The 56,305-nt window shown below is 71.6% G+C and carries 53 protein-coding genes (2 of these 53 only partly in view); 29 read left to right on the forward strand and 24 right to left on the reverse strand.

The annotated features are described in order from the left end of the window. A protein-coding gene (locus AB0C59_RS07330) for a transglycosylase domain-containing protein (protein ID WP_363001925.1) crosses the window boundary here: on the reverse strand, nucleotides 1-1,686 show its 5' portion. It extends 411 nt beyond the left edge of the window; the window shows 1,686 of its 2,097 coding nt (coding positions 1-1,686); its start codon is at nucleotides 1,684-1,686; its stop codon lies beyond the left edge, outside the window. A 1,490-nt stretch (nucleotides 1,687-3,176) separates the two neighbouring features. Between AB0C59_RS07330 and AB0C59_RS07335 the strand changes: the two genes are divergently transcribed. Next, on the forward strand, nucleotides 3,177-3,398 hold the full coding sequence (locus AB0C59_RS07335) for a zinc ribbon domain-containing protein (protein ID WP_363001546.1): 222 nt from the start codon (nucleotides 3,177-3,179) through the stop codon (nucleotides 3,396-3,398). Between the two features lie 42 nt (nucleotides 3,399-3,440). Here AB0C59_RS07335 and AB0C59_RS07340 read toward each other — a convergent pair whose 3' ends face one another. Genes AB0C59_RS07340 through AB0C59_RS07350 form a run of 3 tightly spaced genes read right to left on the reverse strand, consistent with a single transcriptional unit; the run spans nucleotide 3,441 to nucleotide 7,965 of the window. After that, the gene (locus AB0C59_RS07340; protein ID WP_363001548.1) at nucleotides 3,441-4,277 is read right to left on the reverse strand and encodes an HAD family hydrolase; all 837 of its coding nucleotides are present in this window, start codon (nucleotides 4,275-4,277) and stop codon (nucleotides 3,441-3,443) included. Next, the gene (locus AB0C59_RS07345) at nucleotides 4,274-6,748 is read right to left on the reverse strand and encodes a phosphoribosyltransferase (protein ID WP_363001550.1); all 2,475 of its coding nucleotides are present in this window, start codon (nucleotides 6,746-6,748) and stop codon (nucleotides 4,274-4,276) included. Before AB0C59_RS07345 ends, AB0C59_RS07340 begins: the two co-directional genes overlap by 4 nt. A gap of 50 nt (nucleotides 6,749-6,798) precedes the next feature. Next, nucleotides 6,799-7,965, reverse strand: coding sequence for an HpcH/HpaI aldolase/citrate lyase family protein (locus AB0C59_RS07350; protein WP_363001551.1), 1,167 nt, complete (start codon nucleotides 7,963-7,965; stop codon nucleotides 6,799-6,801). Between the two features lie 209 nt (nucleotides 7,966-8,174). Between AB0C59_RS07350 and AB0C59_RS07355 the strand changes: the two genes are divergently transcribed. After that, the gene (locus AB0C59_RS07355) at nucleotides 8,175-8,915 is read left to right on the forward strand and encodes a TerD family protein (RefSeq protein ID WP_363001553.1); all 741 of its coding nucleotides are present in this window, start codon (nucleotides 8,175-8,177) and stop codon (nucleotides 8,913-8,915) included. A 237-nt stretch (nucleotides 8,916-9,152) separates the two neighbouring features. Here AB0C59_RS07355 and AB0C59_RS07360 read toward each other — a convergent pair whose 3' ends face one another. From AB0C59_RS07360 to AB0C59_RS07385, 6 genes are all read right to left on the reverse strand, one after another. After that, a complete protein-coding gene (locus AB0C59_RS07360; RefSeq protein ID WP_363001555.1) occupies nucleotides 9,153-9,884 on the reverse strand; it encodes a Tellurium resistance in 732 nt (243 codons plus the stop codon). 153 nt (nucleotides 9,885-10,037) lie between these two features. After that, entirely contained in the window at nucleotides 10,038-11,186 is a 1,149-nt protein-coding gene (locus tag AB0C59_RS07365; RefSeq protein ID WP_363001557.1) for a DUF475 domain-containing protein, read from the reverse strand. Nucleotides 11,187-11,256: 70 nt separating this feature from the next. Continuing rightward, on the reverse strand, nucleotides 11,257-11,832 hold the full coding sequence (locus AB0C59_RS07370) for a TerD family protein (RefSeq protein ID WP_363001559.1): 576 nt from the start codon (nucleotides 11,830-11,832) through the stop codon (nucleotides 11,257-11,259). Between the two features lie 118 nt (nucleotides 11,833-11,950). Continuing rightward, the gene (locus tag AB0C59_RS07375; RefSeq protein ID WP_363001561.1) at nucleotides 11,951-12,526 is read right to left on the reverse strand and encodes a TerD family protein; all 576 of its coding nucleotides are present in this window, start codon (nucleotides 12,524-12,526) and stop codon (nucleotides 11,951-11,953) included. A 141-nt stretch (nucleotides 12,527-12,667) separates the two neighbouring features. After that, nucleotides 12,668-13,126, reverse strand: a complete 459-nt coding sequence (locus tag AB0C59_RS07380) for a peroxiredoxin (protein ID WP_363001563.1) — start codon at nucleotides 13,124-13,126, stop codon at nucleotides 12,668-12,670. A 130-nt stretch (nucleotides 13,127-13,256) separates the two neighbouring features. Then, nucleotides 13,257-13,694, reverse strand: a complete 438-nt coding sequence (locus AB0C59_RS07385) for a DUF3052 domain-containing protein (RefSeq protein WP_363001565.1) — start codon at nucleotides 13,692-13,694, stop codon at nucleotides 13,257-13,259. Between the two features lie 434 nt (nucleotides 13,695-14,128). Between AB0C59_RS07385 and aceE the strand changes: the two genes are divergently transcribed. Next, nucleotides 14,129-16,849: a pyruvate dehydrogenase (acetyl-transferring), homodimeric type gene (aceE, locus tag AB0C59_RS07390; protein ID WP_363001567.1), complete on the forward strand. Its 2,721-nt coding sequence runs from the start codon at nucleotides 14,129-14,131 to the stop codon at nucleotides 16,847-16,849. Between the two features lie 127 nt (nucleotides 16,850-16,976). On the opposite strand, the gene AB0C59_RS07395 is transcribed toward aceE, so the two are convergent. Then, entirely contained in the window at nucleotides 16,977-18,605 is a 1,629-nt protein-coding gene (locus AB0C59_RS07395; RefSeq protein WP_363001569.1) for an MFS transporter, read from the reverse strand. Between the two features lie 112 nt (nucleotides 18,606-18,717). Here AB0C59_RS07395 and AB0C59_RS07400 point away from each other — a divergent pair, with 112 nt between their 5' ends. From AB0C59_RS07400 to AB0C59_RS07410, 3 genes are all read left to right on the forward strand, one after another. Then, complete coding sequence (locus AB0C59_RS07400; protein WP_363001571.1) at nucleotides 18,718-19,386, forward strand: TetR family transcriptional regulator; 669 nt, start codon at nucleotides 18,718-18,720, stop codon at nucleotides 19,384-19,386. Nucleotides 19,387-19,636: 250 nt separating this feature from the next. Continuing rightward, nucleotides 19,637-20,854, forward strand: a complete 1,218-nt coding sequence (locus tag AB0C59_RS07405) for an alpha/beta hydrolase (RefSeq protein ID WP_363001573.1) — start codon at nucleotides 19,637-19,639, stop codon at nucleotides 20,852-20,854. Nucleotides 20,855-20,920: 66 nt separating this feature from the next. Further along, entirely contained in the window at nucleotides 20,921-21,787 is an 867-nt protein-coding gene (locus tag AB0C59_RS07410) for a DUF4429 domain-containing protein (protein WP_363001575.1), read from the forward strand. Nucleotides 21,788-21,825: 38 nt separating this feature from the next. Here AB0C59_RS07410 and AB0C59_RS07415 read toward each other — a convergent pair whose 3' ends face one another. Next, nucleotides 21,826-22,854: an aldo/keto reductase gene (locus AB0C59_RS07415; protein ID WP_363001577.1), complete on the reverse strand. Its 1,029-nt coding sequence runs from the start codon at nucleotides 22,852-22,854 to the stop codon at nucleotides 21,826-21,828. Then, the gene (locus tag AB0C59_RS07420; RefSeq protein WP_363001578.1) at nucleotides 22,851-23,327 is read right to left on the reverse strand and encodes a MerR family transcriptional regulator; all 477 of its coding nucleotides are present in this window, start codon (nucleotides 23,325-23,327) and stop codon (nucleotides 22,851-22,853) included. The genes AB0C59_RS07415 and AB0C59_RS07420 overlap by 4 nt, the downstream gene beginning before the upstream one ends. A 96-nt stretch (nucleotides 23,328-23,423) precedes the next feature. Between AB0C59_RS07420 and AB0C59_RS07425 the strand changes: the two genes are divergently transcribed. Further along, nucleotides 23,424-23,906 (forward strand): GNAT family N-acetyltransferase, encoded by a 483-nt coding sequence (locus AB0C59_RS07425; protein ID WP_363001580.1) that lies wholly within the window; start codon nucleotides 23,424-23,426, stop codon nucleotides 23,904-23,906. Between the two features lie 10 nt (nucleotides 23,907-23,916). Continuing rightward, nucleotides 23,917-24,741, forward strand: a complete 825-nt coding sequence (locus AB0C59_RS07430; RefSeq protein ID WP_363001582.1) for a serine hydrolase domain-containing protein — start codon at nucleotides 23,917-23,919, stop codon at nucleotides 24,739-24,741. A 472-nt stretch (nucleotides 24,742-25,213) separates the two neighbouring features. Here the strand turns inward: AB0C59_RS07430 and AB0C59_RS07435 are convergent, their stop codons facing one another. Then, entirely contained in the window at nucleotides 25,214-25,867 is a 654-nt protein-coding gene (locus AB0C59_RS07435) for a pirin family protein (protein WP_363001584.1), read from the reverse strand. A 92-nt stretch (nucleotides 25,868-25,959) separates the two neighbouring features. Between AB0C59_RS07435 and AB0C59_RS07440 the strand changes: the two genes are divergently transcribed. From AB0C59_RS07440 to fabF, 5 genes are all read left to right on the forward strand, one after another. Beyond that, nucleotides 25,960-27,165 (forward strand): helix-turn-helix domain-containing protein, encoded by a 1,206-nt coding sequence (locus AB0C59_RS07440; RefSeq protein WP_363001586.1) that lies wholly within the window; start codon nucleotides 25,960-25,962, stop codon nucleotides 27,163-27,165. An 89-nt stretch (nucleotides 27,166-27,254) separates the two neighbouring features. Next, nucleotides 27,255-28,181, forward strand: coding sequence for an ACP S-malonyltransferase (locus tag AB0C59_RS07445; protein WP_363001588.1), 927 nt, complete (start codon nucleotides 27,255-27,257; stop codon nucleotides 28,179-28,181). A 16-nt stretch (nucleotides 28,182-28,197) separates the two neighbouring features. After that, nucleotides 28,198-29,229 (forward strand): ketoacyl-ACP synthase III, encoded by a 1,032-nt coding sequence (locus tag AB0C59_RS07450; protein ID WP_363001590.1) that lies wholly within the window; start codon nucleotides 28,198-28,200, stop codon nucleotides 29,227-29,229. A gap of 100 nt (nucleotides 29,230-29,329) precedes the next feature. Next, nucleotides 29,330-29,578 carry an acyl carrier protein gene (locus tag AB0C59_RS07455; RefSeq protein WP_363001592.1) on the forward strand — a complete coding sequence of 83 codons (249 nt, stop codon included), beginning with the start codon at nucleotides 29,330-29,332 and terminating at the stop codon, nucleotides 29,576-29,578. 113 nt (nucleotides 29,579-29,691) lie between these two features. Continuing rightward, complete coding sequence (fabF, locus tag AB0C59_RS07460) at nucleotides 29,692-30,963, forward strand: beta-ketoacyl-ACP synthase II (protein ID WP_363001594.1); 1,272 nt, start codon at nucleotides 29,692-29,694, stop codon at nucleotides 30,961-30,963. A gap of 78 nt (nucleotides 30,964-31,041) precedes the next feature. Here fabF and AB0C59_RS07465 read toward each other — a convergent pair whose 3' ends face one another. Beyond that, entirely contained in the window at nucleotides 31,042-31,536 is a 495-nt protein-coding gene (locus AB0C59_RS07465) for a DUF3145 domain-containing protein (protein WP_363001596.1), read from the reverse strand. Nucleotides 31,537-31,725: 189 nt separating this feature from the next. Between AB0C59_RS07465 and AB0C59_RS07470 the strand changes: the two genes are divergently transcribed. After that, a complete protein-coding gene (locus AB0C59_RS07470; protein ID WP_363001598.1) occupies nucleotides 31,726-32,616 on the forward strand; it encodes an SGNH/GDSL hydrolase family protein in 891 nt (296 codons plus the stop codon). Between the two features lie 9 nt (nucleotides 32,617-32,625). On the opposite strand, the gene AB0C59_RS07475 is transcribed toward AB0C59_RS07470, so the two are convergent. Further along, a complete protein-coding gene (locus tag AB0C59_RS07475; RefSeq protein WP_363001600.1) occupies nucleotides 32,626-33,468 on the reverse strand; it encodes an EI24 domain-containing protein in 843 nt (280 codons plus the stop codon). 136 nt (nucleotides 33,469-33,604) lie between these two features. Between AB0C59_RS07475 and AB0C59_RS07480 the strand changes: the two genes are divergently transcribed. From AB0C59_RS07480 to AB0C59_RS07495, 4 genes are all read left to right on the forward strand, one after another. Beyond that, nucleotides 33,605-34,267, forward strand: a complete 663-nt coding sequence (locus AB0C59_RS07480) for a tetratricopeptide repeat protein (RefSeq protein WP_363001602.1) — start codon at nucleotides 33,605-33,607, stop codon at nucleotides 34,265-34,267. Nucleotides 34,268-34,273: 6 nt separating this feature from the next. After that, nucleotides 34,274-35,560 (forward strand): glycosyltransferase, encoded by a 1,287-nt coding sequence (locus AB0C59_RS07485; protein ID WP_363001604.1) that lies wholly within the window; start codon nucleotides 34,274-34,276, stop codon nucleotides 35,558-35,560. 203 nt (nucleotides 35,561-35,763) lie between these two features. Beyond that, nucleotides 35,764-36,471 (forward strand): DUF4232 domain-containing protein, encoded by a 708-nt coding sequence (locus AB0C59_RS07490; protein WP_363001606.1) that lies wholly within the window; start codon nucleotides 35,764-35,766, stop codon nucleotides 36,469-36,471. A gap of 103 nt (nucleotides 36,472-36,574) precedes the next feature. Next, complete coding sequence (locus tag AB0C59_RS07495) at nucleotides 36,575-36,949, forward strand: VOC family protein (RefSeq protein ID WP_363001607.1); 375 nt, start codon at nucleotides 36,575-36,577, stop codon at nucleotides 36,947-36,949. Nucleotides 36,950-37,001: 52 nt separating this feature from the next. On the opposite strand, the gene rfbD is transcribed toward AB0C59_RS07495, so the two are convergent. Genes rfbD through rfbA form a run of 4 tightly spaced genes read right to left on the reverse strand, consistent with a single transcriptional unit; the run spans nucleotide 37,002 to nucleotide 40,482 of the window. Continuing rightward, the gene (gene rfbD / locus AB0C59_RS07500) at nucleotides 37,002-37,922 is read right to left on the reverse strand and encodes a dTDP-4-dehydrorhamnose reductase (RefSeq protein WP_363001609.1); all 921 of its coding nucleotides are present in this window, start codon (nucleotides 37,920-37,922) and stop codon (nucleotides 37,002-37,004) included. After that, a complete protein-coding gene (rfbB, locus tag AB0C59_RS07505; RefSeq protein ID WP_363001611.1) occupies nucleotides 37,919-38,893 on the reverse strand; it encodes a dTDP-glucose 4,6-dehydratase in 975 nt (324 codons plus the stop codon). Before rfbB ends, rfbD begins: the two co-directional genes overlap by 4 nt. Next, nucleotides 38,878-39,513: a dTDP-4-dehydrorhamnose 3,5-epimerase gene (rfbC, locus tag AB0C59_RS07510; protein ID WP_363001613.1), complete on the reverse strand. Its 636-nt coding sequence runs from the start codon at nucleotides 39,511-39,513 to the stop codon at nucleotides 38,878-38,880. Before rfbC ends, rfbB begins: the two co-directional genes overlap by 16 nt. Nucleotides 39,514-39,552: 39 nt before the next feature. Next, nucleotides 39,553-40,482, reverse strand: a complete 930-nt coding sequence (rfbA, locus tag AB0C59_RS07515; RefSeq protein ID WP_363001615.1) for a glucose-1-phosphate thymidylyltransferase RfbA — start codon at nucleotides 40,480-40,482, stop codon at nucleotides 39,553-39,555. 343 nt (nucleotides 40,483-40,825) lie between these two features. On the opposite strand from rfbA, the gene AB0C59_RS07520 reads away from it, so the two are divergent. Beyond that, nucleotides 40,826-42,208, forward strand: a complete 1,383-nt coding sequence (locus AB0C59_RS07520) for a collagen-like protein (RefSeq protein WP_363001617.1) — start codon at nucleotides 40,826-40,828, stop codon at nucleotides 42,206-42,208. 76 nt (nucleotides 42,209-42,284) lie between these two features. Here AB0C59_RS07520 and AB0C59_RS07525 read toward each other — a convergent pair whose 3' ends face one another. Next, the gene (locus AB0C59_RS07525; RefSeq protein WP_363001619.1) at nucleotides 42,285-43,310 is read right to left on the reverse strand and encodes an NADP-dependent oxidoreductase; all 1,026 of its coding nucleotides are present in this window, start codon (nucleotides 43,308-43,310) and stop codon (nucleotides 42,285-42,287) included. Nucleotides 43,311-43,409: 99 nt separating this feature from the next. Here AB0C59_RS07525 and AB0C59_RS07530 point away from each other — a divergent pair, with 99 nt between their 5' ends. After that, nucleotides 43,410-43,853: a MarR family transcriptional regulator gene (locus tag AB0C59_RS07530; RefSeq protein ID WP_363001621.1), complete on the forward strand. Its 444-nt coding sequence runs from the start codon at nucleotides 43,410-43,412 to the stop codon at nucleotides 43,851-43,853. A gap of 13 nt (nucleotides 43,854-43,866) precedes the next feature. On the opposite strand, the gene AB0C59_RS07535 is transcribed toward AB0C59_RS07530, so the two are convergent. Then, entirely contained in the window at nucleotides 43,867-44,511 is a 645-nt protein-coding gene (locus AB0C59_RS07535) for a hypothetical protein (RefSeq protein ID WP_363001623.1), read from the reverse strand. Between the two features lie 185 nt (nucleotides 44,512-44,696). On the opposite strand from AB0C59_RS07535, the gene AB0C59_RS07540 reads away from it, so the two are divergent. After that, nucleotides 44,697-46,580 (forward strand): histidinol-phosphate transaminase, encoded by a 1,884-nt coding sequence (locus AB0C59_RS07540; RefSeq protein WP_363001625.1) that lies wholly within the window; start codon nucleotides 44,697-44,699, stop codon nucleotides 46,578-46,580. A gap of 388 nt (nucleotides 46,581-46,968) precedes the next feature. Next, a complete protein-coding gene (locus tag AB0C59_RS07545; RefSeq protein ID WP_363001627.1) occupies nucleotides 46,969-47,709 on the forward strand; it encodes a LysM peptidoglycan-binding domain-containing protein in 741 nt (246 codons plus the stop codon). Nucleotides 47,710-47,783: 74 nt separating this feature from the next. On the opposite strand, the gene AB0C59_RS07550 is transcribed toward AB0C59_RS07545, so the two are convergent. Further along, nucleotides 47,784-48,272: an ATP-binding protein gene (locus AB0C59_RS07550; protein ID WP_363001629.1), complete on the reverse strand. Its 489-nt coding sequence runs from the start codon at nucleotides 48,270-48,272 to the stop codon at nucleotides 47,784-47,786. 125 nt (nucleotides 48,273-48,397) lie between these two features. Here AB0C59_RS07550 and AB0C59_RS07555 point away from each other — a divergent pair, with 125 nt between their 5' ends. The 5 genes from AB0C59_RS07555 (at nucleotide 48,398) to AB0C59_RS07575 (ending at nucleotide 53,669) form a co-directional block, all read left to right on the forward strand. Continuing rightward, nucleotides 48,398-49,243, forward strand: coding sequence for a helix-turn-helix transcriptional regulator (locus AB0C59_RS07555; protein ID WP_363001631.1), 846 nt, complete (start codon nucleotides 48,398-48,400; stop codon nucleotides 49,241-49,243). Next, the gene (locus AB0C59_RS07560; protein ID WP_363001633.1) at nucleotides 49,240-49,491 is read left to right on the forward strand and encodes a DUF397 domain-containing protein; all 252 of its coding nucleotides are present in this window, start codon (nucleotides 49,240-49,242) and stop codon (nucleotides 49,489-49,491) included. The genes AB0C59_RS07555 and AB0C59_RS07560 overlap by 4 nt, the downstream gene beginning before the upstream one ends. A 59-nt stretch (nucleotides 49,492-49,550) precedes the next feature. Continuing rightward, nucleotides 49,551-49,868 (forward strand): DUF397 domain-containing protein, encoded by a 318-nt coding sequence (locus AB0C59_RS07565; RefSeq protein ID WP_363001635.1) that lies wholly within the window; start codon nucleotides 49,551-49,553, stop codon nucleotides 49,866-49,868. A 197-nt stretch (nucleotides 49,869-50,065) separates the two neighbouring features. After that, complete coding sequence (locus tag AB0C59_RS07570; RefSeq protein WP_363001637.1) at nucleotides 50,066-52,990, forward strand: beta-galactosidase; 2,925 nt, start codon at nucleotides 50,066-50,068, stop codon at nucleotides 52,988-52,990. A gap of 70 nt (nucleotides 52,991-53,060) precedes the next feature. After that, on the forward strand, nucleotides 53,061-53,669 hold the full coding sequence (locus tag AB0C59_RS07575) for a hypothetical protein (RefSeq protein WP_363001639.1): 609 nt from the start codon (nucleotides 53,061-53,063) through the stop codon (nucleotides 53,667-53,669). On the opposite strand, the gene AB0C59_RS07580 is transcribed toward AB0C59_RS07575, so the two are convergent. After that, nucleotides 53,650-54,537 carry a hypothetical protein gene (locus tag AB0C59_RS07580; protein ID WP_363001641.1) on the reverse strand — a complete coding sequence of 296 codons (888 nt, stop codon included), beginning with the start codon at nucleotides 54,535-54,537 and terminating at the stop codon, nucleotides 53,650-53,652. The two genes, AB0C59_RS07575 and AB0C59_RS07580, sit on opposite strands and share 20 nt — an antisense overlap. A 204-nt stretch (nucleotides 54,538-54,741) precedes the next feature. Here AB0C59_RS07580 and AB0C59_RS07585 point away from each other — a divergent pair, with 204 nt between their 5' ends. Together AB0C59_RS07585 and AB0C59_RS07590 are read left to right on the forward strand one after the other, a co-directional pair. Next, the gene (locus AB0C59_RS07585) at nucleotides 54,742-56,208 is read left to right on the forward strand and encodes an acyl-CoA synthetase (RefSeq protein ID WP_363001643.1); all 1,467 of its coding nucleotides are present in this window, start codon (nucleotides 54,742-54,744) and stop codon (nucleotides 56,206-56,208) included. Then, nucleotides 56,201-56,305, forward strand: partial view of a carboxyl transferase domain-containing protein gene (locus AB0C59_RS07590; RefSeq protein ID WP_363001645.1) — the 5' portion only. Its footprint extends 1,233 nt past the window's final position; 105 of the gene's 1,338 nt are visible here — the first part of the coding sequence; its start codon is at nucleotides 56,201-56,203; its stop codon lies off the right edge, out of view. Before AB0C59_RS07585 ends, AB0C59_RS07590 begins: the two co-directional genes overlap by 8 nt.

The raw sequence follows: 56,305 nt of genomic DNA on the forward strand, positions 1-56,305 counted from the left end.
CGCCATCCGGATGGCGCTCGGGGTGGAGCTGCCGAGGGACAGGGCGGGCACCTGCGGGCCCATGCTGGAGGGCAGCAGTCCCGTCGCCAGCGCCGTCCTGCGCACCTGGTCCAGGCCGGTGTCCATGCCGAGCTGCATGAACGGGGTGTTGACCGACTGGGCGAGCGCCTGGCTCAGGGGGATGCGGCCGTAGGACTTCTTGCCCTCGTTGTGGGCGCTGACCTTCTTCCCGCTGCGGTCCCAGTAGGGGCCCTCGGGGGTGATGACGGGGACGCCGTCGTCGCCGTCGTAGAGCGTGTCGGGGGTGACCGGGGTCGCCGGGCCGCCGCGGGTCTTGTGGACGCCGTGCTCCAGGCCCGCGGCGTAGACGAACGGCAGGAACGCCGAACCGGCCTGGACGGAGCCCGCGTTGGACTCGTTGAAGCCCTGCGTACGGTGGTCGGGGCCGCCGTAGACCGCGAGGATACGGCCGTCGGAGGCCACCGAGGCGGCGCCGTAGTGGGCGTTCTTCGCCGGGCCCGGCAGGGTCTGCTTGCCCTCCTTGCGGGCCTTGGTGACGGCGGCCGTGAGGGCGTTCTCCTTCTTGCGGTCGAAGGTGGTGTAGATCTGGTAGCCGCCGAGGTCGAAGTCCTTGTCGGAGAGGTTCGCGGACTTCTTGGCGTACTGGGAGGCCAGCTGCACCAGGTAGTCGCTCTGCTGTCCGGTGTCGTACAGCGGGTTCTGCTTGAGCGGCTCGGGGAACGTGCGGTACTTGTCGCGCTCGGACTGCGACAGCTTGCCGATCTTGACCATCCGGTCCAGGATCCAGGACCAGCGCTCGACGGCGCGATGGCGGTTCGCCGGGTTGAGGGTGGGGTCGTAGAGACCGGCGCCCTTGAGGAGGGAGGCGAGGAAGGCGGCCTCGCTCGGGTTGAGCCGGCTCACGTCCTTGCCGTAGTAGGCCTGGGCGGCGCGCTGGATGCCGTAGGTGCCGCGACCGAACCAGCTCGTGTTGAGGTAGCCCTCCAGGATCTGGTCCTTGCTCATCTGGTTGTCGAGCTTGAGGGCGATCATCGCCTCGGTGAACTTGCGGCTGACCGTCTGGTTCTGGTTCAGGTAGACGTTCTTCACGTACTGCTGGGTGATGGTCGAGCCGCCCTGGGTGTCCCCCTTGCCGACCGTGCGGTACAGGGCGCGGGTGAGGCCCTTGACGGAGATCCCGGGGTCGGAGTAGAAGCTCTCGTTCTCGGCCGCGAGGACCGCCCAGCGGACCTGTTCGGGGATGTCCTTGAGCGGCATGGCCTGCCGCTGCACCCAGCCGGTGCGGGCCATGGGGGTGCCGTCGGACCAGAAGTAGACGTTGTCCTGCTGGGTGGCGTACGAGTTGAGGTTCTGCGGGATGTCGGTGGCGGCGTAGGCGATGACGAGGAAGGCGCTGCTGAGGCAGACGGAGGTCAGCACGGCGCCCACCCACTGGCGCCAGGAGGGCATCCAGCGCCGCCAGCCGGCGCGGCCCGGGCGCGGGTAGGCCGGGCGCAGCTTGCGTGCGTAGGGGGCGAGCCTGTGGGCGAGGGGCTCCAGCTTGCGGGCGTACGGCGCCAGGGGCGCGGTGACACGAGTGAGCAGGGTGCCCTCGGGGACCTTCTTGCGCGAGGCTCGCCGAGGGGTGGACGCGGGCTGGGGCTGCGGGGGGACCCGCAGCTGCATGGTCTCGTCGGGGCGGAGCCCCTCGGGGATGCCCGGGTCCGTGCCGGTGTCCGCGTCGGAGCCCCGCGACTCGGCCGGGTCCGGCCGCCTGGGGCGCACGGCCTTCAGCTGCATGGTGCCGTCGGGCGGCGGAATGGCGCCGGCCTTCAGCTGCATGGTCTCGTCCGGGTCGAACCGGGACGCGCCGGGAGTCCGGCCGTCCTCGGGGCGCCGTCGGCTCGACCGGTCGCCCGAGCGGCCCTGCGGGTCCGACCGTTCGGTCCGCCTGGGCTCGGCCGGGCGCCGCAACTGGTCGTTCAGACGGGCGAGCTGGTCGTTCGGCCGGTCCGACCGACCGGACGCGTCGTACCGCTCCACCCGACCCGACTGCCCGGACTCACCGGAACGCTCCGAAGGACCGGAGTCGCCGGAACGGCCCGAACGGCCGGACTCACCGAAGCCGCTCGGTCGGCCGGACTCGTCGAAGCGAGCCGAACGGCCGGACTCGTCGCGCCGACCCGAGCGGTCGGCCTCGCCAGAACGGTCCGAACGGGCGGACTCACCGGAACCGCCTGAACGGCTGGACTCACCGAAGCTGCTCGACCGGCCGGACTCGTCGAAGCGAGCCGAACGGCCGGACTCGTCGCGCCGGCCCGAGCCGCCGAACTCACCGGGACGGTCCGAACGGGCGGACTCACCGAAACCGCTCGACCGGCCGGACTCGCCGTACCGACCCGAGCCGCCGGACTCGCCAGAACGGTCCGAACGGCTGGACCCGCCGAAGCTGCTCGGTCGGTCGGAGCCGTCGTAGCGGTTCGACCGGCCGGGCTCGTCGTAGTGACCCGGACGGCCGGACTCGTCGTGTCGATCCGAGCGGTCGGACTCGTCGAAGATGTTCGAGTGGTCGGGCTCGATGTGCCGGTTCGACCGGTTCGACCGGTTCGGTCGGCTGGGCTCGTCGGGGTGGCCCGGGCGGTTCCGTCGGAACGGGTCGTCGGGGCGAGGACGGCGCGGCTGGTCGTCCCGTCCGCTCGACTCGGCGCCCGGGCCCGGCTGTTCCGGTCGGTTCGGCTCGTCCTCATAGCGGTGCGGTCGGTTGCCGCCCTCGCTAGTCACGGCGGGATCCGGCGTACGCACGCCTCCGGCGCTGCCGGCCCCCTATTCGCTGCCATGCCTCGGTCACGACTGCATCTCCCTCCGCACTCGATGTTGCGCGCGTGGGTAGGTGCAGCTGCCACGTATGCGGCTGCGAGCCCCCTTCACGGAGCCCCCCTCACGATCTCACGGCTCATCGCGGCACTAATAAATTATCAGCGACTCCTGTCATCCCCCGGGGCGGGAGAGGTACAGAAGTGGCCAAGGCGAAAAATCTGAGGAGATCTTAAGGAGATCTCCTGACCATCAAGGGGAGCCGCATTGTCCTTTGAGTCACCTTTACGTGCACTTTGAGACGTCGCCACGGCCCGGGCGAGCCCCTGGGTCGGCCGGTTCCCGACGGCTAACCTGGGGACATGCCTCGCTACGAGTACCGCTGCCGCACGTGCGGCGACACCTTCGAACTCAGCCGCCCCATGGCCCAGTCGGCGGCCCCCGCCACCTGCCCCTCGGGCCACGACGACACGGTCAAGCTCCTGTCGACCGTGGCCGTCGGCGGCACGGCGGGCGCCCCCGCGTCGGCACCCCCCGCGGGCGGAGGCGGGGGCGGCTGCTGCGGCGGGGGCTGCTGCGGCTGAAAGCATGTCCCCTATTTGACATGTTCGCGTTTGACAGGCCGCCTATTTTTGACGTGCAGCCTTCAAAAATTCGCGCAGAATCCGCTCCCCCGCCAGAACGCCGCGTTCCGCCAGCGCGCTGATCCCGGGGGACGTCCAGTCGCAGTCCGCCAGTTCGCCGTGGCCCGGGCGCCAGCCCCGGTCCGCGGCGAGCAGCAGATCCGCATCGAGCAGCGAGTCACCGGCGGCCAGGGTGAGCGCCGCACCGGTGCGCCGGGCGACCTCGCGCACGGCGGCGCTCTTCGTCAGCGGCTTCGGCACCGCGTAGATCTTGCGGCCCTGCAACGACACCGTCCAGCCGCGCTCCTCCGCCCAGGCGGCCAGCTCCTTGACCCACTCCTCGGGCAGCAGCTCCCGCTCCACGACGAGGTAGGCGAACAGGTCCTCGGCCACCCGCTGCTTGCGCAGCCACACCGGGTCCGCCGCGGCCGTCAGATGCTCCTGCACCTCGGCCAGCGGCGCGCACTCCTCCGCGAGGCGCGCGAGGACCGCCCGGTGCCAGTCGGCGTCCGTGACTCCGTCCACGAGCAGATGGCCGCCGTTCGCGCAGATCGCGTACCGGGGGGCGGGGCCCGGCAGGTTGATGCGCTGGTACTGCTTGCGGGTGCGGGTCGTGGTCGGCACGAACACCGCGCGGTCCCCGAGATCGGTGAGCAGGCCCGCGGCCGTCTCCGTCATGTAGGACAGCGGCCTGCTCTCGTGCACCTCGACGCACAGCAGTCGCGGCGCCCTCGGGTCCGGCATGGTCAGCGCGAGCGCCGCGGCGGAGTAGATCAGTGTGCGGTCGAGGTCGCTCGCGACCAGGACGGGACCGGTGCCGGGGTTCGTGGCGGTGCTCACGCGGCCGACACCGCCTTGCCGTCGGCGCCGGTCGCACCCCGCGTGTACCGGGGGTGGATCAGCCCCACGCAGCTGTACGGCAGCCCGTCGACCTCCTCGACGGGCACCCCGCGCTGCTCGGCCAGCAGGCGTACGTGGTCCAGGTCGGCGCCGGCCCCCGAGCGCGCGAGGATCTTCCAGGGCACCCGGCGCAGCAGGACCCGGGTGGTCTCCCCCACCCCGGGTTTGACGAGGTTCACGTCATGGATGCCGTACTCCTCGCTGATGCGCTCCACCGCCGCCCAGCCCTCCCAGGTCGGCGTACGGTCGCCGGCGAGCAGTTCCTTGGCCCGCGCGTCGACGCCGGCGTCCACCTCGGGGAAGTGGGCGGTGACGGTGTCCAGGAAGTCGGCCGACACGTCCGCCGGGGCGAGCTCCCGGTAGAACTTGGCGCCGTGGTAGTCCCGCGGTCCGACCAGGTCGGCGCGCAGCACGGTGCGCGAGATGAGCCCGGAGACGGTCGAGTTGAGGCAGGCGGACGGGATGAGGAAGTCCTCCCGGGTGCCGTACGTCCGCACGCAGGAGCCCGGGTCGGCCAGCACCGCTATCTCCGCGTCGAAGCCCGAGACGCCCTCGACGGCCTCGAACTCCCTGATCGCGTCGGCGAGTTCCCGGGTGATGGCGCCCTTACCGGTCCAGCCGTCCACGAAGACGACGTCGGCGGGGTCGTGGCGGTCGGCGAGGTAGCGCAGCGCGTTGGCGTCGATACCGCGCCCGCGCACGATGGACACCGCGTAGTGCGGCAGGTCCAGGCCGTGGCGGTGCTGGGCCCAGCGGCGCATCAGCACGCCGACGGGGGTTCCGGCGCGGGCCAGGGAGACCAGCACGGGCCGCCGTCCGGGCCGTTCGGCGAGCACGGTCTCGGTGACCACGCCGACCGCCTCGGCGATCCGCGCGGCCGAGAGCGTGAGGGCCTCCTGGAACAGCTCCTGGTACTGGGCGCTCGGCTGGTACTCCACGGGCAGCGACTCCGCGTAGTGCGCGCCGCCGCTCTGGATCGCCTCCTCGCGCTCCTCCACCGGCGCCTCCAGGGTGACGTCCGAGAGGTCCTGGAGCAGCCATCCGACCTCGTCCGGCGCGTACGAGGAGAAGGTCGGGCCGCGAAGGGGCTCGGGGAGCATCGGGGGCCTTTCGGGAGCGTGTGCGGGCTGCGGCACACAGCCGGCCGCGCGAGGGGGTGTGTGGCTCGGGACCACGGCCAGCAGGACGTGCGGGACATGGGCGGCCAGTTGGCCGAGGAGGCCGTCGGGGGCGTGCAGGGCGGGGGTGTCGGCCACCGAGTCCACGACCGCCACCACCGCGTCGAATCCGGCGCCCGCCACGTTGTAGGCGTAGCGCTCGCCGGGGCCGTCGGCCGGGTCGTCGTGGGCGGGGAAGACGATGCGGCTGCGGATCGCGTAGCCGGGGTCGTCCACCGCGAGGACGGGCGAGCGGGTGGTGGTGGAGTAGCGGACCTCGGCGGCCACGGTCCGCTCCAGCTCGTGGGCGAGGCGCAGCGGCGCGTACATCAGCTCCTCGAAGCCCAGCACCAGCACCCGCCGGGCGGCGGCGGGTATCGCCTCGGCGAGGCGGGCGGCCATGGCGGGCAGCTCCCGCTCCAGGCGGGCGCGGTGCCCGGGGGTGAAGCCGTGCCGGCCGCCGTCGGGCAGGGCGTCGGGCCAGCCGATGCCGACCCGCTCGATCCGGCCGCCCTCCCGGGGGCCGGGGACCGCCGGGCGGGCGGCGGCCTCGTGCTCCGCGACCAGGGCGCGGCCCTTCTCCAGCACGTCCTCGGGCAGCCGTACCGTGCCGGAGGCCGCAGCGAGGAGATCCACGCGGGCGCCGATCTCCTCGGCGAAGTCCGTCAGCCGCCCGAGGTCGGCGGCCGAGCGCATGTCGACGAGGGAGACGACGACGTACCGCTTCCTCGGGTGGCGCTCGTCCAGGTCCCGGATCGTGTTCATGACCGTGTTGCCGGTGGAGAACTCGTCGTCCACCAGGACCAGCGGCCCCTCGCCCGCCAGCAGCCGCGGGTCCTCGGGGAGCAGCAGATGCGAGGTGGCGTGGGAGTGGGACTCCTCGAAGCCGCCCGCCGGGGCGACGCCCGCCACCGGGCGGCGGGTGGAGTGCAGATAGGGCGCGAGGCCCAGGCCGTCCGCGACCGCGTGCCCGAGGCCCGTGGCGGTCTCCGCGTAGCCGAGGACGACGGCGCGGCGGCCCTCGTCCTCGCCCAGCAGCTCCCGCACGCGGCGGCCGAGGGCGAGCCCATGGCCGTAGACGACGGACGGGGACTGCGGGACGTGCTTGCCCAGCACGTGCGAGACGAGCAGGTGCGCCCGCTTGGGGTTGCGGCGCAGCGCCAGCCCCAGCAGCTCGGGCAGGCGCTCGTCACCGGCGAGCTCGACCCCGAGCCGCTCGGCGACCCATGTCCCGGACCAGACCTCGTTGTTCATGCGTTCCCTGTCATACGGCGGTTGCGGTGGCTACGTCGGTTGCGGTGGCGCTACGGCAGCACGGCGGCGGCCAGCAGTTCCACGAAGCCGACGTGCTCGTGGGCGACGCCGAAGACCTCGGCGCGCTGGAGGGTGCGCTCGGCCCAGGCGCGGTGCGGCTTCACCTCGTTCATCTTGTTCGTGTACGCGGAGCGCAGCACGCCCCCGCCCAGCCGCTCGGGCCGCAGGATGTCCTGGGCGTCGCTGAACTCCTCGTGGCTGACGACCGACAGCGCGTGCACGGGCATGACGTGCGAGGGGTGGATGCAGGTCTTGCCGAGCAGCCCGTTGGCCCGGTCCAGGGCGATCTCGCGCAGCAGCCCGTCCATGTCGTGCTCGATGAGCGTCTCGCGCAGATCCTCGACCTCGCCCGCCTGGAACGGGCTGCGGCGCAGCAGCGGCTTGAACATCCGCTCCTGGGCCCGGAAGTACTCCCACACCGGCCCGGTCACCGTGAATCCGGTTCCGTCGACGCGCCCGAGGACGTTCACCACGTCCGCGATGACCGAGGCGACGATCTGGACGTCGTAGGCGGTCATGTCGGGTGCTCTGCGCAGGCCGTAGGAGGAGCAGAAGTCGGTGACACCCAGGCGCAGCGCGAGAACCCGGTCGCGGTACTTGTCCACCGTGCGGAAGATGCCGGCCAGGGTCTCGCGGCGGGTCTCCAGGTAGAGCAGGTCCGGTGACTCCAGGACGGGCATGGCGAACAGCCGGTGTCCGCTCGCCGCCTCGGCGGCGGTCAGCGCCTCCAGGAAGAGGACGCCGCGCTCCTCGGTGAACTTCGGCAGCACGAAACCGGACAGGAGCCGCACCGCCGGGCCGAGCCGGGCCACCAGGTCCGGGATCTGGTCGGCGGTGCGGACGCGGATGAACAGCAGCGGCGGGTCGAGGTCGGGCCGTCCGTCCAGCTCGGTGAGCTGGCGCACCAGGTTCTCCTCGGCGTCCACCACGTCCGCGTCGTCGATGGAGTCCTCCAGGCACAGCACCATCGACACGACCCCGCGGCCGGCCTGCTTGACCACGTCGTCGGCCAGCCGCGGACGGGTCGCGGGGCTGTAGAGGGTGGCGCCGAGAGCGGCCGCGAGAACCGGGGCGGCGGAGTCCGCGGTGAACACTGCCGGTTCGCGGTGGAAGAGACGCTGCCGCTCCTCTGGGGCGATATGCCCGAAATGACGCATGAAACTCCCCCGCTTGTGGCTGGATTGTATGCATGGGAACGGCCGATGTGGCCGAGGGTGGCCGGTAATAGTACGTAGAACTGCGTGTCAGGGGTTCCTGTCCGGTATGAAATTCCGGTAACCCGGCTGTGTCGACGGTACGTCGGCGCCCGGATCGGAGCCACACCCCGCGTTGTCGTGACCTTGCCCGAGAAGGCAGGATGACGCCCATGACGCACGCGATGCTGAAGGGGTCGAACGTCCCGCTGGAGGCCACGGCGGTACGGGCGGTACTGCGCTGGACACCGGGAACGGGCGTTCCGGACGTGGACGCCTCGGCGCTGCTTCTCGGCCCCGGCGGGCGGGTGCGGTCCGACGAGGACTTCGTCTTCTACAACCAGCCCCGGCATCCGTCCGGCACGGTGCGGCTGCTCGGCAAGAAGCGCGCGGGCGAGGGGCTGACGGAGGCCATCCAGACGGACCTGACGGGCGTCGAGGCCGACGTGAAGCGTGTCCTGCTGGTCGCCTCCGCGGACGACGTCACCTTCGACCAGGTGCGGGGGCTGCGCATCGAGCTGCACGACGCGGGGGCGGGGGCGGACGCGGAGCCGCTCGCGCACTTCGAGATCAAGCCGGAGACGGGGGCGGAGACGGCGCTGATCTGCGGGGAGCTGTACCGGCGGGGGGAGGGCTGGAAGTTCCGGGCCCTCGGGGAGGGGTACTCCAACGGGCTGAAGGGGCTCGCGAACGACTTCGGGATCACGGTGGACGAGTCCGAGGAGGGCGAGGTCTCGGCTCCGCTGCCGCCGGAGCAGCCGCCGGTGCCGGTGCAGTCGGCGTACGGGTATCCGCTGCCTGCCGCCGCGGCGCCGTCGTACGGCTACCCCCAGACCCAGCCGGCCTACGGCTACCCGCCCGCCCTCCCCGACTTCACTCTGCCCCCGCAGGGCCCCCAGTTCATCACCCGCTGACCCCTCCGGGGCACGCCCGGCTTCTCGCGCAGTTCCCCGCGCCCCTTGTCGGGAGGGTTCGGTCCGTTCCGATCCTGCGGCTCCGTCGTGGCCGCTCGCGCAGTTCCCCGCGCCCCTGATGGGGGCGCGGGGAACTGCGCGAGAACCCCCCACCCACCCGCACCGTCACCGTCGACCCCGACCCACCTGACAAGGGGCGCGGGGAACTGCGCAAAGAGCCGGCACCCGAGCGGCGCGTCACGTCTTCGTCTTGTAGCCCCGCCCCCACTGCAACCCCCACCCGTACAACCGGTCCAGCTCCGCCTGGAAGCCGTACACGAACTTGACCTCCCGCCGCACCACCAGCTCCCCCTTCACGTTCTCGATCATCACCACCGCGCACGACCGCGCCTGCGGATGCCGCTCGTCCAGCCCGATCTCGATGCGCGGCCCGTTGTTCGGGTAGAGCGTGACGTGGGCGTGCGTCCGGTCGAACGCGGGCGTCTGGTCGTAGATGTAGACGAAGATCAGCAGTCGCTTGAACTCGTCCCGGTGGTCGAGATTGACGAAGATCGTCTCGCCCGTCCCCGACCCGAACCGGTCGTCCCCGCTGAGCTTGATGTACGGAGGCTCGTTCAGCTCCCCGAAGAAGCCGCCCAGCGGCTGCACCACCCCCTTGGTGCCGTCGGCCAGCTCGTACATGCAGCCCAGGTCGAGGTCGACGTTGACCATGCTCTGCGTGTGCGCCTGGACGACCTCGGGAGTGAACAGCCGCAGCGGCCGGCGCAGCAGGCTGACCTTCTCGGGCGCCCCGATGTCCGAGGTCCGCATCCGCCACGACAGGTTGATCCGCAGGTTGCCGCTCGCCGCCCCCTGCTTGGTCAGCGAGACCCGCTGGTGTCGTTTGGTCAGCTCGATCGCGTTGCTCGCCGCGCTGCCCGAGTCGAACTCGGTCGGGCGCCCGCGCCACACACTGTCCCAGAAGCTCATGCCCGCCCCCTGCGGTTCATCGGTTCACACAGCAGCGGGGCGGCCGTCGAGGACGTCCCCGTCCTGACGGCCGCCCCGCTGCTCAGAGCGTTCCTCACTCAGCCCCGGTCCACACACCCGGGGCCCGGACGCGAGGAGTGCGCGACGGGCGTGTCACACGCCCGAGGACACCTCAGCCTTCGGGTCCGAGCCCGCCGCTTTTCCCTCGGCCGCCGCCAGGGCCCGGTTGCGGCGCACGGAGGACCAGAAGGACCAGGCGATCAGCACGACGCCGACGAGACCGGTGATGACCTCGTTGATCTGGTACTGGATGGTGACCAGGAGGATCACCGCGAGCGCGCCGATCGCGTAGTGCGCGCCGTGCTCCAGGAAGACGTAGTCGTCGAGGGTGCCCTGACGGACGAGGTAGACGGTCAGCGACCGTACGTACATCGCGCCGATGCCGAGGCCGAGCGCCATCAGGACGATGTCGTTCGTGATGGCGAAGGCGCCGATGACACCGTCGAAGGAGAACGAGGCGTCCAGGACCTCCAGGTAGAGGAACATGAAGAACGCGGCCTGGCCGGCCAGGACGACCGCCGAGCGCTTCTTCCCGGTGCGCGCGGCCTCTTCCTCGGCCTCGTGCTCCCGCTCCTCCTCTTCCTCCAGCTTGTCCTCGAAGTAGCCCGAGAGCCCGCCGACGATCATGTAGGTGATCAGGCCGGCGACGCCGGAGATCAGGACCGTCTGCCCCTTGTCGACATGCGCGCCGCCGTGCTGGTGGGCGTGGACCGCGAAGGTCATGGAGGCGATCAGCAGGACGATCAGCGAGATGCAGACCGACAGCATGTCGACCTTGCCGAGCTTGGCCAGCGGGCGCTCGATCCAGCGCAGCCACTGGATGTCGCGCTCCTCGAAGATGAAGTCCAGGAAGATCATCAGCAGGAACATCCCGCCGAACGCGGCGATGGCCGGATGCGCGTCGGTGACGAGCTGCTGGTACTGGTCCTTGTCGGTCAGTGCCAGATTGACCGCGTCTATCGGGCTCTTCTTCGCCGTGACGGCGACGATCACGACGGGGAAGACCAGCCGCATACCGAACACCGCGATCAGCACGCCGACCGTGAGGAAGATCTTCTGCCAGAAGGCGTTCATCTTCTTCAGGATTCCGGCGTTGACCACCGCGTTGTCGAAGGACAACGAGATCTCGAGCACGGACAGGATCGCCACGATGCCGAACGCGGTCCACCCCCCGTACAGGACCGCTGCTGCCAGGCCGAGCGCAGTGATCACGAACGACCAGCCGAAGGTTTTCAGAAGCACTGGCTACCCAATCCGTATATCGAGGGGGCCCGGACGATGCCCGGAGATCACCCCATCGCCGTACCCGGCTTTACGAAACGTTGACTCCGAAGTCTAGAGCGATTCCGCGAAGACCGGACGCGTACCCCTGGCCCACGGCCCGGAACTTCCACTCGCCCCCGTACCGGTAGACCTCGCCGAAGATCATCGCCGTCTCGGTGGAGGCGTCCTCGCTCAGGTCGTAGCGGGCGAGCTCCTGGCCGTCCAGCTGGTTGACGACCCGGATGAACGCGTTGCTGACCTGGCCGAACGTCTGCCCGCGCTCATCGGCGTTGTGGATGGACACCGGAAAGACGATCTTGTCGCACCCGGCCGGGACGTTGGCGAGGTCGATCAGGATCGACTCGTCGTCGCCCTCGCCCTCGCCGGTGAGGTTGTCGCCGGTGTGCTCCACGGAGCCGTCGGGGCTCTTGAGCTGGTTGTAGAAGACGAACCACTCGTCGCCGAGGACCCGGCCGCCGGCGCACAGCAGCGCGCTGGCGTCGAGGTCGAAGTCGGCGCCGGTGGTGGAACGCGCGTCCCAGCCGAGTCCGATCATCACGTGCGTGAGGTTCGGTGCGGCCTTGGAGAGGGAGACATTGCCTCCCTTGGCGAGCGTGACGCCCATGATGCTGGTCCTCCCCGAGAAAGGTTCTGCTCTGGTGTGTCTGCGCGTCCGGCGCCGCACTCAAACGGTGCGGCGCCGGACGGTACGAGCTTGTTGCGGTGCCTCAGGCGCCCACGTCTCAGACGTTGACGCCGAAGTCCTGCGCGATGCCGCGCAGGCCCGAGGCGTAGCCCTGGCCGATGGCCCGGAACTTCCACTCGGCACCGTGGCGGTACAGCTCGCCGAAGACCATGGCCGTCTCCGTGGAGGCGTCCTCGCTCAGGTCGTAGCGGGCGATCTCCTGCTGGTCGGCCTGGTTGACGACGCGGATGAACGCGTTGCGCACCTGGCCGAAGGACTGCTGGCGGTTCTCGGCGTCGTAGATCGAGACCGGGAAGACGATCTTCTCCACGTCGGCCGGGACACCGGCGAGGTTGACCTTGATCAGCTCGTCGTCGCCCTCACCCTCGCCGGTGAGGTTGTCGCCCGTGTGCTCGACCGAGCCGTCGGGGCTCTTGAGGTTGTTGAAGAACACGAAGTTCTGGTCGCTGCCGACCTTGCCCGTCGTGTTGAGGAGCAGGGCGCTGGCGTCCAGGTCGAAGTCGGTACCGGTCGTGGTGCGGACGTCCCAGCCCAGACCGACCAGGACCGCGGTCAGGCCCGGAGCCTCCTTGGTCAGCGATACGTTGCCGCCCTTGCTGAGGCTGACTCCCACGAGTCCCTCCATTGGTGTCCGGGGGCGGGGAGCCCCGTCGTGCGGTGACCCCCAGGCGTTGGCGGTCACGCGTTGGCATCGGATCAACGAGTCGATCCTAGTGACGGGTTCCCGCGCCCCGAAGGCCATGGGACCCGAGCGTCACAGGGTGTCGAGCGCCTTCACGTACTCGTTCAGGTCGCGCGCGTCCGGCAGGTCGTTGACGACGGTCCACCGCACCACGCCCTCCTTGTCGATGATGAAGGTCCCGCGCACCGCGCAGCCCTTGTCCTCGTCGAAGACGCCGTAGGCGCGTGAAGTGTTGCCATGCGGCCAGAAATCGGACAGCAGGGGGTACTCCAGGCCCTCCTGGTCGCCGAAGACGCGCAGGGTGTGGATGGAGTCGTTGGAGACGGCGAGAAGCTGGGTGTCGCCGTTGACGAACGCCGGCAGGTTGTCGCGCAGCGCGCAGAGCTCGCCGGTGCACACGCCGGTGAAGGCGAACGGGTAGAAGAGCAGCACGACGTTCTTGTGACCGTGGAAGTCGGACAGTCGCACGGTCGCGCCGTGGTTGTCCTTGAGTGCGAAGTCGGGGGCCTTGTCGCCGACCTGGATCGCCATGGACCTGCATCCTTCCGGTGGGTCTGTTCGGGTGGAACCCACCCTACGCAGCCCGCACGGCAGAACGCCGGGTGGGTTGATCCACGACAACCCACCCGGCACCCCCACTGAGCAACCGCTCAGCGGAGTGTCACTTCTTGGACTTGGCCGCCTTCGGCGTCACCAGACGCGAACCGCTCCAGTCCTTGCCCACGCTGACGCTCTTCGACGCCGACAGCCCCGCTGTCGTCGCGGCTTCAGAGATGTCGCTCGGCTCGACGTAGCCCGTACGGCCCGTCTTCGGCGTCAGGAGCAGGATCGAGCCACCTTCTTCGATGTACGTGGTGGCGTCCACCAGCGCATCCGTCAGGTCGCCGTCCTCGTCACGGAACCACAGCACGACGGCGTCGGCGACGTCGTCGTACTCCTCGTCCATGAGTTCACTGCCGACGACTTCCTCAATGGCCTCGCGGAGCTCCTGGTCGACGTCGTCGTCGTAGCCGATCTCCTGGACCACCTGCTCGGGCTGGAACCCCAGCCTTGCGGCAGGGTTAGTCCGCTCCTCCGCGTGGTCCGCGGTCGCGCTCACGGGTTGCCTCCTGATCATGTTCTTGATGATGTCCTCAGCCACGCGCGTACGCGAAGCGTTGGCCGTAGTCCACACGGGCGGGGCGGATCGCGCAAGTACCCGGCGGTTCAGACCGCCGAAACGGTGACGATCCTGGCCGTGTCGCCGCAACTCCAGGCACGGTATCGCGCCCCGAAGTGATCCACGCCACACCGTTCTGCCCGGTTTGGGCGTTCCGGAATCCTCCGGGGGTACGAGACTCGAATGGCTTTGCGCAGGCACGCCCGACCGGTCGCCTCGGAGTTACCCCGGAGTAAAGATGACGTTCCACTCCCCGGGGTACACGATGGGGATCGGCGCGGGCGCGCACCGACAGCGCCGGACGCCGCGGAACAGTACGAATAGTACCGACAGCCAGAACAGACAGCGTGGCCCTCTGACAGGTAAGGAACAGCGTGGCTTCCGGATCCGATCGCAATCCGATCATCATTGGCGGCCTTCCGAGTCAGGTTCCTGACTTCGACCCCGAGGAGACCCAGGAGTGGCTCGACTCCCTCGACGCCGCCGTGGACGAGCGCGGCCGTGAGCGGGCCCGCTACCTGATGCTCCGGCTGATCGAGCGGGCCCGCGAGCGGCGCGTGGCCGTGCCCGAGATGCGCAGCACGGACTACGTCAACACCATCCCCACCAAGAGCGAGCCCTTCTTCCCCGGCAACGAGGAGATCGAGCGCAGGATCCTCAACGCCACCCGGTGGAACGCGGCCGTCATGGTCTCCCGGGCCCAGCGGCCGGGGATCGGGGTCGGCGGCCACATCGCGACCTTCGCGTCCTCCGCCTCGCTCTACGACGTGGGCTTCAACCACTTCTTCCGGGGCAAGGACGAGGGCGACGGCGGCGACCAGGTGTTCTTCCAGGGGCACGCCTCCCCGGGCATCTACGCCCGCGCGTACCTCCTCGACCGGCTCGACGAGCGCAACCTGGACGGGTTCCGCCAGGAGAAGTCCAAGAACCCGGACGGCCTCTCCAGCTACCCGCACCCGCGTTCGATGCCGGACTTCTGGGAGTTCCCGACGGTCTCCATGGGCCTCGGCCCGATCGGCGCGATCTACCAGGCCCGGATGAACCGCTACATGCACGCGCGCGGCATCGCGGACACCTCCAGGTCGCAGGTGTGGGCGTTCCTCGGCGACGGCGAGATGGACGAGCCCGAGTCGCTCGGCCAGCTCACCATCGCCGCCCGCGAGGGCCTGGACAACCTGACCTTCGTGGTCAACTGCAACCTCCAGCGCCTGGACGGCCCGGTGCGCGGCAACGGGAAGGTCATCCAGGAGCTGGAGTCGGTCTTCCGGGGCGCCGGCTGGAACGTGATCAAGCTGATCTGGGACCGCAGCTGGGACCCGCTGCTGGCCCAGGACCGGGACGGCATCCTGGTCAACAAGATGAACACGACGCCGGACGGACAGTTCCAGACGTACGCGACGGAGTCCGGCGCCTACATCCGGGACCACTTCTTCGGCGACGACCACCGGCTGCGCGCGATGGTCCAGAACATGACCGACGACCAGATCCTGCACCTGGGCCGCGGGGGTCACGACCACCGCAAGATCTACGCGGCGTTCAAGGCGGCCGTGGAGCACAAGGGCCAGCCGACGGTGATCCTCGCCAAGACCGTCAAGGGCTGGACGCTGGGCCCGAACTTCGAGGGCCGCAACGCCACGCATCAGATGAAGAAGCTGACGGTCAGCGACCTGAAGCACTTCCGCGACCGGCTGCACCTGCCCATCTCGGACAAGGACCTGGAGTCCGGTCTGCCGCCGTACTACCACCCGGGCCGGGACTCGGAGGAGATCCAGTACATGCACGACCGGCGCAGTTCGCACGGCGGGTACGTGCCGACGCGTGTCGTGCGCTCCAAGCCGCTGGCCCTGCCGGACGACAGCGCGTACGCGGCCGTGAAGAAGGGCTCCGGTCAGCAGTCGATCGCCACCACCATGGCCTTCGTGCGGCTGCTCAAGGACCTCATGCGCGACAAGGAGATCGGCAGGCGGTTCGTGCTGATCGCGCCCGACGAGTACCGCACGTTCGGCATGGACTCGTTCTTCCCGAGCGCGAAGATCTACAACCCGCTCGGACAACAGTACGAGTCCGTGGACCGTGAGCTGCTGCTCGCCTACAAGGAGTCCCCGACCGGGCAGATGCTGCACGACGGCATCTCCGAGGCGGGCTGCACGGCGTCGCTGATCGCGGCGGGCTCGGCGTACGCGACGCACGGCGAGCCGCTGATCCCGGTGTACGTCTTCTACTCGATGTTCGGTTTCCAGCGCACCGGTGACCAGTTCTGGCAGATGGCCGACCAACTCTCGCGCGGTTTCGCCCTGGGGGCGACCGCCGGGCGCACGACGCTGACCGGTGAGGGCCTCCAGCACGCGGACGGGCACTCGCAGCTGCTGGCCTCCACGAACCCCGCGTGCGTGTCCTACGACCCCGCGTACGGGTACGAGATCGCGCACATCGTGCAGGACGGCCTGCGCCGGATGTACGGCTCGTCGGCCGAGCACCCGCACGGCGAGGACGTCTTCTACTACCTCAGCGTCTACAACGAGCCGATCCAGCAGCCCGCCGAGCCGGCGGACGTCGACGTCGAGGGCATCCTCAAGGGCATCCACCGCCTCTCGGACGGCACGTCCGGCAGCGTGCCGGCGCAGATCATGGCGTCGGGTGTGGCCGTGCCGTGGGCGCTCGAGGCGCAGCGGATCCTGGCAGAGGAGTGGGACGTGCGCGCGTCCGTCTGGTCCGCGACCTCCTGGAACGAGCTGCGGCGCGAGGCCGTGAGCTGCGAGGAGCACAACCTGCTGCACCCGGAGGAGGAGCAGCGGGTCCCGTACGTCACGCGCAAGCTCAGCGGGGCGCAGGGGCCGTTCGTGGCGGTGTCGGACTGGATGCGGTCGGTTCCGGACCAGATCTCGCGGTGGGTGCCCGGGGCGTACCAGTCGCTGGGCGCGGACGGCTTCGGCTTCGCGGACACGCGGGCGGCCGCGCGGCGCTGGTTCCACATCGACGCGGAGTCGGTGGTGGTCGCCGTGCTGGCGGAGCTGGCGAAGGCGGGGCAGATCGACCGCTCGGTCCTGAAGCAGGCGGTGGACCGCTACCAGCTGCTGACAGTGGCCCACGAGTAACCCCCGCGCAGTTCCCCGCGCCCCTTTCAAGGGGCGCGGGGAACTGCGCGAGCAACCGCAGGGCACCCGCAGCCCGCGACGCGCCGCAAGGGGCACCCCCGGAGGGCACGCGAGGAACCGCGCGGGGTCAGATGTGGGCCGCTCCGGCCCCCGCCTCCGCGTTCGCGCCGCGCTTGGTGAACAGCGCGACCACGACCGCCAGCGCCGCGACCGCCGCCGCGACCAGGCAGGCCAGGCTCATCCCGGAGATGAACGTGTCGTGCGCGACGCCCGCGATCTTCTCCGCGACGACCGCCGGCGTACCCTTCGGCACCGGCGCCACGCCCTGCTGGACCACGCCCGAGACCTGGTCGAGCTGGGCCGGCTTCAACGCCGGCAGCCCCGCCGCGCTCCAGTTGCCCGGCAGGTCGTGGTCCACGCGGGACGCCATCACCGCGCCCAGCACCGCCGTGCCGAGGCTGCCGCCGATCTGCATCGCGGCCTGCTGGAGACCGCCCGCGACACCGGACAGCTCCATCGGCGCGTTGCCGACGATGACCTCCGTGGCGCCGACCATCACCGGGGCGAGGCCGAGGCCGAGCAGGGCGAACCAGATGGACATGACGGCGCTGCCGGTGCCCGCCTCGAGCCTTGACATGCCGAACATCGCGACCGCGGTCAGGACCATGCCGCCCGCCAGCGGGATGCGCGGCCCGGCCTTGGTGATCAGGGCGCCCGCGAGCGGGGAGCCGACGATCATCATGCCGGTCAGCGGCAGCAGGTGCAGGCCCGCGTTCACGGGGCTCATGCCGTGCACGTTCTGCAGGTAGAAGGTGACGAAGAACAGGCCGCCCATGAAGGCGATGGCCATGAGGACCATCAGGACGACGCCCGCCGACAGCGGCACCGAGCGGAACAGGGCCAGCGGGATGAGCGGTTCCCGCACCTTCGTCTCCCAGACGGAGAAGAGGACGAAGCCGAGCACGGAGGCACCGAGGAACAGCCAGGTCTTGGTGTCGCCCCAGCCCCAGGCCGGTGCCTTGATGAGCGCCCACACCAGGCAGAACATGGCGCCCGACAGCAGCCCGATGCCCAGCAGGTCGAAGGAGCGCGGCGCGTTCGCCGCCCGGTGGTCGGTGAGGATCAGCGCACCGAGGACGAGCGCGAGCGCGCCGACCGGGACGTTGATGAAGAACACCGACTGCCAGCTGACGTGCTGGACGAGCAGTCCGCCCAGGATCGGGCCGCCCGCGGTGGAGGCACCGATGACCATGCCCCAGATGCCGATCGCCATGTTGAGCTTCTCGGCCGGGAAGGTGGCCCGCAGCAGGCCGAGCGCGGCCGGCATCAGCAGCGCGCCGAACAGTCCCTGGAACACCCGGAAGGTGATGACGAGGGAGATGCTGTTCGACAGCCCGATGGCCCCGGAGGCCGCGCCGAAGCCGACCACGCCGATGAGGAAGGTCTGCCGGTGGCCGAAGCGGTCGCCGAGCTTGCCGGCCGTGATGAGGGTGACCGCGAGGGCCAGGAAGTACGCGTTGGTGATCCACTGGACGTCGGAGAAGCTGGCGCCGAGGTCCGTGGCGATGGCCGGGTTGGCGATGGCCACGATGGTGCCGTCGAGGGCCACCATCATGACGCCGACGGCGACCGTGATGAGCGTGAACCAAGGGTGGCCGCGCAGTCCGCGCTCCGGTGCCCTTTCCGACCCGGCGGCCGACGGGTCCGCCGCCTTGCCGCCCGGTTCCGTCGCGTCGACGGTGGTCTGACTAGTCATGTGTTCGAGGTTAGTGTCAGTCACTGACAATTGACCAACCATTTCACAAGTCGCTCGCTGTCACGTCGCTCACAGCTAGTCTGAACTGGGAAGATGAACGAGATGAGGACACATGGAGACGGCGCGGCGGCTGCCAGGGCTGCGTGAACGCAAGAAGCGGCGCACGAGGGACACCCTGCTGCGCACGGCCCTGGAGCTCTTCGTCACCCAGGGGTACGAGCGCACGACGGTGGACGAGATCGCCGAGGCGGCGGACGTCTCGCAGCGCACCTTCTTCCGGTACTTCGCCGGCAAGGAGGAGGCCGTGTTCTTCCCGCACGACCTCGCCGCGTCGCACTTCGTGGCCGCGGTGCGCGCCAGACCGCCCCACGAGGCTCCGCTCGAGGCGCTGCGCCAGGCCATCCTGGAGGGCTGGGACGGCATCGGCGAGGCGCTCGAACAGGTCATCCCGGTGGAACTCCATCTGCGGACCTACCGGTTGATCGAGTCGACACCGGTCCTGCTCGCCACCCATCTGCGGCGGTCCGCGGAGGTCGAGGAGGAGGTCGCACGGGTGATCGCCGAACGTGAGGGCCTCGACGTGGACACGGACCCCCGGCCGCGGGTCGCGGTCGCCCTGTTCGGCGGGGTGATGCGGGTCACGGAACGGCTGTGGAGCGCGAGCGAGGACATCACCGTGGCCTCCATGCACGCGCTGACGGCCTCGTATCTCGACGCCGTGGGACCCGTGTTGACCCAGAAGTGGCGCGGGGAGCGGAGCGCGGGGGAGAACGGCGAGTGAGCGCGTAAATCGGGCGATCGCGGCAATCACGTCAAGCGAATTACGGCGCGTCGGCGGAAAGATCAGCCGTCGGGGTGAAGTTCTGGTGACGGGGAGTGTCGATCGAGCGTCAAGTGTCGTACGACATATCGACTTAACGTGACAGCGAGACGCAAGCCACGTCCGTTTTGCCGTGATTGGCAGCCTGCAAACGTGAGACGCGTCACTCGGCCGACGCGAGACACTCTCGTTCTCCTAGTGTGTCCTTTCAGTGACTTCCTTCGACACCTCCCCGCAACTCAACGTCTGGCGCGCACTCCTCGCGCTGAGCGTCGTCTTCGTGATGCTCGCGACGACCGGCTGGACCGCCGTGCGAAGCCACCGAGGCGCCACGCCCCTCCAGGCGTCGCGCACCGCGTGGGAGCACGGGAGCGTCGCCGGGCACGAGCTGCCCGCCACGGACGCCCCGCCCGCCCTGCTCTCGCACTTCTTCGCCTCGCTCACCGCCGCGCAGCGCTCCGAGCTCGCGCACCGCTACCCGCTCGCGGTCGGCAACATGAACGGGGCGCCGGTGCGGCTGCGCTACCAGGCCAACCGCGTCGCCCTCGACCAGCAGCGCGAGATCGAACGACGGCGGACGCACGACAGCGGCCTGTCCCCCCTCGGCCGGCACGACGCGGGCCGGCTGATGCACCGCTACGAGTCCCTGGCGAGCAAGGGGCGCGACATCCTCGCCTTCGACCCGGACGGCTCCGGCCGGATCGCCGAGGTCTTCGGCGACCTCGACGCGGCGCGGCGGATCTCGATCGTCGTCCCCGGCGTCGACACCGACCTGCTCACCTTCCAGCGCACCTCCCGCCCGTACTCGGCGCCGGTCGGCATGGCCACGTCGCTGTACGCGGCGGAGCGGGCGGCGAGCCCCACGACCCGCACGGCCGTGATCGCATGGGCCGACTACACCTCGCCCGACGGCGTCGGCGTGGAGGCGGCGACCGGGGCACGCGCGACCCAGGGCGCGATCCGGCTGAACGCGCTCGTGCGCGCCCTGCCCGGCCGCTCCCCCGTCCAGCTGTACTGCCACAGCTACGGCTCGGTGCTGTGCGGGGTCGCGGCACGCGAGCTGCCGTCCCGGGTGTCCGACATCGCGGTGGCGGGCAGCCCCGGGATGCGCGCCCGGACGGCCGCGGCGCTGGGCACCGGCGCGCGCGTGTGGGCCATGCGGGACCCCGGCGACTGGATCCAGGACGTCCCCTACGTGGAGCTCGGCGGCCTCGGCCACGGTGCCGACCCGGTGTCGCGGGCCTTCGGCGCGAGGCTGCTGTCCGCCAGGAACGCGAACGGCCACGCCGGGTACTTCGCACCCGGCACGGACAGCGTGCGCAACTTCGCGTCGATCGGGGTTGGCGCGTATCGCGCGGTCGACTGCGCCGCACAGGACTCCGCCTGCGCGGCGGGTTTGTCCACCGCGACGTCGGCCGGACGCGCGTAGAGGAACAGGAATTGCGGTCCGCCACGGGAGGCGACGGAGGAGCACGTGCCGCATACGATGAGCCGCATGGGTGATGTACTGGCCGGATTTCATGCCGCCTGGGAGTTTCGGACCGACTCCGTGCTCATCCGCTTCGAACGGGGGATCCGTACGCCGAAGCTGCTCCAGGCGCTCGGCGAACGCAGCGTCCCGCTGGAAGCGATCACGGGGGTGACGCTCACGCCGGGCCGGCGCGGCAGCGTGGTGCTGCGGGCCGTGCCGAGACCGGGTGCCGACCCGCTGATGGAGGCGGCGGCCGGCCAGCTCAAGGACATCTGCGACCCCTACCGACTGGTGCTGCCGGCCGACCGCGCGCCCCTCGCCGAGGAGTACGCGCGGCGACTGGACGCGCTGGTCGAGCAGGACGCGGAACCGGCCGAGGAGTTCCTGGTCGCGCCGCCCGAGGCGCCGTTGCAGTTCAAGGCGTACGACGGGAAGGCCGCGTTCGACGGGAAGGCGGTGTCCTTCCGCTGGTTCTGGACGGGAGCGTCCACGGCCAAGTGGAAGGCGGGCGACCAGAGCTTCACGACGGCCGATCTCAGCGGGGTGGAGTGGCACTCGCCGGAGGTCTCCAAGGGGCATCTACGGCTGCTGCGGCGCGAGGCCGCCGGCGCCGTGGACGGATCGCCGGCGGTGCCCGACCAGGACCCCGCGGCCGTGGTGTTCGGGATGGGGTACGGGGCCGTGCACGAGTCGCTGCCCTTCGCGGCGGCGGTGCTCGCCGCCGCGCGGGCCACCGGGGGCGGGGTGCCGGTCGCGGTGCCCGCCGCGGCCCGACGGGACCCCGCCGACATCGCCGAACGGATCCGGCACCTCGGCGAACTGCACACGGCGGGGCTCGTCACGGACGAGGAGTTCTCCTCGAAGAAGGCCGAACTCCTGGCGGAACTGTGAGGTCGTGCCGGTCGGCGCGGTGACCGGCCGGCCGACCGCTACTCCCGCCCGGCCGACGTGAACGTCATGTCCGCGTAGCGGGTGCCCGCGACCTTGGGGGCGATCTCGTCCATGAGGGTCAGCTCCTCCCCCGTCAGCACGACCCGCGTGGCCGCCACGTTCTCCTCCACCCGGTACCGCTTGGTCGTGCCCGGGATCGGCACCACGGCCAGGCCGTGCACCGCCGCCTGCTGCTGCACCCACGCCAGCGCGACCTGCGCCGGGGTGGCGTCGTGCGCCTTCGCCACGGCCCGGATCGGCTCCAGCAGCGCCACGTTGGCCTCGGCGTTCTCCCCGGTGAACCTCGGCAGCGTGCGGCGGAAGTCCTGGTCCGCCAGCTCGGTGTCGGGATGCGCGATGGCTCCCGTGAGGAAGCCGCGGCCGAGCGGCGAGTACGGGACCACGGCGACGCCGAGCTCCTTGGCCGCCGGCACCACGTGCGCCTCGATGTCCCGGCTGAACAGCGACCACTCGGACTGCACCGCGGCGATCGGGTGGACCCCCGCGGCCGCCCTCAGCTCGGCGGCGGTCACCTCGCTCAGCCCCAGGTGCTTGACCTTGCCCTCGCGCACCAGGTCCGCCATGGTGCCCACCGTCTCCTCGATCGGCACGTCCACGTCGCGGCGGTGCATGTAGTAGAGGTCGATCACATCCACGCCCAGCCGCTTCAGGCTCGCCTCGACGCAGCCGCGGACGTACGGCGCGTCGTTGCGGACGATCCGCGTGGTCGGGTCGTCGGGCAGCGTCGATATCCCGAACTTCGTGGCGATCACCAGGTCGTCCCGGTGCGCGGCGAGGAACGGGGCCAGGAACTTCTCGTTCTCCCCCACCCCGTACATGTCCGCCGTGTCGAAGAGCGTCACCCCCAGTTCGAGCGCCCTCTCCAGGGTGGCGCGCGACTCCCCGGCGTCCGCGGGACCGTACGCCCAGCTCATCCCCATGCAGCCCAGGCCCTGTACGCCCACCTCGGGGCCGGTGTCACCGAGCCGTACCGTCGCCGCGATCCTGCCGTCCGTCTTGTCTGTCACAGGGACCCCTCCGTCACCGGGGCACGCCCGGCGTCCGCGTAGATGTCGAGCTTGTGGTCGAGCACCGCGAGCGTGTCCTGGAGTTCCGCGATCCGCGCGAGCACGTCGCGGCGGGTCGCCTCCAGCAGCTCGTAGCGCTGGGTGTAGGTGTGCTGCCCGGCGCGCACCAGTTCGGCGTAGCGCACCATGTCCGCGACGGGCATGCCGGTGAGGCGGAGCTTGCCGACGAACTCCAGCCAGTCGAGGTCCGCGTTGCAGTAGCGACGCTGGCCGGTGTGCGAGCGGTCGACGTGCGGCATCAGTCCGATCCGCTCGTACCAGCGCAGGGTGTGTGCCGTCAGGCCGGTGAAGGCGACGACCTCGCTGATGGTGTAGCTGTCCCGCCCGTCGGGGCGGGGGTGCCGCTCGGGCGGTACGGCGCAGATGTCGGCTCCGCTTCCGGCCGCCTCGGCCAAGGTCTCCATCACCGTCATGGCAACCACGCTAGAACCTTCGAGTGCACTCCAAGCAAGCGGAATCAGGTGAAAACGAGGAGACCGCGCCGTACGGGGATGACTAGCTTGGGGCGCATGCATCATGTGCGACGAGCTGTGCCCGAGGACGCCGGGGAACTGCTGCGACTGCGGCAGGTGATGATCGACTCCCTGTCCACCGCCGCCGACCCGTCCACCCACTGGCACGCGGAGTCCCTGCCCACCCTGCGGGAGCGGCTCGGCGACCCGGACGGGGACTTCGCGGCCTACGTGGTGGACCATCCGCAGCGGGCGGGGACGCTGGCCGCGCTGGTGGTCGGCACGATCGAGTACCGGATCGGACGGGCCGGGAATCCGCGCGGCACGGTCGGCTACGTGTTCAGCGTCGCCACCGACCCCGGCGCCCGGCGGCGCGGGTACGCGCGCGCGTGCATGGGCGAACTCCTCGACTGGTTCCGTTCCCGTGGTGCCACGCAGGTCCAGCTCACGGCGTCCGACGACGCCAGGGCGCTGTACGACTCCCTGGGCTTCCAGCCCAAGCCGAACCCCTTGATGGAGCTGAGGCTGTCCGGCGCATAGGCTCGGCGGCATGTCCTCCCTGCGCAGCCTGGCACTGATCGAGAACTGGCCCGTCCCCACCGCCGCCGCGGCGGTCGTCCGCGCCGACGGCACCGTGCTCGGGACGCACGGCCCGGTCGGCCACCGCTTCGCGCTGGCCTCGGTGACCAAGCCGCTCGCCGCGTACGCGGTGCTCGTCGCGTACGAGGAGGGGGCGATCGAGCTGGACGAGCCGGCCGGGCCGCCCGGTTCGACGGTGCGCCATCTGCTCGCGCACACGTCCGGTCTGGCCTTCGACGAGCACCGGGTGAGCTTCACGCCCGGCCAGCGGCGGCTGTACTCGAACGCCGGGTTCGAGGTACTGGGCGACCATGTGGCCAAGGCGGCGGACATCCGGTTCCACGAGTACGCGCGGCAGGCGGTGTTCGAGCCGCTCGGCATGGCGTCCACCGTGCTGGACGGCTCCCCGGCCAAGGACGGCGTCTCGACGGTCGAGGACCTGGTGCGGTTCGCGGCGGAGGTGCAGGCGCCTCAGCTGCTGGACGCGCGGACCGTGGTGGAGGCGATGACGGTGCAGTATCCGGGCACGAAGGGGGTGCTGCCGGGGTACGGGCACCAGAACCCCAACGACTGGGGGCTCGGGTTCGAGATCCGCGACTCCAAGTCGCCCCACTGGACGGGGGTTTCGTCCTCGCCGCGCACGTTCGGGCACTTCGGTCAGTCGGGCACCTTCCTGTGGGTCGACCCGGTGGCGGGGGTGGCGTGCGTCGCCCTGACGGACCGGGCGTTCGGGCCGTGGGCGGTCGAGGCGTGGACCCCGTTCACGGACGCGGTCCTGACGGAACTCCACGCCTGAGCCCCAGCCTGCGGGCCCGTGGTGGCCGGTCGCGCAGTTCCCCGCACCCCCTGTCTGCTCCCGCACCCACGTCGTCGACCGCGGGCCGTCTCGGCCCTTCGCGCAGTTCCCCGCGCCCCTGAGGGGGTGCCCCGTGCGGTGGGTCCCGATCTGCGGGCACGTCGTGGCTGGTCGCGCCGTTCCTCGCGCCCCTGGCGGGGGCCGCGCCCCTGGCGATGCGCGCGAAGCGCGCTCCTCAGGGGCGCGGGGAACTGCGCGAGCAAGCACCACACACCCGCAGATCGGGACCCACCGCACGGGGCACCCCCCCAAGGGGCGCGGGGAACTGCGCGACCGGCCACCACGAGCCCGCACTCTGCGACGCACCGCAAGGGGCACCGTCTCAGGGGCGCGGGGAACTGCGCGATCGGCCACCGCGGGCCCGCAGCCCACAGCGCACCGCACGGGGCACCCCCTCACGGCTCGCCCCCGTTCACCGCATCTCCCAGATCAGCAGTTCCGCCGCGTCGACAGCCCGGGCCTCCACGGACGCCCCGTCCACGATCCGCGCCGCGTCCCCCGGCCTCAGTACGGCGGCGGACAGCCGCACCTCGCCCCGGACCACGTGGACGTACACCTGCCCCCCGTCCGGCACCCCCGTCCGCTCCCCCGCGTCCAGGCGCCGCACGTGCAGCATCGCCCCCGCCGCCGGCACCGCGTACGGCGTGGCGTCGGCGATGCCCCGCACCACCTCGTAGGACGGGGTACCGCCCGGCTCCCGGGGAGCCAGCCACATCTGCACGAAGGTCAGCGGCTCGGACCCCTCGTTGCGCTCCACATGCCGCACCCCCGCCGCCGCGCTGAGGTGCTGGACGTCCCCGGGCCGGATCAGCGACGTGCGGCCCGTCGAGTCGCGGTGGGTCAGCTCGCCCTCCACCACCCAGGTGACGATCTCGGTGTGGCTGTGCGGATGCTCGTCGAAGCCCGCGCCCGGCGCGAGCCGCTCCTCGTTGCAGGCGATCACCGCGCCGAAGCGCAGGTTGTCAGGGTCGTAGTGCGGGCCGAAGCTGAAAGCGTGGAGGGACGCGATCCCGGCCGCCGGGTCCCCTCCGCGGTAGCGCTCACCCGCGCGCCGTACATCGATCACGGCTCCCACGGTAGCCCGGGCATCCCGGGCGGAGCCCCGGCCTCCGGGACCCCGTCCCCGCGCTCCCGGCCCGATAAGGCAGTCTTGTCCCCGTGCCCGAACCCGAAGCCAGCCACAGCGACCACGCAGCGCGTTCCGCCCACACCCACGCCGCCACCCTGAAGCGGCTGGAGAAATCCTCCGGAAGCCTCGCCGCGCAGGCCATCGCGCGCATGGACGAGACGCTGTCGTGGTACCGGGCGATGCCGCCGGAGAACCGCTCGTGGATCGGCCTGGTGGCGCAGGCGGGCATCGCCGCGTTCACCGAGTGGTTCCGGCGCCCGGACGCGCCCCAGGCCATCTCCACCGACGTCTTCGGGACCGCGCCCCGCGAGCTGACACGGGCCATCACGCTGCGGCAGACCGTGGAGATGGTGCGGACCACCATCGAGGTGATGGAGTCCGCCATCGACGAGGTGGCGGCACCCGGCGACGAGTCGGTGCTGCGCGAGGCGCTCCTGGTGTACGCGCGGGAGATCGCGTTCGCGACCGCACAGGTCTACGCCCAGGCCGCCGAGGCCCGCGGCGCCTGGGACGCCCGGCTCGAGTCGCTCGTCGTCAACGCGGTGCTGAGCGGGGAGGCCGACGAGGGCGCCGTGAGCCGGGCCGCGGCGCTGGGCTGGAACTCGCCCGAACACGTGTGCGTGGTGCTGGGTACGGCACCCGACGGTGACAGCGAGCTGACGGTGGAGGCCATCCGGCGTGCCGCACGCCACGCCAAGCTCCAGGTCCTCACCGGGGTGCTCGGCAACCGGCTCGTGGTGATCGCCGGAGGCAGCGACAACCCGCTCGCGGTGGCGAAGTCCCTGATCGGGCCCTACGCCGCCGGGCCCGTCGTCGCCGGGCCTGTCGTGCCCGACCTGCTTGCCGCCACCCGCTCCGCGCAGGCCGCCGCCGCGGGCCTGAAGGCGTGCTCGGCCTGGCAGGACGCGCCGCGTCCGGTGCTGGCGGACGATCTGCTTCCGGAACGCGCCATCGCCGCCGACCCGAGCGCCCGCGACCAGCTGGTGGAGGAGATCTACAGACCGCTGGAGGAGGCCGGCTCCGCGCTGCTGGAGACGCTCAGCGTGTATCTGGAGCAGGCCTCCAGCCTGGAGGGGGCGGCGCGCATGCTGTTCGTTCACCCGAACACCGTGCGCTACCGGCTCCGACGTGTGACTGATGTCACCGGTTGGTCACCCTCTGATGTACGCTCCGCGTTCACCCTGCGGATCGCGCTCATTCTGGGTCGGCTGACCGAGGGGGATCCTCAGGCATAGGCTTTTGTCGAGGGTCCACAAAACCCCCTGCCGTTCTTCGTCCCTGTCCTCACGGGCGGCCCAGGCCGCCCTCAAGAGAGAGTGTGAGAGTGCTCGTACTCGTCGCTCCCGGCCAGGGCGCCCAGACGCCCGGCTTCCTGACCCCCTGGCTCGACCTCCCCGGCGCCACCGATCGCGTCGCCGCATGGTCGGACGCCATCGGGCTCGACCTCGCCCACTACGGCACCAAGGCCGACGCCGACGCCATCCGTGACACCTCCGTCGCGCAGCCGCTGCTGGTCGCCGCAGGTCTGCTGTCCGCCGCGGCGCTCGACGCCGCGACCGAGGGCCTGGTCCCCGGCGCGGTCGCCGGCCACAGCGTCGGTGAGATCACCGCCGCCGTCTTCGCGGGCGTCCTCGACGACGCGGCCGCGCTGACCCTGGTGCGCCGCCGCGGTCTCGCCATGGCCGACGCCGCCGCCCTCACGCCCACGGGCATGTCGGCGCTGCTCGGCGGCGACCCGGAGACCACCGTTGCGCACCTGGAGAAGCTGGGCCTGACCCCGGCGAACGTCAACGGCGCCGGGCAGATCGTCGCCGCCGGAACCCTGGAGCAGCTCGCCGCCCTGGAGGCGGACAAGCCCGAGGGTGTGCGCCGGGTCGTCGCGCTCAAGGTCGCCGGCGCCTTCCACACGCACCACATGGCCCCCGCCGTGGACGCCCTCGCGCACGCCGCCGAGGCCCTGACGCCCGCCGACCCCCGCGTCACCTACGTCTCCAACAAGGACGGCAAGACCGTCGAGACCGGCGCCGAGGTGCTGTCGCGCCTGGTCGGCCAGGTCGCCAACCCGGTCCGCTGGGACCTGTGCATGGAGACCTTCGAGAAGCTCGGGGTGACCGCGCTGATCGAGGTGTGCCCCGGCGGCACCCTGACCGGCATCGCCAAGCGCGCGCTGCCCGGCGTCAGGACCCTGGCCCTGAAGACCCCCGACGACCTCGACGCCGCTCGCGCGCTCATCGCCGAGCACGGCGCCTGACAGGGAGCCCGTGAGCATGTCGAAGATCAAGGCACGCAAGGGAGCGCCGTACGCGCGCATCATCGGTGTGGGCGGCTACCGCCCGGTCCGTGTGGTGCCCAACGACGTGATCCTGGAGAAGATCGACTCCTCCGACGAGTGGATCCGCTCCCGCTCGGGCATCGAGACCCGGCACTGGGCGAACGACGAGGAGACCGTCGCCGCCATGTCCGTCGAGGCGGCGGGCAAGGCGCTCGCGGACGCGGGCATCGGCGCCGAGCGGATCGGCGCGGTGGTCGTCTCCACCGTCTCGCACTTCGCCCAGACCCCGGCCATCGCCACCGAGATCGCCGACAAGCTCGGCACGGACAAGGCCGCCGCCTTCGACATCTCGGCCGGCTGCGCGGGCTTCGGCTACGGCCTCACGCTCGCCAAGGGCATGGTCGTGGAGGGCTCCGCCGAGTACGTCCTCGTCATCGGCGTGGAGCGGCTGTCCGACCTGACGGACCTCGAGGACCGGGCCACCGCCTTCCTGTTCGGGGACGGCGCGGGCGCGGTCGTGGTCGGCCCGTCGCAGGAGCCGCACATCGGCCCGACCGTGTGGGGCTCGGAGGGCGACAAGTCCGAGACCATCAAGCAGACGGTGCCGTGGAACGCGTACCGGGTGGGCGACGTCTCCGCGCTCCCGCTCGACAGCGAGGGCAACGTCAGGTTCCCCGCCATCACCCAGGAGGGCCAGGCGGTGTTCCGCTGGGCCGTGTTCGAGATGGCGAAGGTCGCCCAGCAGGCGCTGGACGCGGCCGGGATCAGCGCGGACGACCTGGACGTCTTCATCCCGCACCAGGCCAACGTGCGGATCATCGACTCGATGGTGAAGACACTCAAGCTGCCGGAGCACGTCACGGTCGCGCGTGACATCCGTACCACCGGCAACACCTCGGCCGCCTCGATCCCGCTCGCGATGGAGCGGCTCCTGGCGACCGGCGAGGCGAAGAGCGGCGACACCGCGCTCGTCATCGGCTTCGGGGCGGGTCTCGTGTACGCCGCGACGGTCGTTACCCTCCCCTAGGCACTCCGTGCCGGACCGTGGTCCGGTGCGGAACCGCAGTACACCTGCCGCTGACGCGGCGGGCGCACACCCTCTGAATAGCTACGAAGGAGCGCCTGACATGGCCTTCACCCAGGATGAGATCGTCGCCGGTCTCGCCGAGATCGTCAACGAGATCGCCGGCATCCCCACCGAGGACGTCCAGCTGGACAAGTCCTTCACCGACGACCTGGACGTCGACTCGCTGTCCATGGTCGAGGTGGTCGTCGCCGCCGAGGAGCGCTTCGACGTGAAGATCCCCGACGACGACGTCAAGAACCTCAAGACCGTCGGTGACGCCGCCGACTACATCCTCAAGCACCAGGCCTGATCGACCGATCACCTGGGCGGACGGCCACAGCAGTCGGCCCGGTGATCCGGCCGTTGCCCCGCCACCCGGCGGTGGCGCCGCTTAATCCTCGTAACGTTGGAGAAAGAATTCCCGTGAGCTCGACCAATCGCACCGTGGTCGTCACCGGTATCGGCGCAACCACACCGCTGGGTGGCGACGTGGCTTCCACCTGGGAGGGCCTGATCGCCGGCAAGTCCGGCGTCGGCCCCCTGGAGCAGGAGTGGGCCGCCGAGCAGGCGGTCCGTATCGCCGCGCAGATCGCCGTGGAACCGACCGAGGTCATTCCGCGGCCTCAGGCGCGCAAGCTGGACCGCTCCGCGCAGTTCGCGCTGATCGCGGCCAAGGAGGCCTGGGCGGACGCCGGCTTCACCGACAAGGCGGGCGAGGACACCAGCGTCGACCCCCACCGGCTCGGCGCGGTCATCGCCTCCGGCATCGGCGGTGTCACGACCCTCCTCGACCAGTACGACATCCTGCGGGACAAGGGCGTACGCCGTGTCTCCCCGCACACCGTGCCGATGCTGATGCCGAACGGCCCGTCCGCCAACGTCGGTCTGGCCGTGGGCGCCCGCGCGGGTGTGCACACCCCGGTCTCCGCCTGCGCGTCGGGCGCCGAGGCCATCGGCTACGCCATCGAGATGATCCGCACCGGCCGTGCGGACGTCGTCGTCGCGGGCGGCACGGAGGCGGCGATCCACCCGCTGCCGATCGCCGCGTTCGGCAACATGATGGCGATGTCCAAGAACAACGACGACCCGCAGGGCGCCTCGCGTCCCTACGACGTCGCCCGTGACGGCTTCGTCCTCGGCGAGGGCGCGGGCGTCCTGGTCCTGGAGTCGGCCGAGCACGCCGAGCGGCGCGGCGCCCGCGTCTACGCGGAGGCCGTCGGCCAGGGCATCTCCGCCGACGCGCACGACATCGTGCAGCCGGAGCCCGAGGGGCGCGGCATCTCGCACGCGCTGCAGAACCTGCTGGACAACACCGACCTGGACCCGTCGGAGATCGTGCACGTCAACGCGCACGCCACCTCGACGCCGGCCGGTGACGTGGCCGAACTGAAGGCGCTGCGCAAGGTCTTCGGCGACGACGCGGACCACATGGCGGTCTCCGCGACCAAGTCGATGACGGGTCACCTCCTCGGTGGCGCGGGCGGCGTGGAGTCGGTCGCGGCCGTCCTCGCCCTGTACCACCGTCTCGCCCCGCCGACGATCAACGTCGAGAACATCGACCCGGAGGCGGAGGCCTGCGCGGACGTCGTGCGCGGCGAGGCCCGCAAGCTGCCCGTGGAGGGCCGGATCGCCGCGCTGAACGACTCGTTCGGCTTCGGCGGCCACAACGTGGTCCTGGCGTTCCGCACGGTGTGACGACCTGACGGCGCGTACACCGACGCCATCACGACGAGAGGGCCCCCACCGCATGGTGGGGGCCCTCTCGTCGTGACCTCAGACGACCTGGTGGAGCCAGCGGACCGGCGCGCCCTCGCCCGCGTAGCGGAAGGGCTCCAGCTCGTCGTCCCACGGTTTGCCGAGGAGCCGGGCGAGTTCGGCCTCCAGGTCCGTCTCGTCCTGCTGGGAGCGGACCAGGGCGGCGCGCAGCCGGTCCTCCGGGATCAGGATGTCGCCGTGGATACCGGTGACCGCGTGGAAGATGCCGAGCTCGGGGGTGCAGCTGTAGCGCTCGCCCTCGGCGGTGGGGCAGGGCTCCGCGGTGACCTCGAAGCGCAGCAGCTGCCAGCCGCGCAGCGCGGAGGCCAGCTTGGAGGCGGTGGCGGGCTCGCCCTGCCAGGAGAACTCGGATCTCCAGGTGCCGGGGGCGGCGGGCTGCCGGATCCAGTCGAGGTTCACGCGCGTCCCGAGGACACCCGCGACGGCCCACTCGACGTGCGGGCACAGAGCGCGTGGCGCGGAGTGTACGTACAGGACTCCACGTGTCGTCACCTGAACCTCACAGGTTGTAACTTTACGGACAGGCGTGGCGGGGGCGGCCACGGGGCGAGGCTACCGTGCGGCGGCGCAAGGAGTGTGACGTACCGTCGGTCTGGACGGCACTGAACTCCCAGGTTTCACCCGAGGGGACGCGGGACAGGCCCGCCGCGTTCGAAAGCCGTCGAACGGAGGGGAGCAGGAATGCGGAATCGTAGCCACCGGTCACAGGCGGTCATCGCCGCGCTCGCCGCGGCGGCCGTCGTCGGGGTCGCGGGGTGCGACGCCTCCGGTGGTGGCGAGGCCGCGCGGCACGCCACGGCGCGCCCGTCGCCGAAGCCGCTGTGGAACAGTTCGCCGCGGTCGGTCGCGGCGGTCGGCGACTCCATCACGAGGGGCTTCGACGCGTGCCAGGTGCTGTCTGACTGCCCCGAGGTGTCGTGGGCGACGGGCAGTGACACGACGGTCGACAGCCTGGCGGTACGGCTGCTGGGGGCGACCGGGGCCGCGGCGCACAGCTGGAACTACGCGGTGACGGGGGCCCGGATGTCCGACCTGCCCGCGCAGATGGCACGGGCCGCGCGGCACCGCCCCGAGCTGGTGACGGTGATGGCGGGCGCCAACGACGCCTGCCGGTCCTCGCTGCGCGCGATGACGCCGGTGGCGGACTTCCGCGCCGAGTTCGAGGGGGCGATGCGCACGCTGCGCGGGGCGTCCCCGAAGACGCAGGTGTACGTCTCCAGCGTGCCGAACCTGAAGCGGCTGTGGTCGCAGGGGCGTGCGAGCGCGCTGGGCAGGGAGGTGTGGAAGCTGGGCATCTGCCCGTCGATGCTGGCGGACGCGGAGGCGGTGGACAGCACGGCGACGAAGCGGCGCGACGACGTGGCGGCGCGGGTGGAGGCGTACAACACGGTCCTGAAGGAGGTCTGCGCGAAGGACCGGCGCTGCCGCTTCGACGGAAACGCGGTGTACGACTTCCGTTTCGGCACGGAGCAGTTGAGCCAGTGGGACTACTTCCATCCCAGCAGGAACGGCCAGGCGCGCCTGGCGGAACTCGCCTACCGCAGGATCACGGCGAAGCAGCCGACGGCCTGAGCCGCGGGATCAGGAGCCGTACGCCCGGCCGCCCGCGGCGGACTCCGGGTTCGCGCCGGTGCCGGGACCGCCGTCCTGGCCGCCGTCCTCGTCGGTGGGCTCGCCGCTCTCCTCGCCGAGCAGGTCGCGGGCCAGCAGCGTCGCCCCCGCCACCGCGCCCGGCATCAGGAACACCGCCACGAACGGGACCAGGAAGGCGAGCGCGAGCGGTGTGCCGAAGCCCCACGTCAGGAGTTTGCGTGAGCGCAGCAGGGCGAGCCGTGCGCGGAGTTCGACGTCCCGGCGCTGCAGCGCGACCGCCGTCAGCTCCTCCGTGAGGAAGAACCCGGTGACGAAGAACCCGGCGACCGGGACCGCGGTCTGGCCCACCACCGGCAGGAACCCGGCGGCGAAGAGCAGGACGCCCCAGACCGCCGCACGGACCAGGACCCGGACGCTGTCGCGGAGCGAGACCCACAGTTCGCGGTACAGAGGCAGCCCCGAGCGCGGCACCGCGCCGTCCGGGGACACGTCGGCGTCGACCCGCTCGGAGAGGTTCTCGTAGAACGGCTGCCCGACCAGCAGGGTGACGGCGGTGAAGGTGAGGACCGACAGCAGCAGCGCCAGGGCGAAGAGCACCGCGGTGAGGAATCCGCGGAACAGGCCGAGCCACGGACTGGGCCAGCCGTCGGCGAAGGGCGTGGCCCAGGCCACGGCGTCCTCGCCCCACACGGCCAGCGCCGTCAGCGCCGCCCCGTAGACGACGAGGGTGATGAGCCCCGGCAGCAGGCCGAACCCGTACTGCCTGCCATGCCGTGCGACCCACCGCTGGCCCTGTATGAGGTGGCCGAATCCCGCCCCGAGATCACGCATGGGAAGAACTTTACCCAGGCGGTCCATGCGTACGTTCGGGTGGTCTCCGCGGGCCGAGTCCCCCTGACAGCTGACGACATATCGGGCACATCGTTACCTTGGCCGCCGTATCCCCACCCGACCCGAACGGTGACAAGTGAACAGATTGTGGACGGGCGTCGGAGTGGCGCTCGCACTGGCCGCCGGCGGCCTCACCTGGGCCCTCATGGGGCAGTCGGACTCGGACGACGCCGCCACCTCGGACAACGCGCACCTGCACGCCGGGCTGAAAGCCGACGCACTGCTCCAGTCGGGCCTGCTGCAGGTGCAGTACCAGGACTACGCCGACGCGAAGGCCACCTTCCATCAGGTGCTGGCGGTGGACCCGGGCAGCAAGCTCGCCTGGTACAACCTCGGGGTCATCGCCCAGAAGGAGAACCGCGAGGGCGACGCCCGCAAGGCGTACGACGCGGCCCTCAAGAGCGACCCCCGGTTCACGTCGGCCCTGTTCAACAAGGCGCTGATGCTGGAGAAGGGCGAACCGGACGAGGCGCTGCGGCTGCTGCGCCGGGCGGTCGCGGTCAACCCGAAGGCGTCCACCGCCTACTTCCACATCGGGCGGACGCTGGCCGCGCAGGGCCACGACAAGCAGGCGGGGGACGCCTACCGCCACGCCGTCGAGATCGACCCCGGCCTGCGCCCCCAGGTGCCGGAGCCGTTCGCGGACTCGCTCCCCGCGAGCCACAGCCCCGCGCCCCACGACCACGCACACGACAGCGACCGCGACAGCGGCCGGACCACCGAGAACTCAGGCAGGTAGCCCCAGATGACCTCGACCGAGACGAACGCCGCGACCCCCAGGTTCTCCGTCTTCACCCCCAGCCACCGCCCCCGCTTCCTGGACGAGTGCCTCGCCACGCTCCAGGCGCAGTCCTGCCCTGACTGGGAGTGGATCGTCCTGCTCAACAACGGCGCCCGGTGGCGGCCCGAGCGGGCCGACGAGCGGGTCCGGGTGGAGATCGCGGACGAGGTGCGGGGGGTCGGCGCGGCCAAGCGCCGGGCGTGCGAACTGGCCCGCGGCGAGATCCTCGTGGAGCTCGACCACGACGACCTGCTGGCCCGGGACTGCCTGGCCGAGGTGGGCCGCGCCTTCGACGAGCACCCCGACGTCGTCTTCGTCTACAGCAACACCGCCCAGATCACCGAGGACGGCGGGCGGGACGACTCCCGGTTCAACGAGACGCACGGCTGGACCTACGAGGAGGTGCTGGTCGACGGCCGCCGGCTGCTCGCCGCCAAGTCGATGGCGCCGACGCCGCACAACGTCGCGTACATCTGGTACGCGCCCAACCACGTGCGCGCGTTCCGCAAGGACGCCTACACGAAGGTCGGCGGCTACGACGCCACGCGCGTCGTCCTGGACGACCAGGACATGATGTGCCGCCTCTTCCAGGCGGGCGACTTCCACCACATCGAGCGCTGCCTCTACCTCCAGCGCATGCACGCGCAGAACACCCAGCGCGACGCGGAGATCAACGCGCACATCCAGCGCGAGACGGTCGCCCTGTACGACAAGTACATCGAGGCCAACGCCCTCGCCTGGACCCAGCGCCACGGTCTGATGGCGCTGGACCTCGGCGCGGCCCACCGCAAGCCGCCGGGCTACCTCGGTGTGGACCAGTACCCGGGCGACGGCGTGGACATCGTCGCCACACTGCCCGACCGGCTGGACCTGCCGGACGGCTCCGTCGGCCTGATCCGCGCGGTGGACTTCCTGGAGCACGTGCCCGCGAAGGTGCCGCTGATCAACGAGCTGTACCGGCTGCTGGCCCCCGGCGGCATGCTGCTGACGATGACCCCCAGCTCCGACGGCCGCGGCGCCTACCAGGACCCCACCCACGTGGCGTTCTACAACGAGAACTCCTTCTGGTACTACACCGACGACCAGTACCGGACCTTCGTCCCCGAGATCACGGCGCGGTTCCAGAGTTCACGCCTCGTCACGTACTTCCCGACGGAGTGGCACTCCTCGAACGACATCTCCTACGTGGTGGCGAACCTCATCGCCATGAAGGAGGGCGCGACACGCTGCGGCGGTCCCCTGCTGGTCTGAGGGCGTCAAGGCCCGCCGGGTCACGGGTCCGTACCAGCGGACGCCGTGCCCGGCGGTGCCGCGCCCCGCTCCCCGTCTCTCTTGTAACAGGCATGTATTAGGGGGCGGTCGGGCGCAACGGGGTGCCGGGCCGCGCGGCTCTTGCCGGTCGGAAACGCTCGCTCGTGCGGGCCGGCACCCCCACCGACACCGAGGAAGAACCGATGCGCGTTCACAAGCTCACCTTCGCCGCCCTGGCCGTCGCCGCGGGTCTGTCGCTCACGGCCTGCCAGAGCAACGACCCCAGCCCGAGCACCGGGCAGAGCGCCCCGTCCTCCGCGCCCGCCGGGTCCTCCTTGGACGGCGGTCCGGGCTCGGGCGGTTCGGCCCAGGGCGGCGGCGCGCAGGGCTCGGCCGGGACGAACTCCGGCGCGCAGAACACGGCCGGGAAGAGCTCCGGGGCGCAGGGCACGGCCGCCGGTGCGGGCACCGGCTCCGGCAAGAGCTCCGGGACCGCCGGGTGCCACACCGACCAGCTGCAGATCACCGCGATGGACAACACCATCGGCGGCGACACCGATCGCTCGGTGGCGGTGACGCTGAAGAACCGCGGCGGCGGCACCTGCTCGCTGTCCGGCTACGCAGGCGTCGACCTGAAGACCAGCGCGGGCTCGCTGTCCGCGAAGCGCACCGGCGAGAAGGGCGGCTCGGCGGTCCTCAGGCCCGGGCAGTCGGTGTCCTTCGGCATCACCTACCCGAACAACACCTCGGGCGGCTCCGGCGTCCGCGTCACGGGGCTGCTGGTGACCCCGCCGAACGAGACGAGGACGGTCTCCCTCGCCTGGCCGGGCGCCGCCACGCTGCCCGTCACGGACGGCTCCGGCTCCCCGGTGAAGGTCGGCCCGATCGGGAGCGCCGGCCAGGGCGGCTGACCCGCCCGTCGTGGCACCGCGCATGACCGTCGCGGTGGCGGGTACGACCCCTCCCGTACGAGGGGGCGTCGCGGAAGCGGGCCGAGAGCGAGGGGTGTCGAAAGTGATTCGAAAGCTGCAGGCGGTCGCACTGGACTGCGCCGACCCGGTGCGGCTCGCCGAGTTCTACGCGGAGCTGCTGGGCGGCCGGGTGGTCGCGGACCCCGCGGACCACGGCTGGGTCGAGGTGCACGGGTTCGAGGGGACCCCGCTGGCCTGCCAGCGGGTGGACGGCTACCGGCCGCCCGAGTGGCCCGGCCAGGAGCGCCCGCAGCAGATCCATCTGGACTTCGACGTGGACGACCTCGACGGCGAGGAGAAGCGGGCGCTCGCCCTCGGCGCGACGGTGCTGGAGCGGACGGACCAGGTACGCCCGGGCACCAACTGGCGGATCTACGCGGACCCGGCGGGCCACCCGTTCTGCCTGTGCGCCCACTGAGACCGCACATCCGTGTGCCGCCGGCCCGGATCCCGGTCCTGCACGCGGAGCTCTACGCCGGCGTGGTCGACGCCTCGCGGGCCGTGGAGGCCAGTTCCGTGAAGCGGGGGGTGCGCAGGGCCGCCGCCAGTTGGTCCTGCCAGCTCGGCTGGCAGGGCACCCCGGCGCGGGTCCAGCCGCCGTGCCCCAGCACTCCGAACGCCGGTCGCGCGGCGGGCCTGGGGAAGGCGTCCGTGGTGACGGGGCGGATCCGCCGCGGGTCGAGCCCGCTGAGCCGGTAGGTCTCACGGGCCAGCCCGTACCAGGTCGTACGGCCGCCCGCCGTGCCGTGGTAGACGCCCGCGGGCGCCCGCCCGGCCAGTGCGGCCCGGCCGAGCGCGGCCAGTTGCCGGGCCAGCTCCCGGGACCAGGTGGGCTGCCCGTGCTGGTCGTGGACGACGTCGAGCGTCGCGCGCCGGCAGGCCAGGTCGAGCATGGTGGCGACGAAGTTGCGGCCGTGCGCGCCGTAGAGCCAGGCGGTGCGCACCGTGTAGCCGGTGTCCGGGAGCAGTTCGGCCACCGCCCGCTCCCCCAGCAGCTTCCCCCGGCCGTACGCGTTGCGCGGCCCGGTCGGCGCGTCCTCGGCGTACGGGTGCCCGGCGGGCTCCGCGTCGCCGGGCAGGACGTAGTCGGTGGAGACGTGCAGCAGGACGGCCCCCGCGCGGGCGCAGGCGCGGGCGAGATGCCGTACGCCGGTGCCGTTGACGGCGCTCGCGGCGTCCTCCGCCGTCTCGGCGCCGTCGACGTCCGTCCAGGCCGCGCAGTTGACGACCACGCGGTGTCCCGCGACGGCGGCGCGCACGGCGTCCGGGTCGGTGATGTCCAGGCCGTCGCGGGTCCGGCCGCTCACCTCGGCGTCCGGGTCGGCGGCGAGTTCGGCGAGGACGTCCCGGCCGAGCATCCCGCCCGCGCCGGTCACCAGCCAGGGCGTCACGTCAGCTCGGCCCTCGCCTTGAGCGGCTCCCACCAGGAGCGGTTGTCCCGGTACCAGGCGACCGTGGCGGCCAGCCCCTCCGCGAACGGGACCTTCGGCGCGTAGCCGAGCTGCTCGCGGATCTTGCTGTCGTCGAGCGAGTAGCGCAGGTCGTGGCCCTTGCGGTCGGCCACGTGGGTGACCTGGTCCCAGCCGGCGCCGACCGCGTCCAGGAGCAGCCCGGTGAGCTTGTGGTTGCTGACCTCGGTGCCGCCGCCGATGTGATAGGTCTCCCCGGGCCTTCCGCCGCGCAGGGCGAGTTCGATGCCGTGGCAGTGGTCGGAGACGTGAAGCCAGTCGCGGATGTGGCGGCCGTCGCCGTACAGGGGCACATTCCTGCCGTCGATCAGGTGGGTGATGAACAGCGGGATGACCTTCTCGGGGAACTGGTACGGCCCGTAGTTGTTGGTGCACCGGGTGACGACGACGTCCATGCCGTGGGTGCGGTGGTAGGACCGCACGAGGAGGTCGGCGGCGCTCTTCGTCGCGGAGTACGGGGAGTTGGGCGCGAGCGGCCAGTCCTCCGTCCAGGAGCCCTCGCTGATCGAGCCGTACACCTCGTCCGTCGAGACCTGGAGGAACCGGCCCACGCGGTGGCGCAGCGCCGCGTCCAGCAGGACCTGGGTGCCGACGACGTTGGTCCGTACGAAGGGGCCGGCGCCCTCGATCGACCGGTCCACGTGCGACTCGGCCGCGAAGTGGACCACGGCGTCCTGATGCGCCATCACCTGGTCGACGACGTCGGGATCGCAGATGTCGCCGCGCACGAAGCGGTATCCGGGGTGGTGCGCCACGGGCGCGAGATTCTCCTGGACCCCCGAATACGTGAGTTCGTCGAGGACGGTGAGGTGGGCCGCCGGATCCGCGTGCAGCCACCTGCGGACGAATTCCGAACCGATGAAACCGGCCCCGCCGGTCACAAGGACACGCATGATTCTCCCTGAATTCCGGCCCGCACTCCGGACCGCAGCCGCCGCCGATATCCGGTGCATTCCTCGTAGGAGGGCAGCAGCCCTCCAAGGTGTGCTTCCGCGAGGGTGGGCGCCGCGGCGTCCTTGTCGGAGAGTTCCGGGGCGATGTCCGCGGGCCATTCGATCGCCAGCTTCGGATCGAGCGGGTTAATCCCGAACTCCCTTTGCGGCGCGTATCCCTCGGAGCAGAGGTAGACGACGGTGGAACCCTCCTCCAGCGCCATGAAGGCGTGCCCGAGCCCTTCCGAGAGGTAGAGCGCCCGGTGGTCGCGGTCGTCCAGGCGCACCGCCTCCCACCCGCCGAACGTCGGGGAGCCGGTGCGGATGTCGACCACCACGTCGAGCACCGCCCCGCCGACGCACGTCACGTACTTGGCCTGGCCCGGTGGGACCGCCGCGTAGTGGACGCCCCTGAGGGTGCCGCGCGTGGACCGGGAGCAGTTCGCCTGCTCCAGGCGCATGGCGTGACCGGTCATCTCGCGGAACAGGTCCGCCTTGAACCACTCATGGAAACGGCCCCTCCGGTCCGCGAACACCCGGGGAGTGTCCACCCAGGCCCCCTCGATACCAAGCGGTCTCACCTGTCACGCATCCTTCCCTCACAGGTTCTTCACGACCCCTCACCCGGCGGCGACGGGCCGCGCCCGGGGCCCGCCGTCGCGCGGGGTGACGACGGCCGGCACCCCCTCGTCGTCCAGCAGCCCCAGCAGGTACTGCCCGTATCCGCTCTTCAGGAGCGGCTCGGCCAGGGCGCGCAGCTGCTCGTCGTCGATCCGGCCGGCCCGCCAGGCCGCCTCCTCCACACAGCCGATCTTGAGGCCCTGGCGCTCCTCGATGACCCGGACGAACTCCGACGCCTGGACCATGGACGCGAACGTCCCGGTGTCCAGCCAGGCGGTGCCCCGGTCGAGCCGGGTGACGCGCAGTTCACCGGCGTCCAGGTAGACGCGGTTGAGGTCGGTGATCTCCAGTTCGCCGCGGGCGCTGGGCCGCAGCCCGCGGGCGATGTCCACGACCCGGTGGTCGTAGAAGTACAGTCCGGGCACGGCGTACCGGGACCTCGGGCGGGCGGGCTTCTCCTCGATGGACAGCGCCCGGCCCTGCGCGTCGAACTCGACCACGCCGTAGGCCGAGGGGTTCGCGACCTGGTAGGCGAAGACATGGCCGCCGCGCAGCCCGTCCTCCCGCGCCAGCAGGGCGCTCAGACCCGAGCCGTGGAAGATGTTGTCGCCGAGGATCAGCGCGACCGACTCGCCCCCGATGAACCCCGCGCCCAGGACGAACGCCTGCGCGATGCCCTCCGGGCGCTCCTGGGTCGCGTACTCGATGCGCAGGCCGAGCTGGCCGCCGTCGCCGAGGAGCGCGCGGAACTGCTCCTGGTCCCCGGGGGTCGTGATCACGAGGATGTCGCTCACACCCGCCAGCACGAGGGTGGAGAGGGGGTAGTAGACCATCGGTTTGTCGAACACCGGCAGCAGCTGTTTGGAGACGGAACGGGTCAGCGGCCACAGCCGTGAGCCGGTGCCGCCGGCCAGCAGAATTCCACGCATGTCGTCACCATAGAAGAAGCGATCACGGCTTCCTTCTCCTGACACGCAGTTCGATTCCGCGCCCAATCGACCCTCTGCTCACCCTCCTTGTCCACGGTCCGCACCGCCGCCCGGGTGATCTTATCTACCTGGCGCGGGCCGCGGAGGGTCTTTTGGTCACCGTCCGTGAACAATGACGGCGTCCGTAATTGACTACGAGCGCCGCACAAACGCGCCAATAGCGAACCTCATGCCCGGCGCGCGTCCAGCGCATGTCCTTCGCGGCGACTACGCGGGCTCCTCGGCCCGCATCGGTACCGGGGCCATGGCCCACCTCAACTGCCTTTCCACGGAAGGATTTCTGGTGAACCGGAGAACCATCGGCCGTAACCGGGTGAGAGCCATCACCATGGTTTCGGCGGGCACCCTGGCTGCGGTGCTCAACGTCATCCCCAGCACGATGGCCATCGCCGACGCGGTCGAGCGCGCGGGTACCCAGCACACCCTGGGGCTGCCGGGGCCGAACGGCGCCACGACGGTCCACGGACGCGACCGCGACCACCGCCACGGCCACGGCACGCGGGGGGAGCGAGGCGAGCAGGGTCCGCGTGGTCCTCGGGGAACGAGGGGCGACCACGGTCCTCAGGGGCCCAGGGGCGACCACGGTCCGCGCGGTCCCCAGGGGCCGAGGGGCGACCACGGTGACCGGGGCCCCCAGGGGCCGCAGGGCGCCCAGGGCAGCCAGGGTCCGCAGGGCAGCCAGGGCGCCACCGGTGCCGGCACGCAGGGTCCGCAGGGCACCCAGGGCGCCCAGGGCGCGCAGGGTTCGAGCACCGGCACGCAGGGGGCGCAGGGCACCCAGGGCGCCCAGGGCAGCCAGGGCACGCCGGGCACCCAGGGTCCCCAGGGCTCCACCGGATTCGGGGCCCAGGGAGCCCAGGGCTCACAGGGCGCCATGGGCATCCCCGGCGCCCAGGGCAGCCAGGGCAGCCAGGGCACCCAGGGCACGCAGGGCGCCGGCGGCGGTGTCGGCGCGCAGGGCAGCCAGGGAGCGCCGGGCACTCCCGGCGCCCAGGGCGCACCGGGCACGCCGGGCAGCCAGGGCGCACCCGGCACGCAGGGCAACCAGGGCGCACAGGGCGCCCAGGGCACTCCCGGCACCCCCGGGTCCCAGGGCGCGCAGGGCTCCCAGGGCTCCCAGGGCGCCGCGGGCATCGGAACCCAGGGCGCACAGGGTGCGCAGGGAGCCCAGGGTTCGCAGGGTGCGCAGGGCGTCGGCACGCAGGGCGCACAGGGTTCCCAGGGCGCGCAGGGCGCGCAGGGAGGCCCGGGCCTCCAGGGAGCCCAGGGCGCACAGGGTGTCGGGACCCAGGGTGCGCAGGGCGCCCAGGGTGCTCCCGGAACCCAGGGCCCCCAGGGCGTCGGAACCCAGGGCGCGCAGGGCGCGCAGGGTGCGCCGGGCGTCCAGGGCACGACGGCGTCCACCTACGTCGTCAGGGGCCCGCAGGTCGCCCCGCTCGTCGGCGTCCTCGGCACCTCGACCGCCACGTGCAGCGCCGGCGATGTCGCGACCGGCGGCGGCTACGACACCCTCGGGCCCGTCGCCACGATCAACGTCACCCGGGACGCGCCGATCGTCACGGGCGCCGGTCCTCAGTACGGCCCGGCCACCGGATGGCAGACCAGCGCCACGGTCACCGTGCTGGGCGCGGGATTCCAGACGTACGCGGTCTGCCAGGACCTGTAGGGGATTCCACCGCACGGACGCATGACCGGAAGGCCGCACCCCAGCGCAGGTGGGGTGCGGCCTTCCTCCGTGCGGGTCAGTACGTGACGATCATCTTCCCGGTGTTGTCGCCCCGCAGAACGCCGAGGAACGCCTCCAGGTTGTTCTCGATGCCCTCGACCACGGTCTCGCGGTACTTCAGCTCGCCCGAGCGCACCCACGGCCCGACCTCGCGGACGAACTCCGCCTGGAGGTCGTAGTGGTCGGTGACGATGAAGCCCTCCATGCGGCCACGGGTCTGGATCAGCCGGGTGAGGTTGCGGGGGCCGGGCGCGGGCTCGGTGTTGTTGTAGACGGAGATCATGCCGCACACGGCGATCCGGCCGTTGTTGTTGAGGGAGCCGAGAGCGGCCTCCAGGTGGTCGCCGCCGACGTTGTCGAAGTACACGTCGATGCCGTCGGGGGCGGCCTCGCGCAGCTGGCGGCTCACGGGGCCGTTCTTGTAGTTGAAGGCGGCGTCGAAGCCGTACTCCTCGACCAGCAGCTTGACCTTCTCGTCGGAGCCGGCGGAGCCGATGACCCGCGAGGCGCCCTTGAGCTTCGCGATCTGCCCGACCTGGCTGCCGACCGCGCCGGCCGCGCCCGACACGAAGACGGAGTCGCCCTCCTTGAAGGAGGCGGTGCGCAGCAGACCGGCGTAGGCGGTGAGCCCGGTCATCCCGAGCACGCCGAGGTAGGCGGACAGCGGCGCGACCTCGGGGTCGACCCGCACGACGTGCTCGGCGTCCACGGCGGCGTACTCGCGCCAGCCGAGCGGGTGCAGGACGTGGTCGCCGACGGCGACGCCCTCGGCGCGGGAGGCGACGACCTCGCCGACGGCGCCGCCCTGCATCGGCTTGTTCAGCGCGAACGGCGGGACGTAGGACTTGGCGTCGCTCATCCGGCCGCGCATGTAGGGGTCGACGGAGACGTGCATGTTCCGCACCAGCACCTGGCCCTCACCCGGCTGGGGTACCTCCGCCTCGACGAGGCTGAAGTCCTCGGGCTTGGGCCAGCCGACCGGGCGGCTGAGCAGGTGCCATTCGCGGCTGACGGCGGGGAGGGCGGGGGTGGTGTCGGACATGGACTCTTCCTCACGTGCGGGACGGGATTACTTCAGTACCTGAAACAACCATGCGCCTGAATATTTCAGGCTGTCAAGTAAACGGGTACCCTGGGGCCCATGGCCACACCCGAGAAGACCCGCCACCCCGACCCGCTGACCGTGGAGATCGTCGACCTCATCGGCGATGTCGTGGCCCGTTTCTACGCGGACTACGAGGACGCGGCGGCGGAGCGGGCGCTGACGGGCGCACAGGCGCGGCTGCTGAGCCTGCTGTCCCTGGAGCCGCTGCCGATGCGGCGGCTGGCGCAGAAGCTGAAGTGCGAGCCGTCCAACGTCACCGGGATAGTGGACCGGCTGGAGGCACGGGGCCTGGTGGAGCGCCGCCCCGACCCGGCGGACCGGCGGGTGAAGGTCGCGGCGGCGACGGAGGAGGGCCGCCAGGTGGCCTGCGGCCTGCGGGACTCACTGAACTTCGCGCGCGAGCCCCTGGCAGGCCTGTCCCCCGACGAACGCCTGTCCCTGCGGGACCTCCTGCTCCGCATGCTGGACGTCGCGCGCTAGGCGGTACTCCGAGCTACGTGCACCACCACAGGAAGCGCTGGCACGTCCGGGTCGGGGACGGGTGGGGGTGGCTCGGGGGTGCGGTGGAGGGGGACGACGGCGGTGGGGCGCTCGGCGGCCTCGTCGTCGCGGACGGCGTGTGGGGCGGGTCGGAGCGGGGCGGGGTGCTCGTGGCCGCCGACGGGGTGGGCGTGGACGTGTCCTTCCTGTCGTCCTTCGCCTTCTTCTTCCCCGCGCTGGACGACGCCTTCGGAGTGGCGGCCAACACCCGTGCCACATCGGTGGGTCGCGTCGGCGACGGCGTGGACGCGTCCACCACCTCTCCCCCGTCGGCGGCGGCGCGGGGGGTGATCCCGGGCGCCTCCACGCCGAGTTCGGCCAGGCTCAGGGCGCCGGCCGCCAGCAGCAGGCCCGCTCCCGCGAACAGCACCCGGCGCCGCCTGCGCCGGTGGGCCGCCGCCTTGCGGTTGCGTCGCGCGGACCTCGACCCCGGCCGGTCCTCCCGCGCCTCCCGGTCGTCGAGGTCGTCGGCGACGGCATCGGTGTCCACGTCGACGTCGACGGGCGCGGGCCCGCGTATCTCTTCGACGGGTGTGCCGCACCCCGGGCAGGCGAGCGCGCCGTTGAGGTGCCGTCGGCACGGGAGGCAGTAGTCCATGACGCGGAGAGACTAAGTTCCCTCCCGGTGGCGTTCCTAGAGACTGCTGTGAAAGTTGTGTGTTGAACCGTTTAACGCGGCGTGGTGCGTTGAAAGTGTCAACGTTGAACACTCATCTCTCCCCCTCCGTATGACTGTGCGGCCAGCGCCCCCGCTCGCGCGGGCCCCCAGCACACGGAGGTTCCATGCCCGACAACGTCACCTCGCTGTTCCGTGGCGCGGCGGGGCACAGCCCCTCGATGGCCGCGCTGGTGCGGGAGAGTGTCGACGGAACGGGCCCCGTGGACTTCCGCGTCCCGTGCAACCCCTACTTCCCCACCCCCGCCATGTTCGAGGACATGGCGGCCCGACTGCGCGACATCGCCACGTACTACCCGAGCCCCGCCGACACGATCACCGCCGAGCTGTGCGCCCTGCTCCAGCTTCCGCCGCAGTGCGTGGCCATGGGCAACGGCTCCACCGAGCTGATCACCTGGATCGACCACCTCCTCGTCCACGAGTCCCTCGCCGTCCCCGTCCCCACCTTCGGCCGCTGGACGGACCAGCCCATGGAGACCGGCAAGCGGGTCGACATGTTCCCGCTCCAGGAGTCGAGCGGCTTCGCCCTCGACCTCGCCCGGTACGCCGAGTTCATCCGCAAGCGCGGCACGCGTGTCGCCGTCGTCTGCAATCCGAACAACCCCGACGGCGGCTTCACCCACCGCCAGGCGCTCGTCGAGTTCATGGACGCCCTCGCGGACCTCGACCTGATCGTGATCGACGAGTCGTTCCTGGAGTTCGCCGACGCCGAGGACGAGCCCAGCGTCGTCCAGGACGCGATGCTGCGGCCGAACGTGATCGTGCTGCGCAGCCTCGGCAAGAGCTTCGGGCTGCACGGCATCCGCTTCGGCTATCTGGTGGCCAGCCCGGCCCTCGCCGGGCGTGTGCGCTCGATGCTGCCCAAGTGGAACCTCAACTCCTTCGCGGAGCACGTGGTGTTCATGTTGAAGGAGCACGGCGCCGAGTACCAGGAGAGCCTGCGCCTGGTCCGGCGGGACCGGCTGGACATGGCACGGCAGCTGGCCCAGCTGCCCGGTCTGACGGTCTACCCCTCGCAGGGCAACTTCCTCTTCGTGCGCCTCCCCGTGGGCGCCGAGGGCACCGTGGTGCGCGACCGGCTGCTCGGCGAGCACCGGATCCTCGTCCGCGACTGCGGCAACAAGATCGGTTCATCCAGCCGCTTCCTGCGGCTCGTGGTGCGCCCCGAGGTGGACGTACGTCGCCTGGTGTCCGCCATGGAGCAGGTGCTCTACGGGACCAGGAGGGGAGCCGCCGTGCCCGAGCCGGGCACCGGGACCAGCGAGCCCGCCGGGACCGCCGGGACCGCCGGGACCGCCGGGACCGGCTACAGCTCGGGCACGGCGGCCGTGGACCGGCTGATCAACCGGACGAACGGGGCGGGGATGGCGGGGCTCGCCGCCCAGGCCTCGGCAGCCCCGGCGCCCCCGGCGATGCCGCCCGCGGCTCCGGCCCCGCTCCCGGCCCAGGCCCCTGCTCCGGTGGCCGCACCCGCGGCCGCCCAGGGGCCGGCCCCCGCTCCGGCCGCCCTACCCGCCCAGACCTCGATGCCGACCCCGGCCCCCTTCCCGGTCCCGGCCGCCGCCGCACCCGCTCAGCCCCCGGCACCGGCACCCATGCCGGCCGCCCCGGCTCCGGCCCCCTTCCCGGCCCCGGTTCCGGCCATCGCCGCACCCGTCCCGACCCCGGCCCCCTTCCCGGTCCCGGTCCCGCCCGCCGCCGCGGTCGTCCCGCCGCCCCCGCCCGCCTTCACTCCCGCCCCCGCCGCCGGGCTCCAGGCCGTGCCCCAGCTTCCCCCGCAGTACGCCCAGCAGCAGTACCCGCCGCAGTACCCCCAGCCCGGTATGCCGGGCGGTCTCACCCCCGTGCCGCCGCAGAGCCGTCCCGGTGTGCCCGCGGCCGGGGGCCTCACCGCCGCCCAGGTCCGCGGCCGCACCCAGCCGGAACCGGCGGTGACGCCCGAGCCCAGCAGCTGGCCCGCGGCCGGCGCGCTCTACAACCAGGTCGGCTGACGGCGCGTCCCGACCTACCCCTCTCCCTAATGTCCGGTTCGCATGCATAACGAATACTTAAATGTCCGTTTTGAAACGCTAAATACCTATCTTTTCTGTAGTTCCGCTTTAAAACATTAGGCGGCGTGACGCAAGACGCGTGACGCAGTTCACTTACGAAGTCCCCTAGTGCTTTACGCGCCCCTTAGGCGCCAGAATTCCCGCGATGCGCAGCCAAGGCTTACCGGGAAGGGCAACTAGCGCGCTTAGTAAAGAGGGGAATTGTCGATTTATTCCTCGCGGCTAACAATGACTTCGCCGCAGGACACCGCACTTCAAAAGCGCGATGCCGTTTGCCGATGGGAACCGGCGACTGCGGGCCCTGTATTCCCTGAAAAAGGACCGCACCATGCCCTCTCATGCCGCCAAGCGCACGTCCCTGACGCGCCGCCTGACCGCCGGTGGCGCCGCCACCGTCGGCGCGTTCGCCCTGGCCTGCACGGTCGGACTGGGTTCGGCCCACGCCGCCGCCCCCGTCGCAGCCCCGAGCGCCACCAAGCCCGCCGCTCCGGCCACGTACACCGTCGTACGAGGCGACCACCTGGCCTCCATCGCCCGCACCCTGAAGATCCAGGGCGGCTGGCAGGCCCTCGCCACGGCGAACAAGCTGACCGCCCCCTACCGGATCTACCCCGGTCAGGTCCTGGCCCTGCCCGCCGGCACCAAGCCGGCCGCCGCCGCGCCGGCCCCGGTCAAGGCTCCGGTCAAGGCGGTCACCGTCGCGGCCCCGACCTCCGTGGGCCTCGTGACCGCCCTCAACGGCGGCTACGCCAACAACCTCGACGGCTGGATCCGCACCTCCCTGGCCGTCATGGCGAAGAAGGGCATCCCGGGCTCCTACAACGGCATCTACCGCAACGTGATCCGTGAGTCCTCCGGCAACCCGAAGGCCATCAACCTCTGGGACTCCAACGCCGCCGCGGGCATACCCTCCAAGGGCCTGCTCCAGGTGATCGACCCCACCTTCAAGAGCTACCACGTCACGGGCACGTCCTGGGACATCTACGAGCCCGTCGCGAACATCACCGCCGCGTGCAACTACGCGTGGCACCGCTACGGCTCGATCGACAACGTGAACGGTCCTTACTGACGGGGTCCGCAGCGCGATGCGGGGTGGTGACGGCACAGTGCCGTCACCACCCTGCCTTTGCATGTGGAAATTGATCAGTTCCGCTTTTCGAGCGCCTTCTCCAGCGACAGCCAGCGCGGTACGTCGACTTCGGCCAACACCGTCTTTCCTGGCCATGGCTCCCGGTCCCGCGCCTCCCAGCGGGCGGCGAGCGCGTCCACGAGCACATAGCCGCGCCCCGAGTCGTCCAGCACGTCCGGCTGCGGCACGGCACCGGGTGCGGGGGGCCTCGGCGGCCCGTCGTGCGTGTCGCTGACCTCGATGCGGACGCTGCCCGTCACCAGGGAGAGCCGCAGCTCGAAGTCCCTCCCCGGCACCCGGCCATGGGTGACCGCGTTGGCGGCCAGCTCGGCCACGATCACGGCGACGGCGTCGGAGGCGTCCGTGCGGTGCGGGATGCCCCACAGGTGCAGCTGGTTCAGGGCGAGATGCCGGGCCAGTCGTGCACCGCGCGGAGTGGAGCTGAAGCGCTGCACGAACGCACGTACGGTGAGCGGGGGTTGTGGGGCGAGAGGAGCGTCCATGGCCCCAATCTGGCGGCTCGACGGCCCCGTCACCAGGCAGACACCGCGTACGCTCGGCAAGCGTACGCGGCTACCCCCTGGACAGTACTCGTCACAGCTCGTAACGATGTGCGCGGGAGGTGACCATGGCGGTCGACGGCATGAAGAAGGGTGGGGAGCCGGAGTCCTCGGACAGTATGCGGATGTTCGGGGCGGTACTCCAGGCTCTGCGCGAACACTCGGGTTTCACCCGGGCGGAGTTCGCCGATCTGGTGCAGTTCTCCAAGCACACGACGGCATCGGTCGAACAGGGCAGGCGGATGCCGGACCCCGTGCTCGTGGAACGCTCGGAGGCGCTGACCGGGAACACGGGGGCCTTGCGCAGGTCGGCGCCCCATCTGGGACGGCAGCCCGGCCTGGCGGCGTGGTTCGCGCAGTGGGCGCGACTGGAGAAGGAGGCGATCAGCCTCTACAACTACGAGTGCCGGGCGGTTCCGGGGCTGCTGCAGACGAGGGCGTACGCACGAGCCGTGTCCATGAACGTGCCGCCGGTTCCGGCCGAGGACGAACTCAACGACCGGATCGTCGCGCGCCTCGCGCGGCAGGAACTGCTGTCGACCAGGAGGAACCCGCCGTGCGCGTTCAGCTTCATCATCGAGCAGGCCGTCCTGGACCGGCACACCGGCGGTACGGAGGTCACCCGGGAACTGTGCGACCACATCCTCGAAGTGATCGACCGGCACTGGAACGTGGAAGTGCAGATCATGCCGTTGCGGCAGCCCGAACACGCGGGACTGGACGGCCCCATCGCCCTGCTGGAGACCCCGGAGAACCAGTGGTACGGCTACTCGGAGGGCCAGAAGAACGGCCGCCTCATCACCGGCCTCAAAGAGATCAGCGTGCTCCAGCAGCGGTATGCAAAACTGCGCTCGCAGGCTTTGACTCCCGAGTACTCCAGGGGCCTGCTTGAGCAGATGCGAGGAGCGCTATGAGCACGTCCCGACTGGCCTGGTTCAAGAGCAGCTACAGCGGTTCCGAGGGCGACAACTGCATCGAGATCGCCCTCGCGTGGCGCAAGTCCAGTTACAGCAGCGGCAGTCAGGGCGACTGCGTCGAGGTGGCCACCTGCCCCACCACCATCCACGTCCGCGACTCCAAGAACACCCAGGGCCCCCAGCTCGCCCTCACCACCACGGCCTGGACCGACTTCCTCTCCTACGCCACCACCCACACGGCCTGATCTCACCGCGCCCCGCCCGGCAGCGGGGCGCACCCGATTGACCAGATGCGAGGAGCGCCATGAGCACGTCCCGACTGGCCTGGTTCAAGAGCACCTACAGCGGCTCCCAGGGTGACAACTGCGTCGAAGTCGCCCTCGACTGGTACAAGTCCAGCTACAGCGGCTCTGAGGGCGACGACTGCATCGAGGTCGCCCTTGGCTGGCACAAGTCCAGCTACAGCAGCGGCAGCGAGGGCGACTGCGTCGAGGTGGCCGCCTGCCCCGCCACCATCCACGTCCGCGACTCCAAGAACACCCAGGGCCCCCAGCTCGCCCTCACCACCACGGCCTGGACCGACTTCCTCTCCTACGCCACCGGATCGGCAGCCCGGACGTAACGGAGTCATACAAGCTGCAAAGCTGACTTTCTGTTACGCATCCTGGCCGCCCTCCGAACAGCCCACACCACTCCCCGGGCGGGATGCGGATCACAGGCGCAGGGGTATACCGGCCGTGCAGAGATCGTCACGCGCCCCCGCCGACGGCACCGCCGGCGGGCACAGGGCCGCGCCCGCCGCTCCCGGAGGAGACTCCCTTGGTGTTGAGCAGACGTACCTTCAGCACGATCGTCGGCACCGCCGCACTCGGCCTCTCGCTCGCCGCAAGCGGTGAGCCGTGCGCCGCCGCCTCACCACCCATGGGGCCCGCGCCGGGGCCACCGGGTCCGGACGGGCGCGCGCACACCGTCGGCTTCGACCGGTACTCGATGCTGGTAGACGGCGAGCGGGTGGTGCTGTGGTCGGGCGAGATGCACCCGTTCCGGCTGCCGAGCCCGGCGCTGTGGCGGGACGTGCTGCAGAAGATGCGCGCCCACGGCTACAACACCGTCAGCGTCTACGTCTCCTGGAACTACCACTCACCCGCCCCCGGCTCCTACGACTTCACGGGCGTCCGCGACCTGGACCTGTTCCTGCGCACCGCCGCCGAGACGGGCCTGTACGTCATCCTGCGCCCGGGACCGTACATCAACGCCGAGGTCGACGCGGGCGGCTTCCCCGGCTGGCTGACGGCCACCCCGGGCAGGGCGCGCACCGCCGACCCGACCTATCTGGGGCACGTGGACGAGTGGCTGACCGCCGTGAACCGGATCGCGGTGCGGCACCTGTACACGCGCGGCGGCGGCACGGTGCTGCTCTACCAGGTGGAGAACGAGTACGCGGACCATGTCACCGAGGACACGGGCCGCGCCTACATGGCCCATCTGTACCGCAAGGTGCGGGCGGACGGCGTGGACGTGCCCCTGTTCCACAACGACAAGGGCAGGAACGGCCACTGGACGTCCGGCACCTTCGACACCGGGGGCGAGAAGGGCCACTGGCTGTACGCGTTCGACGGCTATCCCTCGCCCTCCGAAACGCCGCCGGACTGGGGGTACTTCGGGCCAGGCGGGCCGAAGGGCGGTTCGACCGCCAGCCCGGACACCCCCGGCTTCCTGGCCGAGTTCGGGGGCGGGTGGTTCGATCCGTGGGGCGGGGCCGAGTTCGACGGGAAGGGGTACGCGCAGTCCCGGCGCACCCGGGACGCGGCGTACGAGCGGCGCTTCTATCTGACCAACCTCGCCAACGGCATCAAGGTCCACAGCGTCTACATGACCTTCGGCGGCACCTCGTGGGGCTGGCTGCCCGCGCCGGTCGTCTACACGTCGTACGACTACGGGGCGGCGATCGACGAGGCGCGGCAGCCGACCGCCAAGCTGCTGCCGATGCGTCAGCTCGGCTACCTGCTGCAGACCTTCCCGGAGCTGGCGAAGCTCGACCGGGCACAGGACGTCGAGGCCGGGCGGGGCGTGAAGGCCTATCACCTGCGCGACGCGGACTCACCCGCGCAGGTGTACATGCTGCGCAACGACACCGGCGGGGACCTGGTGGCGGAGGTGCCGCTGGCGGGCGGGGCCCGGGTGCGGGTGCCGGTGCCCGGGCATGACGCGCGGCTGCTGGTCGCCGGGGTCCGGCTCGGGGCGCGGACGCTGCGCCACTCCTCCGCCCAGCCCATGCTGCGGGCCGGGATCGGGCGGCAGGACGTCGCCGTGTTCACGGGCCGTTCGGGGGAGGCGACCGAGACCGTGCTGGAGTGCGCGACCGAGCCGACCGCGACCGTGCTGGAGGGCCGGGCCACGTGCGCGTACGCGGACGGCGTGCTGCGGGTGTCGGCACGGCTCGGCGGACTCACCCGCGTACGGGTGGAGGGCGGGGGCGCCGCACGCCCCCTGCTGGTGCTGCTCGCCGACGATGAGACGTCCGGGCGCCTGTGGTGGCATCGGACACCGTCCGGGACGGTGCTGGCCCTCGGGCCCGCGCTGGTGCGCGGCGCCGAGGTCGCCGACGCGGCCGTCCGGCTGACCGGTGACACCGTCGAGGCGGCGGACCTGGAGGTGTGGGGGCCGCGCGGGGTGACGGAGGTCAGCTGGAACGGGCGGGCGGTCCCGGCGAGGCCCACCCCGTCCGGCGGCCTGCGGGCCTCCTCCCCGCTGCCGGGGGTCGGCCGGGTCACCCTGCCCGCGCTGACCTCGTGGCGCCGCAGGGCGGAGAATCCGGAGTCGGCGCCCGGCTTCGACGACTCCGCCTGGACGCCCGCGGACCGGACCTCGACGTACAGCACGACGAAGGTGCCGCACGGGGCGCCGGTCCTGCTGGCCGACGACTACGGGTTCCACTACGGGGACGTCTGGTACCGGGGCCGCTTCGCGGGCACGCCGCGCTCGGTGTCCCTCTCCTACGCGACCGGCACCCAGGGCCTGTTGATGCCGTGGCTGGACGGCAGACCGCTGGGCACGCACCGGATGCCGGTGCCGGACCGCGGGACGGTGCGCAAGGGGACGTGGACGGCGACGGCGACGTTCGCGGTGCCGAAGGGCACGGGCGGCGGCCCGCATGTGCTGTCGGTCCTGGTGCGCCGGATGCAGCACGACATGGACGGCAAGGCGAACGACGCGCACAAGGCGGGGCGCGGGCTGGTCTCCGTCTCCTTCGACGGGGCCGCGCCCGAGGTGCGCTGGCGGATCCAGGGCGCGGGCGCGCCCGACCCGGTGCGGGGGCCGCTCAACAACGGCGGCCTGTACGGCGAGCGGCACGGATGGCATCTGCCCGGGTTCGGGGACGGGGAGTGGGCGCCGGTGGCGCTGCCGCGCACGGACCGGGGGCAGGGGGTGGTCTGGTACCGGACCCGGTTCCGGCTGGGGATCGACGCCGGCACGGACGCCTCGCTCGGCCTGACCCTGGCGGACGACCCGGCACGGGCCTACCGGGTCCAGATCTTCGTCAACGGCTGGAACATGGGCCAGTACGTGAACGACGTGGGCCCGCAGCACACGTTCGTCCTACCGAACGGGGTGCTGGCGCCCCGCGGGGAGAACGTGCTGGCCCTGGCGGTCCTCGCGGACGGCACGACACCCGCAGGACCGGGCGAGGTGTCGCTGACGGTGCTGGGCCGGGCGGCGGGGGGTGTGTCGGCGGGGGGCTAGTGCCGCGACGGGGCGAACGTCGCCTGCCGCGGCATGAGGTGTGCTGTCCGGGCGGGGGGCATGCGCGAGGATGGGCCGCATGCCCCCCGCGAAGCGCCCCGCCGGACCCTTCACGCCCCTGGACTTCCAGCTGGTCCTGCTGCGCCGCATGGCCGACCACAACCCGGAGCTGGTGGAGGCCGCACGGCATGAGCTGGGGGTCTCCGTCGCCGGGATGCGCGAGGCCAACCGCCGCTGGCAGGCCATGCTGCACTCCCCGCGCTCCCGGGCCGCCGCCTCCCGCTACCGGTCCGTCCTGGGCGAGCCCGAGTCGGCCGAGCCGCGCCGGATCGGGGACCTGGACTGCCGGGCCCTGCGGTGGCCCGTGCCGCTCTGGCCCGACCTGCGCTTCGAGATCCTGCTCGCGCCCGACGGGGCGGTGTGGAACGAGTGGCTCGTCCGCGCGCCGGGCGCCCCCGCGCCCGCGCTGCGCACCGTGGAGGACCTCACCCCCTGGTCGGCCACGGTGGACGAGGTGGCCCGCGCCTTCGCCCCCGCCCGCCCCCTGGAGGGCACCGCCCCCACCCGCTGGGGCCTGTCCTTCACCGCCCCGGACCGCACCGGCGAACGGCACGCGTGCGCGGCGGAGTTCACCTGGGGTCTGGTGCAGCGGACGGGGGTCAGCGGGCGGCGGCCCTGAGGATCGCGTCGGCCACCAACCGCACCGAGGACGGGTGCAGGAAGAGGAACAGGTTCGGCTCGACCAGCTCCAGCTCCATCACGCACGGCCGGCCGTCCGGGCCGTCCACCAGGTCGACGCGGGCGTAGAGGAGGTCCCGCGCGCCCGGAACGGCCAGCAGGGCCTGTTCGGCCACGGCCGTCTCCGCCGACGTGGGCCGCCACGCCTCCAGGCTCGGGTGGGGCGTCTTCGCCTCGTCGTAGGCCGTGCCGGGTGTGAGGACGGCGCCCTTGCGGCTGGCGTGCGCCAGGCGGCCGTCGACGTACAGCAGCGCCCGCTCCCCGTGGACGTCGATCCCGGTCAGGTACGGCTGCACCATCGCCGTCAGCCCCTCGGCGTGCATCCGCTCGATGTGGCGTACGGCGGCCTCGCGCTCCGCCGGCATGTACCGGGCCGCGTAGCGGGCGCCCGCGCCCGAGGTGGGCTTGACGACGTACTCGTGGCCGGTGGGCAGGTCCACCGGGTCGCCCGGGGCCTGGTAGCGGGTGGGGACGGTGGCGACGCCCGCCGCCGCGAGGTCGCCGAGGTACCGCTTGTCGGTGTTCCAGCGCACGACCTCGGCCGGGTTGGCCAGCCGGGTGGCCCTCCCGCACCGCTCGGCCCAGGCCGTGAACTCCGCCGCCCGCCAGCTGTAGTCCCAGGTCGAGCGGATCACCGCCAGGTCGTACGCCGCCCAGTCGACGTCCGCGTCGTCCCAGTACGCCGCCTCCGCGTCCGCCCCGGCCGCCCTCAACTCGTCCGCGAGCACCGGCAGATCGGCGTCCTGGGCGACGTCCGGACCGGGGCGGCAGGTGACGAGCGCGACGCGGGGGGCGGGGGTGGGGGACACGTGCGGTCTCCTGTCGTGGACACATGTTCGGTGGCTCGTTCGCGGGCAGGGTAACAACGGGGCGTCGCGGGGCGCGCGGGCATTTGTTCCGGCCGCCGCGCCGGTGAGGTCCGTGTCACTCCGCGGGCGGGTTTCGCTCGTCGTGAGGCCGGAGAGGTAGGAACGGTCTTGGCAGCGGACCTCTTCGACGCAAGGAGCAGCCGGGTGTCCTCCCTCTTTCCGGCCCTGTCCGACCCCTCGGCCGGGCCACGGCCCGCGCTGCGCTTCGGCGAGCGGGCCCTGACCTACGGCGAGCTGGCCGCGGCGGCGGGTGCGCTCGCCGAGCGGATCGCCGGGGCCGGCCGGATCGCCCTGTGGGCCACGCCCGGCCTGGAGACCGCCGTCGCGGTGGTCGCCGCGCTGACCGCCGGGGTGCCCGTCGTCCCGCTCAACCCGAGGTCAGGGGAGCGCGAACTCGGGCACGTCCTGCGCGACAGCGCCCCGGCGGCGGTGCTCGCCGCCCCCGGCGACCGGCTTCCCGACGCGGTGGGCGCGCTGGAGCGGCTCGACGTGGACGTGCGGGCCAGGGAGGCGTACGCGCCCGCCGCCGGGGACGACGAGGCCCCCGCCCTCATCGTGTACACCTCCGGGACGACCGGGCCGCCCAAGGGCGCCGTGATCCCCCGCCGGGCCCTGGCCGTCACGCTCGACGCGCTCGCGGAGGCCTGGCGGTGGAGCGGGGACGACGTCCTCGTGCACGGGCTGCCGCTGTTCCATGTGCACGGCCTGGTGCTCGGCACCCTCGGCCCGCTGCGGCGCGGCGGCAGCGTGCGGCACCTGGGCCGCTTCAGCACGGACGGGGTGGCGCGGGAGCTGGGCGCCGGGGCCACCATGCTGTTCGGGGTGCCCACGATGTACCACCGCATCGCCGAGGCCCTGCCCACCGAGCCGGAGTTGGTGAAGGCGCTGGCCGGCGCCCGGCTGCTGGTCTCCGGCTCCGCCGCGCTCCCGGTGCACGACCACGAGCGGATCGCCTCGGCCACCGGCCGCCGGGTCGTCGAGCGGTACGGGATGACCGAGACGCTGATGAACACGAGCGTGCGCGTGGACGGCGAGCCGCGCCCGGGCACGGTCGGCGTGCCGCTGCCCGGGGTGGAGCTGCGGCTGGTGGAGGAGGACGGTACGCCGCTCGCGGCATGGGACGGGGAGACGGTCGGCGAGATCCAGGTGCGCGGCCCGCACCTGTTCACCGGATATCTGAACCGGCCCGACGCCACCGCCGCCGCGTTCACCGGCGACGGCTGGTTCCGCACCGGCGACATGGCGGTGCGGGAGGGCGACGGACAGGTGCGCCTCGTGGGGCGCAAGGCCACCGACCTCATCAAGAGCGGCGGTTACAAGATCGGGGCGGGCGAGATCGAGAACGCGCTGCTCGACCACCCGGGGGTGCGGGAGGCCGCCGTCACCGGGGAGCCCGACGAGGATCTGGGCGAGCGGATCGTCGCCTGGGTGGTGCCCGCCGACCCCGGCGCCCCGCCCGGCCTGGACGAGCTCGCCGGGCATGTGTCCCGCCTGCTCGCCCCGCACAAGCGCCCCCGCGTCGTACGGCATCTCGACGCGCTGCCGCGCAACGACATGGGCAAGGTCATGAAGCGGGTGCTCGGCCAGGACGGGGCCCAGGGCGATGCCTGAGCGCGCCACCGCACGGGAGGCACTCGCCCTCGTCACCGACGACTTCCACGAACTCGCCATCCCCGCAAGGGAGTCCGGGCCCGACGGGCCCCTCGGC

The organism is Streptomyces sp. NPDC048664, assembly GCF_040650555.1.
Classification (GTDB): Bacteria; Actinomycetota; Actinomycetes; order Streptomycetales; family Streptomycetaceae; genus Streptomyces.

Excerpts from the sequence above, each read along its gene's own strand:
- AB0C59_RS07335 (WP_363001546.1), top strand. The coding sequence starts at position 3,177 with ATGCCTCGCTACGAGTACCGCTGCCGCACGTGCGGCGACACCTTCGAA.
- AB0C59_RS07345 (WP_363001550.1), bottom strand. The coding sequence starts at position 6,748 with ATGAACAACGAGGTCTGGTCCGGGACATGGGTCGCCGAGCGGCTCGGG.
- AB0C59_RS07350 (WP_363001551.1), bottom strand. The coding sequence starts at position 7,965 with ATGCGTCATTTCGGGCATATCGCCCCAGAGGAGCGGCAGCGTCTCTTC.
- AB0C59_RS07355 (WP_363001553.1), top strand. The coding sequence starts at position 8,175 with ATGACGCACGCGATGCTGAAGGGGTCGAACGTCCCGCTGGAGGCCACG.
- AB0C59_RS07360 (WP_363001555.1), bottom strand. The coding sequence starts at position 9,884 with ATGAGCTTCTGGGACAGTGTGTGGCGCGGGCGCCCGACCGAGTTCGAC.
- AB0C59_RS07370 (WP_363001559.1), bottom strand. The coding sequence starts at position 11,832 with ATGGGCGTCACGCTCGCCAAGGGAGGCAATGTCTCCCTCTCCAAGGCC.
- AB0C59_RS07380 (WP_363001563.1), bottom strand. The coding sequence starts at position 13,126 with ATGGCGATCCAGGTCGGCGACAAGGCCCCCGACTTCGCACTCAAGGAC.
- AB0C59_RS07395 (WP_363001569.1), bottom strand. The coding sequence starts at position 18,605 with ATGACTAGTCAGACCACCGTCGACGCGACGGAACCGGGCGGCAAGGCG.
- AB0C59_RS07400 (WP_363001571.1), top strand. The coding sequence starts at position 18,718 with ATGGAGACGGCGCGGCGGCTGCCAGGGCTGCGTGAACGCAAGAAGCGG.
- AB0C59_RS07410 (WP_363001575.1), top strand. The coding sequence starts at position 20,921 with ATGGGTGATGTACTGGCCGGATTTCATGCCGCCTGGGAGTTTCGGACC.
- AB0C59_RS07420 (WP_363001578.1), bottom strand. The coding sequence starts at position 23,327 with ATGACGGTGATGGAGACCTTGGCCGAGGCGGCCGGAAGCGGAGCCGAC.
- AB0C59_RS07425 (WP_363001580.1), top strand. The coding sequence starts at position 23,424 with ATGCATCATGTGCGACGAGCTGTGCCCGAGGACGCCGGGGAACTGCTG.
- AB0C59_RS07430 (WP_363001582.1), top strand. The coding sequence starts at position 23,917 with ATGTCCTCCCTGCGCAGCCTGGCACTGATCGAGAACTGGCCCGTCCCC.
- AB0C59_RS07450 (WP_363001590.1), top strand. The coding sequence starts at position 28,198 with ATGTCGAAGATCAAGGCACGCAAGGGAGCGCCGTACGCGCGCATCATC.
- AB0C59_RS07455 (WP_363001592.1), top strand. The coding sequence starts at position 29,330 with ATGGCCTTCACCCAGGATGAGATCGTCGCCGGTCTCGCCGAGATCGTC.
- AB0C59_RS07470 (WP_363001598.1), top strand. The coding sequence starts at position 31,726 with ATGCGGAATCGTAGCCACCGGTCACAGGCGGTCATCGCCGCGCTCGCC.
- AB0C59_RS07475 (WP_363001600.1), bottom strand. The coding sequence starts at position 33,468 with ATGCGTGATCTCGGGGCGGGATTCGGCCACCTCATACAGGGCCAGCGG.
- AB0C59_RS07485 (WP_363001604.1), top strand. The coding sequence starts at position 34,274 with ATGACCTCGACCGAGACGAACGCCGCGACCCCCAGGTTCTCCGTCTTC.
- AB0C59_RS07490 (WP_363001606.1), top strand. The coding sequence starts at position 35,764 with ATGCGCGTTCACAAGCTCACCTTCGCCGCCCTGGCCGTCGCCGCGGGT.
- rfbB (WP_363001611.1), bottom strand. The coding sequence starts at position 38,893 with ATGCGTGTCCTTGTGACCGGCGGGGCCGGTTTCATCGGTTCGGAATTC.
- rfbA (WP_363001615.1), bottom strand. The coding sequence starts at position 40,482 with ATGCGTGGAATTCTGCTGGCCGGCGGCACCGGCTCACGGCTGTGGCCG.
- AB0C59_RS07525 (WP_363001619.1), bottom strand. The coding sequence starts at position 43,310 with ATGTCCGACACCACCCCCGCCCTCCCCGCCGTCAGCCGCGAATGGCAC.
- AB0C59_RS07530 (WP_363001621.1), top strand. The coding sequence starts at position 43,410 with ATGGCCACACCCGAGAAGACCCGCCACCCCGACCCGCTGACCGTGGAG.
- AB0C59_RS07535 (WP_363001623.1), bottom strand. The coding sequence starts at position 44,511 with ATGGACTACTGCCTCCCGTGCCGACGGCACCTCAACGGCGCGCTCGCC.
- AB0C59_RS07540 (WP_363001625.1), top strand. The coding sequence starts at position 44,697 with ATGCCCGACAACGTCACCTCGCTGTTCCGTGGCGCGGCGGGGCACAGC.
- AB0C59_RS07545 (WP_363001627.1), top strand. The coding sequence starts at position 46,969 with ATGCCCTCTCATGCCGCCAAGCGCACGTCCCTGACGCGCCGCCTGACC.
- AB0C59_RS07550 (WP_363001629.1), bottom strand. The coding sequence starts at position 48,272 with ATGGACGCTCCTCTCGCCCCACAACCCCCGCTCACCGTACGTGCGTTC.
- AB0C59_RS07555 (WP_363001631.1), top strand. The coding sequence starts at position 48,398 with ATGGCGGTCGACGGCATGAAGAAGGGTGGGGAGCCGGAGTCCTCGGAC.
- AB0C59_RS07560 (WP_363001633.1), top strand. The coding sequence starts at position 49,240 with ATGAGCACGTCCCGACTGGCCTGGTTCAAGAGCAGCTACAGCGGTTCC.
- AB0C59_RS07565 (WP_363001635.1), top strand. The coding sequence starts at position 49,551 with ATGAGCACGTCCCGACTGGCCTGGTTCAAGAGCACCTACAGCGGCTCC.
- AB0C59_RS07575 (WP_363001639.1), top strand. The coding sequence starts at position 53,061 with ATGGGCCGCATGCCCCCCGCGAAGCGCCCCGCCGGACCCTTCACGCCC.